At 70.2% G+C, this 56,004-nt stretch carries 52 protein-coding genes (1 of these 52 only partly in view); 32 read left to right on the forward strand and 20 right to left on the reverse strand.

The window, feature by feature from the left end:
- Positions 1-204: 204 nt before the first annotated feature.
- Positions 205-1,131: an FkbM family methyltransferase gene (locus ACIRVH_RS38010; RefSeq protein ID WP_403963509.1), complete on the reverse strand. Its 927-nt coding sequence runs from the start codon at positions 1,129-1,131 to the stop codon at positions 205-207.
- Positions 1,132-1,147: 16 nt separating this feature from the next.
- Positions 1,148-2,605 carry a glycosyltransferase gene (locus tag ACIRVH_RS38015; protein ID WP_403963512.1) on the reverse strand — a complete coding sequence of 486 codons (1,458 nt, stop codon included), beginning with the start codon at positions 2,603-2,605 and terminating at the stop codon, positions 1,148-1,150.
- Positions 2,606-2,866: 261 nt separating this feature from the next.
- Here ACIRVH_RS38015 and ACIRVH_RS38020 point away from each other — a divergent pair, with 261 nt between their 5' ends.
- Positions 2,867-4,324: a polysaccharide biosynthesis tyrosine autokinase gene (locus tag ACIRVH_RS38020; RefSeq protein WP_403963515.1), complete on the forward strand. Its 1,458-nt coding sequence runs from the start codon at positions 2,867-2,869 to the stop codon at positions 4,322-4,324.
- Between the two features lie 49 nt (positions 4,325-4,373).
- Positions 4,374-5,198: a class I SAM-dependent methyltransferase gene (locus tag ACIRVH_RS38025; protein ID WP_403963516.1), complete on the forward strand. Its 825-nt coding sequence runs from the start codon at positions 4,374-4,376 to the stop codon at positions 5,196-5,198.
- 29 nt (positions 5,199-5,227) lie between these two features.
- Here the strand turns inward: ACIRVH_RS38025 and ACIRVH_RS38030 are convergent, their stop codons facing one another.
- From ACIRVH_RS38030 to ACIRVH_RS38040, 3 genes are all read right to left on the reverse strand, one after another.
- Entirely contained in the window at positions 5,228-7,081 is a 1,854-nt protein-coding gene (locus ACIRVH_RS38030) for a DUF4012 domain-containing protein (protein WP_403963519.1), read from the reverse strand.
- Between the two features lie 17 nt (positions 7,082-7,098).
- Positions 7,099-7,659 carry a hypothetical protein gene (locus ACIRVH_RS38035; RefSeq protein ID WP_403963522.1) on the reverse strand — a complete coding sequence of 187 codons (561 nt, stop codon included), beginning with the start codon at positions 7,657-7,659 and terminating at the stop codon, positions 7,099-7,101.
- A gap of 203 nt (positions 7,660-7,862) precedes the next feature.
- Complete coding sequence (locus tag ACIRVH_RS38040) at positions 7,863-10,145, reverse strand: (Fe-S)-binding protein (RefSeq protein WP_403963524.1); 2,283 nt, start codon at positions 10,143-10,145, stop codon at positions 7,863-7,865.
- Between the two features lie 194 nt (positions 10,146-10,339).
- Between ACIRVH_RS38040 and ACIRVH_RS38045 the strand changes: the two genes are divergently transcribed.
- The 5 genes from ACIRVH_RS38045 (at position 10,340) to ACIRVH_RS38065 (ending at position 15,618) form a co-directional block, all read left to right on the forward strand.
- A complete protein-coding gene (locus ACIRVH_RS38045; protein WP_403963527.1) occupies positions 10,340-11,359 on the forward strand; it encodes an MraY family glycosyltransferase in 1,020 nt (339 codons plus the stop codon).
- 94 nt (positions 11,360-11,453) lie between these two features.
- Positions 11,454-13,301: a molecular chaperone DnaK gene (gene dnaK, locus ACIRVH_RS38050; protein ID WP_403963529.1), complete on the forward strand. Its 1,848-nt coding sequence runs from the start codon at positions 11,454-11,456 to the stop codon at positions 13,299-13,301.
- Positions 13,298-13,960: a nucleotide exchange factor GrpE gene (grpE, locus tag ACIRVH_RS38055; protein WP_403963531.1), complete on the forward strand. Its 663-nt coding sequence runs from the start codon at positions 13,298-13,300 to the stop codon at positions 13,958-13,960. Before dnaK ends, grpE begins: the two co-directional genes overlap by 4 nt.
- A gap of 36 nt (positions 13,961-13,996) precedes the next feature.
- Positions 13,997-15,163 (forward strand): molecular chaperone DnaJ, encoded by a 1,167-nt coding sequence (gene dnaJ, locus ACIRVH_RS38060; protein WP_403963534.1) that lies wholly within the window; start codon positions 13,997-13,999, stop codon positions 15,161-15,163.
- A 5-nt stretch (positions 15,164-15,168) separates the two neighbouring features.
- A complete protein-coding gene (locus ACIRVH_RS38065; protein WP_403963536.1) occupies positions 15,169-15,618 on the forward strand; it encodes a heat shock protein transcriptional repressor HspR in 450 nt (149 codons plus the stop codon).
- Between the two features lie 68 nt (positions 15,619-15,686).
- Here ACIRVH_RS38065 and ACIRVH_RS38070 read toward each other — a convergent pair whose 3' ends face one another.
- Complete coding sequence (locus ACIRVH_RS38070) at positions 15,687-17,384, reverse strand: PA14 domain-containing protein (RefSeq protein WP_403963538.1); 1,698 nt, start codon at positions 17,382-17,384, stop codon at positions 15,687-15,689.
- Between the two features lie 296 nt (positions 17,385-17,680).
- On the opposite strand from ACIRVH_RS38070, the gene ACIRVH_RS38075 reads away from it, so the two are divergent.
- Entirely contained in the window at positions 17,681-18,787 is a 1,107-nt protein-coding gene (locus ACIRVH_RS38075; protein WP_403963540.1) for a sugar ABC transporter substrate-binding protein, read from the forward strand.
- A gap of 408 nt (positions 18,788-19,195) precedes the next feature.
- A complete protein-coding gene (locus tag ACIRVH_RS38080) occupies positions 19,196-20,239 on the forward strand; it encodes a LuxR C-terminal-related transcriptional regulator (RefSeq protein ID WP_403963542.1) in 1,044 nt (347 codons plus the stop codon).
- Here ACIRVH_RS38080 and ACIRVH_RS38085 read toward each other — a convergent pair.
- Genes ACIRVH_RS38085 through ACIRVH_RS38110 form a run of 6 tightly spaced genes read right to left on the reverse strand, consistent with a single transcriptional unit; the run spans position 20,202 to position 26,170 of the window.
- Positions 20,202-21,182, reverse strand: coding sequence for a LuxR C-terminal-related transcriptional regulator (locus tag ACIRVH_RS38085; protein WP_403963545.1), 981 nt, complete (start codon positions 21,180-21,182; stop codon positions 20,202-20,204). The two genes, ACIRVH_RS38080 and ACIRVH_RS38085, sit on opposite strands and share 38 nt — an antisense overlap.
- A complete protein-coding gene (locus ACIRVH_RS38090) occupies positions 21,179-22,168 on the reverse strand; it encodes a LuxR C-terminal-related transcriptional regulator (protein ID WP_403963547.1) in 990 nt (329 codons plus the stop codon). Before ACIRVH_RS38090 ends, ACIRVH_RS38085 begins: the two co-directional genes overlap by 4 nt.
- Complete coding sequence (locus ACIRVH_RS38095) at positions 22,165-23,169, reverse strand: helix-turn-helix transcriptional regulator (RefSeq protein WP_403963550.1); 1,005 nt, start codon at positions 23,167-23,169, stop codon at positions 22,165-22,167. Before ACIRVH_RS38095 ends, ACIRVH_RS38090 begins: the two co-directional genes overlap by 4 nt.
- Positions 23,166-24,164, reverse strand: coding sequence for a helix-turn-helix transcriptional regulator (locus ACIRVH_RS38100; protein ID WP_403963553.1), 999 nt, complete (start codon positions 24,162-24,164; stop codon positions 23,166-23,168). The genes ACIRVH_RS38095 and ACIRVH_RS38100 overlap by 4 nt, the downstream gene beginning before the upstream one ends.
- Entirely contained in the window at positions 24,161-25,138 is a 978-nt protein-coding gene (locus ACIRVH_RS38105) for a helix-turn-helix transcriptional regulator (RefSeq protein WP_403963556.1), read from the reverse strand. Before ACIRVH_RS38105 ends, ACIRVH_RS38100 begins: the two co-directional genes overlap by 4 nt.
- Before the next feature lie 21 nt (positions 25,139-25,159).
- Positions 25,160-26,170: a helix-turn-helix transcriptional regulator gene (locus ACIRVH_RS38110; protein ID WP_403963559.1), complete on the reverse strand. Its 1,011-nt coding sequence runs from the start codon at positions 26,168-26,170 to the stop codon at positions 25,160-25,162.
- A gap of 128 nt (positions 26,171-26,298) precedes the next feature.
- Between ACIRVH_RS38110 and ACIRVH_RS38115 the strand changes: the two genes are divergently transcribed.
- Complete coding sequence (locus tag ACIRVH_RS38115) at positions 26,299-26,466, forward strand: hypothetical protein (RefSeq protein ID WP_403963562.1); 168 nt, start codon at positions 26,299-26,301, stop codon at positions 26,464-26,466.
- A 1-nt stretch (position 26,467) separates the two neighbouring features.
- A complete protein-coding gene (locus tag ACIRVH_RS38120) occupies positions 26,468-26,803 on the forward strand; it encodes a hypothetical protein (RefSeq protein ID WP_403963565.1) in 336 nt (111 codons plus the stop codon).
- A 156-nt stretch (positions 26,804-26,959) separates the two neighbouring features.
- Here ACIRVH_RS38120 and ACIRVH_RS38125 read toward each other — a convergent pair whose 3' ends face one another.
- Positions 26,960-27,373 (reverse strand): pyridoxamine 5'-phosphate oxidase family protein, encoded by a 414-nt coding sequence (locus tag ACIRVH_RS38125; protein ID WP_403963568.1) that lies wholly within the window; start codon positions 27,371-27,373, stop codon positions 26,960-26,962.
- A 162-nt stretch (positions 27,374-27,535) separates the two neighbouring features.
- Here ACIRVH_RS38125 and clpB point away from each other — a divergent pair, with 162 nt between their 5' ends.
- Entirely contained in the window at positions 27,536-30,133 is a 2,598-nt protein-coding gene (clpB, locus tag ACIRVH_RS38130; protein ID WP_403963571.1) for an ATP-dependent chaperone ClpB, read from the forward strand.
- A 222-nt stretch (positions 30,134-30,355) separates the two neighbouring features.
- Here the strand turns inward: clpB and ACIRVH_RS38135 are convergent, their stop codons facing one another.
- Positions 30,356-30,781: a hypothetical protein gene (locus tag ACIRVH_RS38135; protein ID WP_403963574.1), complete on the reverse strand. Its 426-nt coding sequence runs from the start codon at positions 30,779-30,781 to the stop codon at positions 30,356-30,358.
- A 185-nt stretch (positions 30,782-30,966) separates the two neighbouring features.
- Between ACIRVH_RS38135 and ACIRVH_RS38140 the strand changes: the two genes are divergently transcribed.
- On the forward strand, positions 30,967-31,497 hold the full coding sequence (locus ACIRVH_RS38140) for a YbjN domain-containing protein (RefSeq protein WP_403963577.1): 531 nt from the start codon (positions 30,967-30,969) through the stop codon (positions 31,495-31,497).
- A 42-nt stretch (positions 31,498-31,539) separates the two neighbouring features.
- Here ACIRVH_RS38140 and ACIRVH_RS38145 read toward each other — a convergent pair whose 3' ends face one another.
- Positions 31,540-32,733 (reverse strand): pyridoxal phosphate-dependent aminotransferase, encoded by a 1,194-nt coding sequence (locus ACIRVH_RS38145; RefSeq protein WP_403963579.1) that lies wholly within the window; start codon positions 32,731-32,733, stop codon positions 31,540-31,542.
- A 261-nt stretch (positions 32,734-32,994) separates the two neighbouring features.
- Between ACIRVH_RS38145 and ACIRVH_RS38150 the strand changes: the two genes are divergently transcribed.
- The 6 genes from ACIRVH_RS38150 to ACIRVH_RS38175 all read left to right on the forward strand — a co-directional run bounded on the left by ACIRVH_RS38150 (position 32,995) and on the right by ACIRVH_RS38175 (position 38,145).
- On the forward strand, positions 32,995-33,639 hold the full coding sequence (locus ACIRVH_RS38150; RefSeq protein ID WP_403963582.1) for a hypothetical protein: 645 nt from the start codon (positions 32,995-32,997) through the stop codon (positions 33,637-33,639).
- A 325-nt stretch (positions 33,640-33,964) separates the two neighbouring features.
- On the forward strand, positions 33,965-34,174 hold the full coding sequence (locus tag ACIRVH_RS38155; RefSeq protein WP_403963585.1) for a hypothetical protein: 210 nt from the start codon (positions 33,965-33,967) through the stop codon (positions 34,172-34,174).
- Positions 34,175-34,413: 239 nt separating this feature from the next.
- Positions 34,414-34,695: a hypothetical protein gene (locus tag ACIRVH_RS38160; RefSeq protein ID WP_403963587.1), complete on the forward strand. Its 282-nt coding sequence runs from the start codon at positions 34,414-34,416 to the stop codon at positions 34,693-34,695.
- A 315-nt stretch (positions 34,696-35,010) separates the two neighbouring features.
- The gene (locus tag ACIRVH_RS38165; RefSeq protein WP_403963590.1) at positions 35,011-35,535 is read left to right on the forward strand and encodes a DUF2617 family protein; all 525 of its coding nucleotides are present in this window, start codon (positions 35,011-35,013) and stop codon (positions 35,533-35,535) included.
- A 110-nt stretch (positions 35,536-35,645) separates the two neighbouring features.
- On the forward strand, positions 35,646-37,286 hold the full coding sequence (locus tag ACIRVH_RS38170; protein WP_403963593.1) for a polyamine aminopropyltransferase: 1,641 nt from the start codon (positions 35,646-35,648) through the stop codon (positions 37,284-37,286).
- A 58-nt stretch (positions 37,287-37,344) separates the two neighbouring features.
- The gene (locus ACIRVH_RS38175) at positions 37,345-38,145 is read left to right on the forward strand and encodes an SRPBCC family protein (protein ID WP_403963596.1); all 801 of its coding nucleotides are present in this window, start codon (positions 37,345-37,347) and stop codon (positions 38,143-38,145) included.
- Positions 38,146-38,173: 28 nt separating this feature from the next.
- On the opposite strand, the gene ACIRVH_RS38180 is transcribed toward ACIRVH_RS38175, so the two are convergent.
- On the reverse strand, positions 38,174-38,548 hold the full coding sequence (locus ACIRVH_RS38180; protein ID WP_403963598.1) for a YciI family protein: 375 nt from the start codon (positions 38,546-38,548) through the stop codon (positions 38,174-38,176).
- 63 nt (positions 38,549-38,611) lie between these two features.
- On the opposite strand from ACIRVH_RS38180, the gene ACIRVH_RS38185 reads away from it, so the two are divergent.
- From ACIRVH_RS38185 to ACIRVH_RS38200, 4 genes are all read left to right on the forward strand, one after another.
- Positions 38,612-39,400: an aldose 1-epimerase gene (locus ACIRVH_RS38185; protein WP_403963600.1), complete on the forward strand. Its 789-nt coding sequence runs from the start codon at positions 38,612-38,614 to the stop codon at positions 39,398-39,400.
- A gap of 10 nt (positions 39,401-39,410) precedes the next feature.
- Positions 39,411-39,959 (forward strand): orotate phosphoribosyltransferase, encoded by a 549-nt coding sequence (gene pyrE / locus ACIRVH_RS38190; protein WP_094215844.1) that lies wholly within the window; start codon positions 39,411-39,413, stop codon positions 39,957-39,959.
- A 145-nt stretch (positions 39,960-40,104) separates the two neighbouring features.
- On the forward strand, positions 40,105-41,127 hold the full coding sequence (gene fbaA / locus ACIRVH_RS38195; RefSeq protein ID WP_403963603.1) for a class II fructose-bisphosphate aldolase: 1,023 nt from the start codon (positions 40,105-40,107) through the stop codon (positions 41,125-41,127).
- A gap of 66 nt (positions 41,128-41,193) precedes the next feature.
- Complete coding sequence (locus tag ACIRVH_RS38200; RefSeq protein ID WP_403963606.1) at positions 41,194-42,657, forward strand: MFS transporter; 1,464 nt, start codon at positions 41,194-41,196, stop codon at positions 42,655-42,657.
- Positions 42,658-42,835: 178 nt separating this feature from the next.
- Here the strand turns inward: ACIRVH_RS38200 and ACIRVH_RS38205 are convergent, their stop codons facing one another.
- Positions 42,836-43,255 carry a DUF3151 domain-containing protein gene (locus ACIRVH_RS38205; protein ID WP_403963609.1) on the reverse strand — a complete coding sequence of 140 codons (420 nt, stop codon included), beginning with the start codon at positions 43,253-43,255 and terminating at the stop codon, positions 42,836-42,838.
- Between the two features lie 122 nt (positions 43,256-43,377).
- Between ACIRVH_RS38205 and ACIRVH_RS38210 the strand changes: the two genes are divergently transcribed.
- On the forward strand, positions 43,378-44,826 hold the full coding sequence (locus ACIRVH_RS38210; RefSeq protein WP_403963612.1) for a recombinase family protein: 1,449 nt from the start codon (positions 43,378-43,380) through the stop codon (positions 44,824-44,826).
- Between the two features lie 115 nt (positions 44,827-44,941).
- Here ACIRVH_RS38210 and ACIRVH_RS38215 read toward each other — a convergent pair whose 3' ends face one another.
- The 3 genes from ACIRVH_RS38215 to ACIRVH_RS38225 form a co-directional block, all read right to left on the reverse strand.
- Entirely contained in the window at positions 44,942-46,786 is a 1,845-nt protein-coding gene (locus tag ACIRVH_RS38215; protein WP_403963615.1) for a SpoIIE family protein phosphatase, read from the reverse strand.
- A gap of 159 nt (positions 46,787-46,945) precedes the next feature.
- Positions 46,946-47,290 (reverse strand): hypothetical protein, encoded by a 345-nt coding sequence (locus tag ACIRVH_RS38220; protein WP_403963617.1) that lies wholly within the window; start codon positions 47,288-47,290, stop codon positions 46,946-46,948.
- Positions 47,291-47,382: 92 nt separating this feature from the next.
- Positions 47,383-47,547: a hypothetical protein gene (locus ACIRVH_RS38225; protein ID WP_403963620.1), complete on the reverse strand. Its 165-nt coding sequence runs from the start codon at positions 47,545-47,547 to the stop codon at positions 47,383-47,385.
- A 240-nt stretch (positions 47,548-47,787) separates the two neighbouring features.
- Here ACIRVH_RS38225 and ACIRVH_RS38230 point away from each other — a divergent pair, with 240 nt between their 5' ends.
- The 8 genes from ACIRVH_RS38230 to ACIRVH_RS38265 all read left to right on the forward strand — a co-directional run.
- Complete coding sequence (locus tag ACIRVH_RS38230; protein WP_403963623.1) at positions 47,788-48,636, forward strand: tryptophan 2,3-dioxygenase family protein; 849 nt, start codon at positions 47,788-47,790, stop codon at positions 48,634-48,636.
- A complete protein-coding gene (gene kynU / locus ACIRVH_RS38235) occupies positions 48,629-49,840 on the forward strand; it encodes a kynureninase (RefSeq protein WP_403963626.1) in 1,212 nt (403 codons plus the stop codon). The genes ACIRVH_RS38230 and kynU overlap by 8 nt, the downstream gene beginning before the upstream one ends.
- 195 nt (positions 49,841-50,035) lie before the next feature.
- Entirely contained in the window at positions 50,036-50,944 is a 909-nt protein-coding gene (locus tag ACIRVH_RS38240; RefSeq protein ID WP_403963629.1) for an alpha/beta hydrolase, read from the forward strand.
- A gap of 147 nt (positions 50,945-51,091) precedes the next feature.
- A complete protein-coding gene (locus tag ACIRVH_RS38245; protein WP_403963632.1) occupies positions 51,092-52,195 on the forward strand; it encodes an alpha/beta hydrolase in 1,104 nt (367 codons plus the stop codon).
- Positions 52,188-53,402: an acyltransferase gene (locus ACIRVH_RS38250; RefSeq protein WP_403963635.1), complete on the forward strand. Its 1,215-nt coding sequence runs from the start codon at positions 52,188-52,190 to the stop codon at positions 53,400-53,402. The genes ACIRVH_RS38245 and ACIRVH_RS38250 overlap by 8 nt, the downstream gene beginning before the upstream one ends.
- Before the next feature lie 376 nt (positions 53,403-53,778).
- Positions 53,779-55,158, forward strand: a complete 1,380-nt coding sequence (locus ACIRVH_RS38255) for a histidine kinase (RefSeq protein WP_403963819.1) — start codon at positions 53,779-53,781, stop codon at positions 55,156-55,158.
- On the forward strand, positions 55,155-55,835 hold the full coding sequence (locus ACIRVH_RS38260; protein ID WP_403963637.1) for a response regulator: 681 nt from the start codon (positions 55,155-55,157) through the stop codon (positions 55,833-55,835). The genes ACIRVH_RS38255 and ACIRVH_RS38260 overlap by 4 nt, the downstream gene beginning before the upstream one ends.
- Positions 55,836-55,959: 124 nt before the next feature.
- Positions 55,960-56,004 carry the beginning of a sensor histidine kinase gene (locus ACIRVH_RS38265; protein ID WP_403963640.1) on the forward strand. It continues 1,311 nt past the right edge of the window, so only the first 45 of its 1,356 coding nucleotides appear in the window; the start codon lies at positions 55,960-55,962; its stop codon lies off the right edge, out of view.

The raw sequence follows: 56,004 nt of genomic DNA on the forward strand, positions 1-56,004 counted from the left end.
TCTTGCGGATAAGGCTTGGGCACAGCGACATCCTTCCCACCCGCCCCACAGGGCAAGCCAGTTCAGATGTCACCCGATCGTGCAGCAGACCCAAGGGCCGGGCAGCCTCGGCGAACCACGCCTTCAGCTGCTCCGGCCCAGGCACATCCTGAACACCACGCTACGACTCTTGAGTTTCTTTCGGCCCTGGGGAACGCCGGGATCTCACCCCCGCTGTGTGGGCGTGTGACCCTGGAGCTCGGCGCGAGCCTCCGTCTGTGCCGGCACCACGCCGATGTCTGATCGACTGTCCGGATGCACGGCGACGACGTTGCAGGTCGAGCCGCAGTGCTGCTCGGGGCCTTCCACGCGGCGCAACTCTCCCTGGTCCGTGAAGCGGTGCATTCGGTAGCCGCAGGCTGCCAGAAGATCCCACGCGGTTCGATCCGGCGCGGCGGCTCCGGGCTTCCGCCACACGAGTTCGAAGATCACGACAGGGCGGTCCCGCTCGAGGATCTGCTCGGCGCCCTGCAGGGCTTGAGCCTCATAGCCCTCGATGTCCATCTTGATGAGGGCGATGCGGCGCCCCGGCGGTACCACGTCGTCGAGCCGGACCATCACGGCCTGCTCGGTCTCCGGCCTGTTTCCGCAAGACGCGTGCAGCGAAGCACGTGACCGGTCGTCGTGCATGTGGAGGGTGGCGTGTCCGGCTTGAGCGCCGGCGGCCACAGGGAGGATCTGCACGTTGTGCAGATCGTTGATCTCGAGGTTCCGCTGTAGAACGGAACGCGCGTGGCCGAACGGATCCATTGCCAGCACCAGCCCCTGAGGACCGACCAGGCCGGCGAGAGGCAGGGTGTAGCTGCCGTAATGAGCGCCCACGTCCATGACCACGTCCCCGGGCCGGACCCAGCGGTGGAGTTGGGACACTTCGATTTCGTAGTCGTCGCGCCACACATACGCGATCTTGGCGTTGCCGCGCCACTCGGGAGGGCACCAGAACGCCATGCGCGGCCCGGGGAGCGACACGGTGGCGCCCATGTGCAGGGCTGTGCGCGCCCGCCAGACCGCCAGTCGGGTGATCATGGTTGCCGCGGACGTGTGGGGCGCGGGATGACGCAGCGCCCACAGAGCCTTGCCGAGAAGGGTCATATTTCACCGCACTCTTTCAGTTGGGCATTGAGGGGACGGTGGCCTCTGCTACGCCTTGTTCGCGGAGTTCCGCAGCCGAAGTGGCAGCAGACGGCCTGTCGACGGGAAGAATGGCGCGATAGATTTTTTCGGCGATCTCCGCTTTTGCTGTCCATGTGTGTTTCCGTGCCCACGCCAGCGCTGCGTGTTCCATGCAGCGGTGTGTTTGCTCGTCATTGAGCACACCGCCGAGTGCCGACGCGAGACGTTGTGGCAGATCGGCTGAACTGCCGAGCGGTACGGAGACCGCCCCGCCCGGTGCCGAGAAATCACCGATGCCCTGGTGGCCGAGATGAACCACGGGTACACCTCTGGCGCACGCCTCCAATGACTGCATGCTGGAGGAGTCCCGCAGGCTGGTCATCAGAAACGCGTCGGCCTGATCGTAGACCGTGAAAACCTGGCTCCAGGGCAATCGGCCACGGAATTCGACGGACTCGTCTACTCCCAGGTGTAGCGCGAGTTGTTCCAGGGCGTGTCGCAGAGGGCCGTCGCCGAGGATCACGAGGCGCACATCAGGAATTTCTGACCGCAGATGGGCGATGGTGCGCAGCGCCAGCTCGGGGGCCTTGATCGGGATCAGACCCCCCACCCACAGAACGGTAGGAGGGCCGGGGGGCCGGACCCGTTCGCCCTCCGCCGACTCCCGGAGCAGCGACTCATGGATGCCGTCGGCGAGCATCAGACGGGTATCGGTACGGCCCAGGCGGCGAGTCACTCGTTGTGTGTCCCGGTTGGTGGCCAGTACGACCGCCGCCTCGCCGAGTGTCGCACGGCACAACGGCCGGCGGCTGAGGCGTCGAATCCGCAGCGTCCGCACCGCTTCCTGCCAGTACGCGGCGCCCAGGTAACGCCGGTGACTGCGCGGTGCGGTCTGGCCGCCGCCGACGGGGCCGAACACCAACGGCGGTCCCAGGCGATGCAGGGCACATCCGCCTTGCAGGGATCCGTACGAGACGTGATGTACGAGGTCGGCTTCATCGAGTCCGTGGCTGCGGGCATAAGCCAATGCCCGGCGCTGCCAACCGTCGTAGCGCAGGAAATCTGCAGCCATGCCCCTCAGCCATCCGGGCAGCATTCGAGTCCATGCGGGGGTGGGCGGTGCCGCGATGACGTGCAGGTTGATCCGCTTTCCCGCATCCCCCATTTCCGCTACTCGACGCATAATATGCTCGGCGTTGTCGGAGTAGGGGTAAGTCAGCACGTCTACGGTGTGTCCGCGTCTCGCGAGTGTTTCGGCCCAGCCCCACCCGACGGCGGGTTCACTGCCACGGGTCGGATCGCAGCCGAACGCGACCAGGACGATACGCAGTCCGCGTGAGGTGGTATGTGGTCCGGACTCGGCCGGGCTGTTACTGGTGGAGCGCTTCTCGACTTCGCCTGCCACCGAGGAGACGTAAAGGGATCCCGTTTTTTTCATCCTCTTGTGGCGCATGAAGTCCTCTCCGCCTGCGACGGAATCCCAAGACCCGATCTGCCTGAGAGTAAAGTCCGGCTCATCAGTGGAATATCGTTTATTGCGCGTTTCGCTGACCGTTCCCCCGATCGGCGCCCCGCTGCGGCGGACCGCGCGGCCGGTGACGTGTCGTTGCGGTCATGGCTGCCGGATGTGTCGGCCCATTGTGCCTATTCTGAGCGGGTCATACGGGAAAGAACTGGGCAAAACGGACCCGATCGGCCCTGTGAGGGGTAGGCGTTGGAACGTCACGGATATCTCAAAGTACTTTTCAGACGCTGGCCGACAGCCCTGATCTGTCTGCTGCTCGGTATCGGTACGAGCCAGGCCGTAACCGCGCTGACCACGCCGGTCTACGAAGCCCGCACTCAGCTCTTCGTCGCCACCCGAACTGACGGCGCGGACTCCGCCGACCTGAACCAGGGGCAGACCTTCTCGCAGGCACGGGTCCAGTCCTACGCGGCGATCGTCGCCACCCGCCGGGTCACCCAGCCCGTCGTACGCGAGCTGGGGCTGAGCGACACACCGGAAGAACTCGCGTCCCGCATCAGCGCCGACGCTCCGCTCAACACCGTGCTCATCAACATCAGGGTGCGCGACACGGTTCCGGCACGCGTGGCACGCATCGCCGACGCCGTCGCGAAGCACTTCGTCACCGTCGTCGAGCGACTGGAGACGCTGAAGCGGGCAGCCGCACCCGCCAGGGAGCGCAGCCCCGTCCCCCTCGCTTCCCCGGTCTCGCTCGGTATCACCCAGGAGGCCGGCGTCCCCGCGAGCCCCGTGTCACCGGACCGCCTGCTCGACTTCGTGGCCGGAGTGCTCGGCGGCCTCCTGCTGGGCGGGGCAGCCATCGCCCTGCGCGAGGCGCTCGACACCACCATCAAGACCAGCGAGGCGCTCGGCGACCTGACCGCGCTGCCGGTTCTCGGTTCCATCCCGTACGACAAGAGAGCGACCCAGCAGCGGGTCGTGATGGGCACCGCCGGCAACTTCGCGCGCGGGGAGGCATTTCGCAAGCTACGCGCCAACCTCCAGTTCGCGCAGGTCGACGATCGTCCGCGGGTCATCGTCGTGACCAGCCCGGTGCCCGGCGAGGGAAAGACCAGTACCGCCGCCAACCTGGCCCTCTCGCTCGCCGATGCCGGTCTTCGGACCTGTCTGGTCGACGCCGACCTGCGCCGCCCGTGCGTGGCACGTACCTTCGGCCTCGTCCAGGACGCGGGACTGACCACCGTGCTGATCGGCCAGGTCCGTGTCGAGGACGTGATGCAGCGGGCCGCGGGCCGGCTCGCCGTGCTCACCAGTGGTGCTGTGCCGCCCAACCCGACCGAGCTTCTCTCCTCGGGCCGGATGAGCCGGCTGTTGCGTGAACTCGCGGACGCCTACGACGTGGTCATCGTGGACAGTGCGCCGCTGCTCCCCGTCGCCGACACCCTCGGCCTGGCCCCGCTCGCCCAGGGCGTGCTGCTCGTCGTACGCGCCTCCAGGACCGGCCGTGACCAGATCTGCAGCGCTGCCGAGTCGTTGAACCGGATGGGTGTCCGTGTCCTCGGCACCGTTCTCAGCATGTCCTCCGCCTTCAAGAGCAGGGGCTACGGCTACGGCTACGGCGCGGCGGAATTGCCGGGGCCCCGTCCGCCGGTCGGCTCCGGGAGCCCCGCCGCACTCGCTCCGCGGTCCTTCGCCGACAAGAAGTGACCCGTCTCTCAACGAACACCGTCCACAGTCGTATCCACGGAGAAACCGCATGAGCACCGACACCACTCCTGGCATGGCCTCACTGCAGGAGGCTGAACACGGAACAGGGCACGACTACGCCAAGGGCTCGCCGCATCTGTTGCACCACGGGATCAGGGACCGCATCGTGCGCCGCATCCACGGGCTCGTCGGCGAGGTCATCGACCGGCAGGGCGCGTGCCGGGTCGTCGAAGTCGGTGCCGGTCACGGCGCGTTCACCGACCATCTGCTGGCGGCCGGAGCCGAGGTCGAGGTCACGGAGATGAGTGCGCCGAGCGCCGAGTTCCTCGCTCACCGTTACCGGCACAGCCCACGCGTACAGGTCGTGCATGACCTGACGGGCGAAGCCGCTCACCAGGGAGGTCCGGTGGACGCGGTGGTGTGCATCTCGGTCCTTCACCACATCCCCGACTACCTCGACAGCGTCGCCAGGTTGACGGGGCGCATCACGCCGGGTGGGTTCTTCTTCAGCTTCCAGGATCCGCTCTGGTACCCGCGCCGCTCGGCGCTCTCCCTCGGGGCCGACCGGGCCGCCTACTTCTGGTGGCGGGTCGGCCAGGGCGAACTGCGGCGGGGCGTGGCGACCCGGATGCGGCGGTTGCGCGGCATCCATGACCCGTCCAATCCGGCCGACATGTCCGAGTACCACATCGTGCGCAAGGGCGTGGACGAAGAGGCCTTGCGGACGCTGCTGCTGGGGCCCTTCGCGCGCGTGGAGACGGAACAGTACTGGTCGACCCAGTCCCCCACGCTCCAGGCAGTCGGCGAGCGGTACGGTCCCTCCACCAGTTTCGGCATCGTCGCCCGGGACCGGAAGCCCGCCGAAGACGGATGACGGCTCCGTGAGGCCGTGGCCGCGCCGGCTCAGGCGCGGCAGGGACCCGCGGGCTTCACCGTGGCCTGCAGCGGCGTCACCAGGGCCTGCCGGAGAATTGCCGGGGCGTGGTCGGCCCGGGGCTCGCGCAGGTGCAGCACCAGCGTGCGGCTGGACTGCCGGGGCAGCTCCAGATCGAGGGTGTACACCGGGTGGCCGCGTTCGACGCCGGGGATCAGGTCGGCCTGGTGGTCGTCCAAAGTGGCCCGCGTCAGCGTCGCCCCCTCGCTGGCGTAGTAGGACACCAGCAGCCGGTTGTCGCCGGGGAGCGTGCGGTAGGGCGGGACGTCGCCCCGTTGGGTGACGTAGTAGGGGAGGCCCGAGGCCGGTGCCCGGTTGGTGAGCGTCACGGTCGCGGTGACCGATCGGGTGGTGTTCGTGCAGGCACCGGGTGCCCAGACCAGGCTCCGGTCGAGGTAGTAGTCCAGCTTGGAGCCGGCCGCGTTGTTCACCACGAGCCCCGCGAGAGGGCCGGGCGCATCGAGGATCGCACCTCCGAACGCCCGTGACACCAGTAGCCGTTCCTCGGCGGTGTGTGCGCTCCACAGCTGCATGCGGTCTTCCCGCTGCACGTCGTGCACGGCGCTCAGAAGCGCGGGAAGCAGGTGCGGGTCGTCGGCCGCGCTCATCAGCTGTCCGGCGGCGGCGCGAGCGGCCTGGACGAAGAACGCCTTGCGCTCGGCGAGATCAGCGTACTTCGCGTAGGCGGCCCGCTCGGTGAGGTCCACGGCGTTCTCGGCGGTGAGTGCGGTGCCGTCGGGCATCCGGGCCGGCCCGGTGGCACGCAGAAGAAGACCCAGCGTGCCGGGGTCGATGGCGATCGCGCCGTCCAGGCGCTGGCCGGTGTGCGCACGCCAGTACGCGGTCCAGAGGCGGGCCGCGTACGGGAAGTACGGGCTCATGTTGGAGTTCTGCCAGACGGCGGCCGGTTCGTTGTTCCCGTATCGGTCCACGAACTCGGCTCCGAGGTTCACGTCCGCGTGGACGCCGTCCATCTCGTTGTCGTTGCCGAAGCGCTCGAAGGACAGGCGGCCCCGGTCGGCCCGCAGCACGGCGAAGGCTCCTGGGAGGCCGCCAGTGCCCCGCGATTCGGCTGTGTTCTGGAAGGAGAGGAGATAGCGGCGTGGGCCGTGCGCCCCGAGCATGGACGGCACCACACGCGATGCGACGGCGGCGTCCTGTGTCTGCGGGACGAGCCGGTCGAGCTGATGGAGCAGTTGGGCACGGCCGCGATCGGCCGCCGGCAGCCAGGTGGAGCGGGGCAGCCGGTGGGTGTCGTCCCGCACTCCGGCCGCGACACGCGCGGCTCGGGTGAACGCCGGAGCCTCGCTCTCCAGCTCGCTGAGAACGTGAGGGACGCCGCCTGCGTGAGCGCCCGCCGAGAGTTGGGGGACGGCTCGTACGAGCGGCTGCAGCACGTCTTCGGTGAGGCTGTCCGAGGCCTGTGCGATGCCCCGCACGGTCTCGAAGGGGCCGCCGACGAAGGGCAGCCGGGCGGCTGTGTACCAGGCGGGGCCGGTGGTGAGGTGGTGTGCGCAGGCGGTGTGTGCGGCCGCGGAACGCAGCAGTCGCTCCTGCCGGGACTCCGCCGGGGCCCCCGCGGCGACCGCCGCAGTGGGGCGGGGATCGGCCGCGGTCGCGACCGATCCCCGGAGTGCGTTCAGGTCGTGCTGGGCGGCAAGGAGTTCGTTGTGGGCGAGCCAGCCGGTGACGCCGATCCAGGCGGCCGCCGCTGGGGGAAGAACAGCGGCGGCCACCAGCACGTTCCTGGCCGCACGGCCGTGGATGTTCCGGCGTGCCCGGCCGGCGTCCCGGGCACGCCCGGGACGCCAGGGGAAGGCCATACGTGCTCTCGGCAACGTCATGAGTTGCGGCGACGGCGTGCGACGGCCAGGGCGCCGACACCCGCTGCGACCAGAGCGGCCGCCACGCCGCCCAGGACCAGTTCCTTCTTGGCGTCGTCACCGGTGTGCGCGAGGTGCGCAGAGTCGTTCTGGTCCGCGTTGTTGTCGTCGTGTGACTGGTTGCCGTAGCTCCCGTTGTCGTCGTGTGACTGGTTGCCGTAGCTCCCGTTGTCGTCGTGGTTCGACTGGTTGCCGTAGCTCTCGTTGTTGTCGTGGTTCGACTGGTTGCCGTAGCTCCCGTTGTCGTCGTGCGACTGGTCGCCGTAGCCCCCGTACCCGTCGCACGGGTCGCCGTAGCTCCCGTACCCGTCGTGCGACGAGTTGTCGTGGTCTCCGTGCTCGTCGTGCGGTTTCGGTGGCTTCGGCGGGTACGGCGGGCACGTCGTGTGGGTCGGATGCGGCGGATAGGGGTCGTCCTGGGCGTGGGCGGACGTTACGCCTGCCACGGCTGCTGCGAGGAGCGCAGCAGCCGTGGCGGCGGAGGCCAGGGCAGATCGCCGTCTCGGCGATGTCGTCATTTCCACTCTCCTCGACTTGCGTAGGGCCTGGCTGCGGTGCGGCACTGCTCAAGACCTGGATAGTGGAATAAATAGGAAATCCAGCGGATGAATAACGCTATGGCGCGCACAAGGCACCGGATGGTGTAGCGCGAAGGGACGACGATGCCCCCACACCCGGAACGGGCATGGGGGCATCGTCCGTGTCGCGCGGCGTCGGCCGGTTACTTCACCGGCTCCGGCTCCGGCTCGCTCTCGGTCTCCGGCTCGCCCGCCGGGTCGACCGGCGTCCTGACGGACTCCAGGAGCAGCTGGGCCACGTCCACGACCTGGATGGACTCCTTGGCCTTGCCCTCGTTCTTCTTGCCGTTGACCGAGTCGGTCAGCATGACGAGGCAGAACGGGCAGGCGGTCGAGACGATGTCGGGGTTGAGGGAGAGGGCCTCGTCGACGCGCTCGTTGTTGATGCGCTTGCCGATCCGCTCCTCCATCCACATCCGCGCGCCACCGGCGCCACAGCAGAAGCCGCGCTCCTTGTGGCGGTGCATCTCCTCGTTGCGCAGGCCCGGGACCTTGCCGATGATCTCGCGCGGGGGCGTGTAGATCTTGTTGTGGCGGCCCAGGTAGCACGGGTCGTGGTACGTGATGATGCCCTCGACCGGGGTCACCGGGATCAGCTTGCCCTCGTCCACCAGGTGCTGCAGCAGCTGGGTGTGGTGGATGACCTCGTAGTCGCCGCCGAGCTGCGGGTACTCGTTGCCGATCGTGTTGAGGCAGTGCGGGCAGGTCGCGACGATCTTCTTCGCGGACTTCGGCTTCTTGGTCGACTCGTCCACCTCTCCCTCCTCGTTGAGGGACTCGCCGAAGGCCATGTTCAGAGCGGCCACGTTCTCCATGCCGAGCTCCTGGAACAGGGGCTCGTTGCCGAGGCGGCGGGCGGAGTCACCGGTGCACTTCTCGTCGCCGCCCATGATCGCGAACTTCACGCCCGCGATGTGCAGCAGCTCGGCGAAGGCCTTCGTGGTCTTCTTGGCGCGGTCCTCCAGGGCACCGGCGCAGCCGACCCAGTACAGGTACTCGACCTCGGTGAGGTCCTCGATGTCCTTGCCGACGACCGGGACCTCGAAGTCGACCTCCTTGGTCCACTCGAGGCGCTGCTTCTTGGCCAGGCCCCAGGGGTTGCCCTTCTTCTCCAGGTTCTTGAGCATCGTGCCCGCCTCGGACGGGAACGCGGACTCGATCATCACCTGGTAGCGGCGCATGTCGACGATGTGGTCGACGTGCTCGATGTCCACCGGGCACTGCTCGACGCAGGCGCCGCAGGTGGTGCAGGACCACAGGACGTCCGGGTCGATGACGCCGTTCTCCTCGGCGGTGCCGATCAGCGGGCGCTCGGCCTCGGCCAGGGCCGCGGCGGGCACACCGGCCAGCTGCTCCTCGGACGCCTTCTCCTCGCCCTCCACGGTCTTGCCGCCACCCGCGAGCAGATAGGGCGCCTTGGCGTGGGCGTTGTCGCGCAGCGACATGATCAGGAGCTTCGGGGACAGCGGCTTGCCGGTGTTCCAGGCCGGGCACTGCGACTGGCAGCGGCCGCACTCGGTGCAGGTGGAGAAGTCCAGCAGACCCTTCCAGGAGAACTGCTCGACCTGGGAGACACCGAAGACGTCGTCGTCACCGGGATCGGTGAAGTCGATCGGCTTGCCGCCGGAGGTCATCGGGAGCAGGGCGCCCAGGGAGGTCTCACCGGTGGCGTTCCGCTTGAACCAGATGTTCGGGAAGGCCAGGAAGCGGTGCCAGGCGACACCCATGTCGGTCTTCAGGGCGACCGTGATCATCCAGATGAAGGAGGTCGCGATCTTCAGGCCGGCGAAGAAGTAGGTGAGGTTCTGGAGCGTGGAGACGTCCATGCCCTTCAGCCACGACACCACGGGGTACGAGATGAAGAAGGACGCCTCGTAGCTGTCGACGTGGTGCTGTGCGCCCTCGAGCGCGTGCAGCATGAAGATGCAGACGCCGACGATGAGGATGACGGCCTCGACGAAGTACGCCTGGCCGAAGTTGGAGCCGGCGAAGCGGGACTTGCGGCCCGGGCTGCGCGGGTGGCTCAGCTGGCGGATGACGATCAGGGCCAGGATGCCGAGCACCGTCATCGTGCCGATGAACTCGACGAAGACGTTGTACGGCGCCCAGTCGCCGATGATCGGCAGGATCCAGTCGGCCTGGAACAGCTGGCCGATGGCGTTGACGATCGTCAGCAGCAGCGAGAAGAAGCCCACCGCCACGAACCAGTGCGCGACACCGACGATGCCCCAGCGGTTCATCCGGGTGTGGCCGAGGAACTCCCTGACCACAGTGAGGGTGCGCTGGACGGGCTCGTCGGTGCGCGTGCCCGCGGGCACGTTCTGGCCGAGCCGCATGAAGTTGTAGATCTGCAGGAGGGCGCGGGCGAAGAGGGCCACGCCGACCACGATCAGAACCAGCGACACGATGATCGCGGCGAGTTGCATTTCGGGGCTCCTCGGGCCTGCGAGGGACATTACTAAGCGGTAACTTATGCAGTCCGTTCGAGACTACCCGCATCCCTACTCGCACTGTAGCCAGGGGCGAGGTGATCTGGGTCGCTGAGGGGAGCCTGAGCAGGCGAGGCAATCGGATCGTGTTATTCGTACCGAATTGCTACATTCGCGCCTAACTTAGATCCGTGCTATATGGGATCGCCGCGGCCTCCGCCGCCCTACTCCTCACCGCCGTGCTCGCGGCGCTGCTCCGGGTGCCCGCCCTGCGTGCGGGCATCGTCGACCGGCGGCGGCAGCGGCCCCTGCCGGTGCCCGGAGGGGTGGCCGTCGTGGTCGTCACCTGTCTGGTGGCATGGGCGGGGGTGTGGACCAAGGTCGCCCCGCTGGGGCAGGGGGTCGGCCGGCTGCTCGTCGCCGGCGCCGGGGTCGCCGTGCTGGGGCTGGTCGCCGACGTGTGGCGGCTGCGCCCGCGGGTGCTGGTCGCCGGTACGGCCGTGGCGGCGGCCTGCGTGGTGCCCTACGACGAGACGGGCCCGTGGGGCGGGATCCTGGCCGTGGGCTGGATCGTCTTGGCCTCCCTCGCCTTCAAGGGGCTCGACCACACCGACGGGCTCGCGGGCACCATCGGGGTGGTCACCGCCTTCGGGGCGGGCGCCTGCGCCGCCGCCGAGGTGATGGACGGGCTCGCGGTGCTGCTGAGCGTCTTCGCGGCCGCCCTCACCGGCTTCCTGATGCACAACTGGCATCCCGCGCGGGTGGGAATGGGAGCCTGCGGCTCGCTGTTCACCGGGTTCCTGCTCTCCTCGGCCGCCGTCTTCACGCGCGCGGGCTACGGGATCGGGCCGACGGCGGGCGTGCTGTTCTGCCTCGGTGCCGTGGCCGCGGCCGACGTCCTGCTCGTGGTCCTCGCGCGCGGGACGAGTCGCCGGTCGCTGCTCAGGCGCGGCCCGGACCATCTCGCGCACCGGCTGCGGCGGCTCGGGCTCACTCCGCCGGGGGCCGTCGTGCTGCTCGGCGCCGGATCCTTCTCCACGGTGCTCGTGGGGGTGCTCGTGCATGCCGGGTGGACGGGGGAGGGAGCCGTGCTGTGGGTGGCCGGTGGGGTGGTCCTCGCCGTTCTCGTCCTCCTTCGTATCCCTGTCCAGCAATCCCGGCGGACGGAATCGACGCAGGTCAGAGGGCAGTTGCGTGTAAGGAACGGATAAGAGTTGAGCCTGACTGGCTCAGGTCTGTTGACCCGAAGGATCCGCTCGTGCACACTTGAGCCTGTTCCACTCAAGTCAGCTGGAGGAATCAACCATGGCACGTGCGGTCGGCATCGACCTGGGCACGACTAACTCCGTCGTCAGCGTTCTTGAAGGCGGCGAGCCCACCGTCATCGCCAACGCAGAGGGCGCCAGGACCACGCCGTCCGTCGTCGCCTTCGCCAAGAACGGCGAGGTGCTCGTCGGCGAGGTCGCCAAGCGTCAGGCGGTCACCAACGTGGACCGGACCATCCGGTCCGTGAAGCGTCACATGGGCACCGACTGGAAGATCCAGCTGGACGGGAAGGACTTCAACCCGCAGCAGATCTCCGCTTTCATCCTGCAGAAGCTGAAGCGGGACGCCGAGGCGTACCTGGGCGAGAAGGTGACCGACGCGGTCATCACCGTCCCGGCCTACTTCAACGACTCCGAGCGCCAGGCGACGAAGGAGGCCGGCGAGATCGCCGGTCTGAACGTCCTCCGTATCGTCAACGAGCCCACCGCGGCCGCGCTCGCGTACGGCCTCGACAAGGACGAGCAGATCATCCTGGTCTTCGACCTCGGTGGCGGCACGTTCGACGTCTCGCTCCTGGAGATCGGCGACGGTGTCGTCGAGGTGAAGGCCACCAACGGTGACAACCACCTCGGTGGTGACGACTGGGACCAGCGCGTCGTCGACTACCTGGTCAAGCAGTTCATGGCCGGCCACGGCGTGGACCTGTCCAAGGACAAGATGGCCCTCCAGCGCCTCCGTGAGGCCGCCGAGAAGGCCAAGATCGAGCTGTCCTCCTCCACCGAGACCTCGATCAACCTGCCCTACATCACCGCGTCCGCCGAGGGCCCGCTGCACCTGGACGAGAAGCTCACCCGGGCTCAGTTCCAGCAGCTGACGGCCGACCTGCTGGAGCGCTGCAAGACGCCGTTCCACAACGTCATCAAGGACGCCGGCATCTCCCTCGGCGAGATCGACCACGTGGTCCTCGTCGGTGGCTCGACCCGTATGCCCGCCGTCGCCGAGCTCGTCAAGGAGCTGACCGGCGGCAAGGACGCCAACAAGGGCGTGAACCCGGACGAGGTCGTCGCCATCGGCGCCGCGCTCCAGGCCGGTGTCCTCAAGGGCGAGGTCAAGGACGTCCTGCTCCTCGACGTCACCCCGCTGTCCCTCGGTATCGAGACCAAGGGCGGCATCATGACCAAGCTGATCGAGCGCAACACCACGATCCCGACCAAGCGCTCCGAGATCTTCACCACGGCCGAGGACAACCAGCCGTCCGTGCAGATCCAGGTCTACCAGGGCGAGCGCGAGATCGCGGCGTACAACAAGAAGCTCGGCATGTTCGAGCTGACCGGTCTGCCGCCGGCCCCGCGTGGTGTCCCGCAGATCGAGGTCGCCTTCGACATCGACGCCAACGGCATCATGCACGTGACCGCCAAGGACCTGGGCACGGGCAAGGAGCAGAAGATGACCGTCACCGGCGGCTCCTCGCTGCCGAAGGACGAGGTCGACCGCATGCGCCAGGAGGCCGAGCAGTACGCGGAGGAGGACCACCGCCGCCGCGAGGCCGCCGAGACCCGCAACCAGGGCGAGCAGCTCGTCTACCAGACCGAGAAGTTCCTCAAGGACAACGAGGACAAGGTCCCGGGCGAGATCAAGACCGAGGTCGAGGCCTCCGTCGAGGAGCTGAAGGCCGCGCTCAAGGGCGAGGACACCGCCGAGATCCGCACCGCCACGGAGAAGGTCGCGGCCGTCTCGCAGAAGCTGGGCCAGGCCATGTACGCCGACGCCCAGGGCGCGCAGGCCGCGGGCGGCCCCGAGGGTGCCGCCGCCGGTGGCGCCAAGGCCGACGACGACGTCGTGGACGCCGAGATCGTCGACGACGAGCGCAAGGACGGTGCCGCGTGACGGAGGAGACCCCGGGCTTCGAGGAGAAGCCCGACGTCCCCTCCGGCGCGACCCCCGAAGACGCCGAGTCGAAGGCCGCTCCCGAGGAGGGGGCGGCCCCGGCCGGGGACGTAGCAGCAGACGCGGGTCTGGTGGCCCAGCTGGACCAGGTGCGCATGGCTCTGCACGAGCGCACGCTGGACCTCCAGCGGCTCCAGGCCGAGTACCAGAACTACCGCCGCCGAGTGGAGCGCGACCGGATCGCGGTCCGGGAGGTCGCCATCGCGAACCTCCTGACCGAACTCCTGCCCGTGCTCGACGACATCGGCCGCGCGCGGGAACACGGCGAACTGGTCGGCGGCTTCAAGTCGGTGGCCGAGTCGCTGGAGACCGTCGCGGCCAAGATGGGCCTGCAGCAGTTCGGCAAGGAGGGCGAGCCCTTCGACCCGACGATCCACGAGGCCCTGATGCACAGCTACGCACCGGACGTCACCGAGACGACGTGCGTGGCCATCCTGCAGCCCGGCTACCGCATCGGCGAGCGCACCATCCGCCCCGCGCGGGTGGCCGTCGCCGAGCCGCAGCCCGGCGCGCAGGCCGTCAAGGCGGAGGGCACCGAGGAGACCACCGAGGCGCCCGCGGCCGACGACAAGGAGAACGGTGGCCCGGACGAGGGCTGACGTAATCACCGAAGACAGGAAGGAGGGACGTCGGGGATGAGCACCAAGGACTTCATCGAGAAGGACTTCTACAAGGTCCTCGGCGTCCCCAAGGACGCCACCGAGGCCGAGATCAAGAAGGCGTACCGGAAGCTCGCCCGCGAGTTCCACCCGGACGCCAACAAGGGCAACGCCAAGGCCGAGGAGCGCTTCAAGGAGATCTCCGAGGCGAACGACGTCCTCGGTGACGCCAAGAAGCGCAAGGAGTACGACGAGGCACGCGCCCTGTTCGGCAACGGCGGCTTCCGCCCCGGACCGGGCGCCGGCGGCTCCTTCAACTTCGATCTGGGCGACCTCTTCGGGGGCAACGCGCAGAGCGGGGGCGGCTTCGGCGGCGGCATCGGTGACGTCTTCGGGGGCCTGTTCAACCGCGGCGGGACCACGGGCACCCGTACCCAGCCGCGGCGCGGCCAGGACATCGAGTCCGAGGTCACGCTGAGCTTCACGGAGGCCATCGAGGGCGCCACGGTGCCCCTGCGGATGTCCTCCCAGGCACCGTGCAAGGCCTGCTCGGGCACCGGCGACAAGAACGGCACACCGCGCGTGTGCCCGACCTGCGTCGGCACCGGGCAGGTCGCCCGGGGCTCGGGCGGCGGCTTCTCGCTGACCGACCCCTGCCCCGACTGCAAGGGCCGCGGTCTGATCGCCGAGCACCCCTGCCTGGAGTGCAAGGGCAGCGGCCGCGCCAAGTCGTCGCGCACGATGCAGGTCCGCATCCCGGCGGGCGTCACCGACGGGCAGCGGATCCGGCTGCGCGGCAAGGGTGCGCCCGGCGAGCGGGGCGGACCGGCGGGCGACCTGTACGTGATGGTCCATGTCGGCGAGCACCCGGTGTTCGGGCGCAAGGGCGACAACCTCACCGTCACCGTGCCGGTCACGTTCGCCGAGGCGGCCCTCGGCGGCGAGGTGCGGGTTCCCACCCTCGGCGGCCCCACCGTCACCCTGAAGCTGCCGCCCGGCACCCCCAACGGCCGCACCATGCGCGCCCGGGGCAAGGGCGCGGTCCGCAAGGACGGCAGCCGTGGCGACCTCTTGGTCACCGTCGAGGTGAGTGTCCCGAAGGACGTCTCGGGGAAGGCTCGTGACGCACTGGAGGCGTATCGCGAGGCGACCGCGGGTGAGGACCCGCGGGCGGAGCTGTTCGAGGCCGCGAAGGGAGAATGAGAGTGATGGACGGCCGTCGGCGCAATCCGTACGAACTGACCGAGGAGACCCCGGTCTACGTCATTTCGGTCGCGGCCCAGCTCTCCGGACTCCACCCGCAGACGCTGCGTCAGTACGACCGCCTGGGCCTGGTCTCCCCCGACCGCACCGCCGGCCGGGGCCGCCGCTACTCGGCCCGTGACATCGAGCTGCTTCGCCAGGTGCAGGCGCTGTCGCAGGACGAGGGCATCAACCTGGCCGGCATCAAGCGGATCATCGAACTGGAGAACCAGGTCGCCGCGCTCCAGTCCCGCGTCGTGGAGCTGCAGTCGGCCCTGGACGGCGCGGCGGCCGCGATGCAGCAGCGCGAGGCCGCCGTCCACGCCTCCTACCGCCGCGACCTGGTCCCGTACCAGGAGGTCCAGCAGACCAGCGCGCTGGTGGTGTGGCGGCCGAAGCGGCAGCAGAACGACTGAGCGTCTGTGACAGCTGAGAGGGGCCCGGATTCCGGGCCCCTCTCACGTGCTCCGGGTGTTCAGGTCGTTCAGGGCGCGAGGGAGGCCCAGTCGGCGCCGGGTGCGGACTCGGTGCCGCCGGGCTGCAGGGCGGTCACCCGGTAGAAGTGGGTGGTGCCCCTGGCGGCGCCGGTGTCCTGGTAGGAGGTGTCCGTCGTGGCCGCCAGCTTCTCGTACGCCTTGGTGTCCGGGTTCCAGCGGTAGATCTGATAGCCGGTGGCGTCGGGCACGCTGTACCAGGACAGCGCGACGCCCGTCCCCGCTGCGGTCGCCGACAGCCGGACCGGCGAGCCCTCGGGCGTCGGCTCGCTCGGCGTCATGTCCAGCTCGGTGACGGGCACGGCCTCGGTCGGGCCGTTCCACTTGATCGCGGAGTTGCCCTGGTCGTCCACGGCGTCGACGAAGAAGCAGACCTCGTCGCCGTCCGGGAGCGTGGTGTAGTCGTAGGACGTCCTGTCGGGCGAGACGTAGTCCGCCGTGCCGCCCCAGCAGATCTGGTCGCCCGGGTCGCCCATCACCTCGCCCCGGTGGATCTCGTAGTACTTCAGGTCCGTGGCCGGGTTCTTGTCCCAGTTCAGATGGAAGCCGTACTCGGTCGGGGTGACGCTCAGCCCGGTGACGAGGGCGGGCGGGTCGTTGTCCCAGATCTTGCCGTACTGGGTCTCGGACTGGGCGGACTCGTTGCCCGCCGTGTCGACCGCCGAGACGCGGTAGTAGTAGACGACCTTCTCGGCGGCAGAGGTGTCCAGGTAGGAGAGCTGGTCCGTGGTGCCGAGCGCGGTGAACGTGCCGTTCGCGCTCGCGGCCCGGAAGACGCGGTACGACACCGCGCCCGTGACCTTGTCCCAGGCGACCTTCAGCCCGCCCGTGCTGTCGGTCGGACCGAAATGGCCCCCCGCGCTCACGTTGGACGGTGCGTCGGGCGCCACCCGGTCGACGGTGGTCACCGCCTGGTCCGCGGTGCCCGTCGACTCGTTGCCGACCCGGTCGTAGGCGCGGACCTCGTAAGAGTAGGTCTCGCCCGTCTTCGGGAGGGTGGCGTCGGTGTACGAGGTGGAGCTCGTCGTCGCGAGCGGCTTGCTGCCGAACGACGTGCCCTTCAGCCGCCGGTAGACGCGGTACCCCGCGAGGTCCATCTCCTTGTTCTTGCTCCAGCTCAGCTTCGCCTTGCCGGTCGCCGCGTCGTACGACACCGAAGTCCCCGTCGGGACAAGGGGCTTGACCTTGTCGGCGTCGGCCGAGAGCCGGGGCAGGTACGAGAAGGCGACGTTGGCGGTGCCGGTCCAGTTGACGTAGTCGACGCGCAAGGTGTGCTTGCCGGACGGGATCGTCACGTCGGCGGACTTGCTCTGGTTGGTCGAGACGTTCTTCCAGATGTCCACCTTGCGCACGCCGTCCAGGTACACCCGCACCCCGTCCTGGGTGCTGACCGGCAGCGAGAACGGGCCACCGGAACCGAAGTCCCGCGTCACGCTCCAGCGCACGCCGAAGTTGTCCTTGGGCAGGCCTGTGGCCGGGGCGCCCGTGCCCCAGTTCTCGGAGATCCCGGAGTCGCAGTCCGTCTTCTTCGGGGTGCCGGAGAAGGTGGTGTTCGCGTAGAACGTCCGGGTGTACGAAGGTGATGCGCAACTCGGGGCGGCGGAGGCGGCGGAGGTGACCGTGCTCAGCAGAGCGCCGGTGGCGGAGAGCACGACGGCCGTGTTCGTCGTACGTCTGGCTGGGTTCATTCGGTCCTCTGCTCGAGTCGGAGAGACGGCGCGCGGCCGCCGGTGATCACGACTCGCGAGGATTGCCATTGGTTGTGCGGATCTTTACCTCCCCATGGACTCCGTTTGGATGGAGGGTCCGTAAAGGGTGTTTGGAGATGATTCCGCTCCTCCTTCACAGGTGCAGCGGAGCGTGGTGTTGCGGACTCGTTAAGTAGTTCCGCTTGACGCCGGGTAGTGGCTCCGCGTTGGCTTTTCAGACACCTGGGTCGTAAAGCAGCACCCACGTCCGGAACGCACCTGAAGTGAGCCCTCGAATGCGTCGTATCGCCATAGCCGTGGCTGCATCCACGATGACCCTTTCGCTCGCCGGCTGCGGCGTGCTGGACGCGACGGGGGACGGAGCGAGCGCGAGCCCGACGAAGGGCGACGACGTCACCATCGGGCTGCTGCTGCCGGAGAAGGCGAACAGCCGCTACGACAAGTTCGACTACCCCATCATCAAGAGCAAGGTCGAGGAGCTGACCGACAAGAAGGGCAAGGTCGAGTACGCCAACGCCGACGCGGACGCCGCCCGGCAGGCCGGCCAGATGCAGACGATGATCGACGACAAGGTCGACGTCATCCTGGTCGACGCGGTCGACTCGCACGCCATCGCGGGCCAGGTGAAGAAGGCCAAGGACGCGGGCATCCCGGTCATCGCCTACGACCGGCTGGCCGAGGGCCCGATCGACGCCTACATCTCCTTCGACAACGAGCTGGTCGGCGAGGTGCAGGGCCGCACGCTGCTGGAGGCCCTGGGCTCGAACGTCGACACCTCCGACAAGGTCGTCATGGTGAACGGCTCGCTCACCGACCCGAACGCCAAGCAGTTCAAGCAGGGCGCGCTGTCCGAGCTGAACGGCAAGGTGACGATCGCGAAGACCTACGACACCACGGACTGGAAGCCGGAGAACGCCCAGGCCGAGATGACCGAGGCGATCGCCCAGATCGGCAAGAACAACATCGCCGGGGTCTACGCCGCCAACGACGGCATGGCGGGCGGTGTCATCAAGGCGCTGAAGGCGGCCGGTGTGACCAGCCTGCCCCCGATCACCGGCCAGGACGCCGAACTGGACGCGGTGCAGCGGGTCGTCGCCGGCGAGCAGTACATGAGCGTCTACAAGTCCTACCCGGACGAGGCCGAGGCCGCGGCCCAGATGGCCGTCACCAAGGTGCAGGGCAAGGACATCCAGTTCGACGCCCTCACCCAGGACAAGGTGGACAGCCCCACCACCAAGGCCATCCCGTCCAAGCTGGTCCAGGTGAGCCCGCTGATCAAGAGCAGCATCAAGGACACGGTCATCGCCGACGGGATCTACACGATCGACGAGATCTGCACCCCGAAGTACAAGGCGGCCTGCGCGGCCATCGGCCTGAAGTAGGCCCTGGGCGGTGGCCCGTCGGCCCGGAGCGGGGCCGGGGCAGTGGGCTCGCACATGACGCGGCGGGTGCCGGAAGGTCTCGGTGCCCGCCGCGTCACGTGCTGAGCGGCCCTCCCGTATCGCGCCACCCCCGTGGGCGCGATACGACGGTCCCGGCCGAACGGGGGGAGTCCGACCGGGACCGCTCCGGGTGCTGCTGCACCCGGGGGAAGCGAGATCAACGATGCCCCGGTGGCGTGCGCCCCACCACCATCATCTTGTTGCAATGCGACGGGCGGAGGCCGGTTGAAAACGGGTCGTAACGTCGGTTTTCGTCGCCCGTGGTGCGTGGAGCCGTGTTGCGGACCCGGTCCGGGCCGCGCATAGTTGCGCTGCGGAAGAGGCAGCAAGCCGGGGGTGGAATGGGCGATGGCCAGGCACGGGACGGAGAAGCATCCACACGGTGCCGACCGACTGTGCGAGGCCGGGGATCGCGTGTATTCCCGGGCCGTACGTCGGGGACGGGTGCCGCGCACGGACGCGGAACAGGTGCCCTGCCTGCTGGAACTGGCCCTGCTGCACCCTGATCCGGACGACATGGACTGGCTGGTGCCGACCTCCCCGCAGGAGGTCATGACCCGGCTGCTGCGCGGGGTCTACGACGAGGTCAGGGAGAGCCAGCAGCGGGTGGGTTCGGCGGTGGCCGCGGTCGAGCGGTACGCCGGTCTGGGCCGGCAGCTGCAGGCGCCGGCGGCACCGGGCGAGGGCACCGCCATCCGTGTGCTGGACGGGCTGTCCCGCATCCAGGCCGCGATGGACGAGGCGACCGAGGCGTGCACCACCGAGGTGCTGACCGTGCAGCCCGGCGGCATCCGGCGCGAGGCCGAGCTGACCGAGGGGCTCCACCGGGCGCTGGCGCTGCGCGGCCGCGGCGTGCGCATGCGCGACCTGTACACGCATGTGGCCCGGCACGGGCAGGGGCTGCTCAACTACCTGGAGCTGATGGGTGACACGGTGGAGGCCCGCACCCTGGACGAGGTCATCGACCGGCTGATCCTCTTCGACCGCACGGTCGCCTTCATCCCCGCCAACGCCGAGCGCACGATGGCCCTGGAGCTGCGCCACCCGGCGCTGGTCGCGTACTTCGTCACCGTCTTCGAGCGGCTGTGGCGGCTCGCCCTGCCGCTGACGGCTCCCCTGCCCGACACCGGCATCGAGGGCATCTCGCACCGCGAGCGCTCCATCGCCGCACTGCTCGCCGAGGGCCACCAGGACGCGGTGATCGCCGAGCGGCTCGGCATAAGCGTCCGCACCTGCCGGGCCCACATTGCCCGCCTGTCGGACACCCTCGGCGCGGCGAGCCGTACCCAACTGGGCGTGCGCATCGCCCAGGTCGGCCTCAACGGCCCCCCGCACGCCGGGCCGCCGCCCGCGCTCAGGGTTCCTGATCAAGGATCCCCGAGCGTGCGATGAGGTAGCCGAGCTGGGCGCGGCTGTCGCTGCCGAGGGTGGTGGCGAGTTTGGCGATGTGGACGCGTGCGGTGCGGACGTTCATGCCGAGGCGGTCGGCGATGACGGTGTCGGTGTGGCCTTCCACGAGGAGGGCCGCGATGGCCCGCTGGCGCGGCGTGACGCCGTTGAGGGAGGGGCGCTGGACGGTCTCGGGGTACATGGGGGTGGCCAGCCGCCACAGCCGCTCGAAGGTCGTGACGAAGTACGCCAGCAGGGCCGGGTGGCGCACCTCCAGTGCGAGCCGGCCGTCGTCGCCGGCCGGGATGAACGCCACCGTGCGGTCGACGACGATGAGCCGGTCCGGCAGCTCGTCGAGACCGCGCGCCATGGTGTCGCCCCGCAGCCGCTCGAAACCGGCGTGCACGCTGGGCAGATGACGCATGGTGTGCTGGTAGAGGGCGCGGATACGGCCGCCCCGGTCGAGCAGCGCCTGGTCGCGGGAGTAGGCGGCCACGCTGGCGGCCTCGCCGCGCGGGCCGCTGAGCCCGGCGTGCGACTGGATGCAGAGCACCTCCTCGGTGGCCTCGGCCATCGTCTCGGTGATGGCCCGGTTGATCAGCGCGGTGCCGCTGTGCAGCCGCAGCAGGGGGGTGCCGGGGCCGGTGGCGTGCGGGGTGTCGATCCGCATCAGCGACGCGAACTGCTCCACCAGCCGTTCCTCCCGCCGCCGTTCGTCGACGACGCGCGCCGCCGAGGTGCTCAGCAGCCGGTGCAGGGCCGCGGCCGGGGAGACCGGCTCCAGCAGCTCCGGGTCGTCCAGGAGCGGGTGCAGCAGCCCGAGGTCGGTCAGGCAGGGGGCGTCCGCCGCGTCCACGGCCCGTACATGGCCGTCCAGCAGGGCCTGCTCGTACAGCTTGGCACCGACGGCGCACAGCTCCCCTATCCCGTGCTCCAGGTGGGTCATCGGACCGCCTCCTCCCGCTCCAGGATCCCCGAGCGTGCGATGAGGTAGCCGAGCTGGGCGCGGCTGTCGCTGCCGAGGGTGGTGGCGAGTTTGGCGATGTGGACGCGTGCGGTGCGGACGTTCATGCCGAGGCGGTCGGCGATGACGGTGTCGGTGTGGCCTTCCACGAGCAGGGCCGCGATGGCCCGCTGGCGCGGCGTGACGCCGTTCAGCGTGGGGCGTTGGACGGCCTCGGGGTACATGGGGGTGGCCAGCCGCCACAGGCGGTCGAAGGCGGTCACGAAGAAGCGGAGCAGGGCCGGGTGGCGCACCTCCAGGGCGAGCAGACCGTCGTCGCCGGCCGGGATGAACGCCACCGTGCGGTCGACGACGATGAGCCGGTCCGGCAGCTCGTCCAGCGTGCGCGCCTCCGTCTCCCCGCGCAGCTCCTCGTAGCGGGCGAGGACGAGCGGCACATGGCGCTGGGTGTGCTGGTAGAGGGTGCGGATACGGCCGCCCCGGTCGAGCAGTGCCTGGTCGCGGTCCATGGCCACCGTCTGCGCGACCCGGCCGCGGTCGGTGTTGTAGTGCACGTTGGGCTGGATGCAGAGCATTTCGTCGGCCGCCTGGGCCATGGCGTCGCTGATGGCGCCGTTGATGCGTTCCGTGCCGCTCAGGATGCGCAGGGTGGGGGTGTCGGTGTGCGTCCCGTGCCGGGGCTCACCGCGCATCAGCGGCTCGAACAGCTTCGTCAGCCGCTCCTCGCGGCGGCGTTCCTCGGCGATCCGGGCGCGGGAGCCGCGCAGCAGGTGGTTCAGCAGGGCGGCGGGTGCGACGGGTTCGAGCCGGCCGAGGTCGTCGACGGACGGGTGCAGCAGTCCGAGGTCCGTCAGACAGGGGGCGTCCGCCGCGTCCACGGTGCGGATGTGGCCGGCTCGCAGGGCCCGCTCGTACAGGTCGGCTCCCGCGTCGCACAGCTCGTCGATCCCGTGCTCAAGGTGGGTCACCGGACCGCCTCCTCCAGCTCGAGTATCCCGGACGTCGCTATCAGGTAGCCGAGTTGGGCCCGGCTGTCGCTGCCGAGGGTGGCGGCGAGCTTGGCGATGTGGTCCCGGGTGGTGCGGACGTTCATGCCGAGCCGCTCGGCGATCACGGCGTCGGTGTGGCCCTCGGTCAGCAGCCGGGCGATGGCGCGCCGGCGCGGGGTGACGCCGCCCAGGGTGGGGCGCCGGACCGGTTGTGGGTACATGGGCGTGGCCAGCCGCCACAGCCGCTCGAAGGTGGTCACGAAGTACGCGACCAGCGCGGGGTGGCGGACCTCCAGCGCGAGGGTGCCGTCGTCGTCCGCGGGGAGGAAGGCCACCTGGCGGTCCATGACGATGAGCCGGTCGGTCAGCTCGTCCAGGCAGCGGCCCTCGTTGTCGCCGACGAGCCGCTCGTTGTAGGCGTGCACGGCCGGCAGATGGACCACGGTGTGCTGGAAGAGGGTGCGGATACGGCCGCCGCGGTCGAGCAGCCGCTGGTCGCGGTGGTAGGCGACGTCATGGGCGGCCTCGCCGCGCGGACCGGCGAGGCCGGTGTGCGGCTGGATGCACAGGACCTCCTTGCGCGCCTGCTCCATGGCCTCGGTGAGGGCCTGGTTGATCCGCTGGGTGCCGCTGTGCAGGCGCAGCAGCGGGGATTCGGCTCCGGTGTCGGCGGCCTGCGGCCCGTCCGTCCGCATCAGCGGCTCGAACTGCTCCACCAGCCGGTCCTCGCGCCGGTACTCGTCCGCGATCCGGGCCCGGGAGCCGCGCAGCAGCCGGGGGAGGGCGACGGCGGGTGCGACGGGTTCGAGGCGGGCGGGGTCGTCGTGGGCCGGGTGCAGCAGCCCGAAGCGGGTGAGGCAGGGCGCCTCGACGGCCTCCTCCGCGCACAACCAGCCGTCACGCAGGGCCTGTTCGTACAGCTTCACCCCGGCGGCGCACAGCTCTTCGGCGACGTGGTCCCGGTGTGGTGCCGCGGTCACTCCGATATCTCCTCCTGCTTCAGGATCCCCGACTCGCCGATCAGATAGCCCAGTTGGGCCCGGCTCTCGCTGCCGAGGGCGGCGGCGAGCTTGGCGATGTGGAGGCGGGCGGTACGGACGTTCATGCCGAGACGGTCGGCGACGGCGGTGTCGGTGTGGCCCTCGACGAGGAGCGCGGCGATGGCGCGCTGGCGCGGGGTGATGCCGCCCGGCGCCGGCGGCTGGGCGACCTCGGGGTACATGGGCGTGGCCAGGTGCCAGAGCCGGTCGAAGACCGTCACGAGGTAGTCGACCATGGCGGGTTGGCGGATCTCCAGGGCGAGCGTGCGCTCCTTGTTCGCCGGGATGAAGGCCACGGCCCGGTCGAAGACGAGCAGCCGCTCGGTGACCTCGTTCAGCGTGCGCGCCTCCACGTCGCCGTGCAGGCGTTCGTAGCGGGACTGCACGGTGGGGGCGTGCCGCAGCGTGTGCTGGTAGAGGGTGCGGATACGGCCGCCGCGGTCCAGCAGTGCCTGGTCGCGGTCGTAGGCGAGCTGGTGGATCTCGGGCGGCGTACGGGTGTGGGTGTGGTGGGGGTGGATCGCGAGGCACTCGGTCATGGCGTCCGCCATGACGTGGGAGATGGCCTCGTTGATCCGGTCGTTGCCGCTGTGCACCCGCAGCGTCGGCGTCTCGCCGGAGGTCTCGGCGAGGCCGGCGCTCGCCCACAGCAGCGGCTCGAAGGCCTGGGCGAGGCGGGCTTCGTGCCGCCGTTCCTCGGCGACCCGCTCGGCTGAGGTGCGCAGCAGCTGCTGCAGGGCGACGGCCGCGGCGACGGGCTCCAGCACGTCCATGTCCGTGACGGTCGGCTGCAGCAGCCCGAACCGCAGCAGGCAGGGCGCCGCCGCGGCCTCCGCGCCGCTGATCCGCCCCTCGCGCAGGGCGCGTTCGTACAGCGTTTTCCCCGCCCGGCACAGCTCCTCCGGGCCGTGCTCAGGGTGCGGGGCCGCGCTCACTCGTGTTCCTCCTCCAGGTCGAGTATTCCCGACTGCCCGATGAGGTAGCCGAGTTGGGCCCGGCTCTCGCTGCTGAGGGTGGCGGCGAGCTTGGCGATGTGGAGGCGGGCGGTGCGGACGTTCATGCCGAGACGGTCGGCGATGACGGTGTCGGTGTGGCCCTCGGTCAGCAGCCGGGCGATGGCGCGCTGGCGCGGGGTGACGCCGTTCAGGGGCGGGCGCTGGGCGACCTCCGGGAACATGGGGCTGGCCAGGTGCCAGAGGCGGTCGAAGATGATCGCGAAGTAGTCGAGCAGCGCCGGGTTGCGGATCTCCAGGGCGAGGGTGCGGTCCTTGTTCGCGGGGATGAAGGCCACTTGGTGGTCGATGACGAGCAGCCGCTCGGTGACCTCGTCCAGGGTGCGGACCTCCACGTCGCCGCGCAGCTCCTCGTAGCGGGAGGCGACCCGGTGCACGTGGCGCTGGGTGTGCTGGTAGAGGGTGCGGATACGGCCGCCGCGGTCGAGCAGCGCCTGGTCGCGGATCAGGGAGGCGCTGCGCGCGGCTTCGTTGCCGCGGCTGTGCGGCTGGATGGCGAGGATCTCCCCGCGGGCCTGCCCCATCGCCTCGGAGATGGCGACGTTGATCCGGTCGAGTCCGCTCAGCATCCCGATGCCGGCGGCGTCCGCCGGGGCCGGGTCCGTGAGGGCGAGGAGCGGTTCGAACGCCTCGGCGAGGCGGTCGCCCTGCCGGCGCCGGTGGGCGATGTCCTCGTCCACGGTGCGCAGCAGCCGGGGGAGGGCGACGGCGGGTGCCATGGGCCGCAGGTGCCGCGGGTCCGTCACGTCCGGCTGCAGGAGTCCGGCGTCGAGGAGGCAGGGCAGCGCGTCGGCGTCCGGGGCCGGGACCCGGCCCTCACGCAGCGCGCGGGTGTAGAGCTCCAGACCCGCTTCGCACAGTTCCTCCGGTCCGTGGTCGTGCGCTCTTGCGGTCAAGGACGGCTTTCCCCCTGTGGTTCAGGGCTCCTGCTTCAGGATTCCGGACTGGGCGATGAGGAATCCGAGCTGGGCCCGGCTGCCGCTGCCCAGGGCCTGGGCGAGCTTGGCGATGTGGGCGCGGCAGGTGCGGACGTTCATGCCCAGGCGGCGGGCGATGGCCTCGTCGACATGACCCTCGACCAGGAGCTTGGCGATGGAGTGCTGGATGTCGGTGATTCCGTCGGGGGCGGTCTCGTAGGGGGTGCCAGCACTCAGCGGGACGGCGCGGCTCCACATGAACTCGAAGACCTTGATCAGGTAGCGCACGAGGCCCTGGTGGCGAATCTCCAGAGCGACCTGCCGATCATCCCGTATGGGGATGAAGGCGACGACCTCGTCGCAGATGATGAGGCGCTCGACGAGTTCGTCGATGGTGCGGTACTCCGCCTTGCCATTGGCAAACTGATCCACGTAGGCCAACCGCTCGGGGATGTACCTGGCCGTGTGCTGGTACAGCGTTCGGATCCGGACGCCACGCTCGATCAGGGTCCTGTCGCGCTCCAGGCCTTCGATGACCCTGCGTTGGGCGTGGCGGTGGCTCGGCTGGATGGTCAGCACCTCGTTTTGGCACTGCGCAGTGGCCAGGTCGAGGGCTGCGTTGATGCGGTCCAGGCCCTCCAGCACGGTGATCGCGTGGGTGGGGGCCGCGCCCTCGGGGGTGAGATTCATGAAGGGTTCGAAGATCTCGGCGATCTCCAGGGACGTGCGCCTGCGCTCGGAGATCTCGCGCTCGAGCGGGCTCAGCCGCTGGGCCAGGGCCACCGACGGGGGCACCGGGCGGAGCCAGTTCGCGTCGTCGGGATCGACGTACAGGAGGGCGAACTCCATCAGACAGGGAGCGGCCTCCACGTCCGCGCGGGCGACACGCCCCGTGCGCAGCGCGTCGGCGTAGAGACGCCGTCCCCCCTCACACAGTTCAGTGATGGTATGGGGATGTGTCGCTTCTGCCGGATTTCTTATCAAATCTCCACCCCCCAGGGTCCTGAACATGCAGGAACATGATGCACTGATTGTGTGGTCATGACGTGCCTGAATGAGCCATCGTCTTATCCGACGGGGGAAGAGGGGACCTTCAAGTGAGGACGAAGCCGACTATGCGTAAGAGAATGCTTCGCTCGGTGCTTGTCGCCGCCTTCTCAGCCGTTGTGGCCTTCGGAACGCTGAATGGCCTCTCCACTGCGAAGGACGACGCACGGGCGGGCGACACCCAGTGGGGCGTGGTGAAGGCCGACGGGGTCGTCGACAATGACGTTGCGGTCACCCCGGACGACACGCAATGGGGCTGACATGACGACGCCTCCGGACGACCGCTCCTTCCGACGCGAAATGGCCACCGCCTACCGTTCGGGCTGGCACTTCATCGACCTGATCACCGCCATCCCCCACAGCGGTGACTCGCTGATGGTGACCGTGTTCGGAGAGCCGGTCGTCGTCACCCGTGACGAGGAAGAGGACGTACGGGCGTACCGGTGTCTGCGCAAGCCCCGCGGGGCGCCGCAGCCGGTCCGGTGTGCCATCCGGTACGGCATGATCTTTGTGAACCTGGACCAACGTGACCACCGGCTGGCAGAACCGGAGGTCGCGGACTTGAGGACTATTTCGGCCACCCCCCGCAGTGCCTGACGCGATTCCCCCGTCGTAAAAAGATCGCTCAGGTGCTTCCCCCCGCAGCGGCGTCACCGTGACCTGAACACGGTGACGCCGCTGCAGTTTGTGGCGACATTTCGGGGTATGGGAGCGATCCCAGGTGGCTGAAACCGACCGGTTGACCGCCTCGCCTCAGCCCCTCCCGAGCGCCCGCTCCAACTCGATCTCGATCACCACCCGGGAGGGGTTCTCCCCGGGCTCCCGGTGGTACCGCTCGGCGTACCGCCGCTCCGCCTCGGCCACCCGCTCCGGCTCGGAGCGCACGTGTGCCCGGCCCTCCAGCGTGGCCCAGCGCCGGCCGTCCACCTGGCACACAGCGACGCGGGCGCCCTCGGGGCCGGCCGCGAGGACATGGGACACCTTGGCGCTCGTCTTGTTCGTGATCACCCTGGCCAGCCGCGCCGCGGGGTCGTAGGTCACCCCGACCGGCACCACGTGCGGGCTGCCGTCGGGGCGCAGCGTGGTCAGGGTGCACAGGTGCCGTTCCCGCCAGAAGGCGAGGTACGGCTCGTCCGGCGTGGCCGGGTCCTGGGAGTAGGTGGGCATGGGTCGAAACCTAATTGCAGGAAGCTGCAATCCCCAAGGAGCCACATCCTCCGCACCTTGAGTGGAATAGACTCAACTTTGTGTACGCTGGTTAAGTCAGCAGTGGGAGAGTGACAGCGGAGACACGGCCTGCGAGCCGACGCCGAGGAGGAGAACGCGAACGTGGACGCCGAGCTGACCAACAGGAGCCGGGACGCGATCAAGGCGGCCGGCAACCGGGCCGTGACCGAGGGGCACCCGGATCTCACGCCCGCCCACCTGCTCCTCGCGTTGCTCGCGGGGCAGGACAACGCGAACATCACCGACCTGCTGGCCGCCGTGGAGGCCGACCAGGTGGCGGTACGCTCCGGGGCCGAGCGCGTGCTCGCCTCGCTGCCCAGCGTGACCGGCTCCACCGTGGCACCTCCGGAGCCCAACCGTGAGCTGCTCGCGGTCCTCGCGGACGCCGCGGAGCGGGCGAAGGCACTGGGTGACGAGTACCTGTCCACCGAGCACCTGCTGATCGGCATCGCCGCGAAGGGCGGCGCGACCGGTGAGGTGCTCCGGGGGCAGGGGGCCGATGCGAAGAAGCTGCAGGAGGCCTTTCAGAAGGCCAGGGGAGGACGCCGCGTGACCACTGCCGACCCCGAGGGTCAGTACAAGGCCCTGGAGAAGTTCGGCACCGACTTCACCGCCGCCGCCCGCGAGGGCCGGCTCGACCCGGTCATCGGGCGGGACCAGGAGATCCGCCGGGTCGTGCAGGTGCTGTCGCGTCGTACGAAGAACAACCCCGTCCTCATCGGCGAGCCCGGCGTCGGCAAGACCGCCGTGGTCGAGGGCCTCGCCCAGCGGATCGTGAAGGGGGACGTCCCCGAGTCGCTGAAGGACAAGCGGCTGGTCTCCCTCGACCTCGGCGCGATGGTGGCAGGCGCCAAGTACCGCGGTGAGTTCGAGGAGCGGCTGAAGTCCGTGCTCGCCGAGATCAAGGACTCCGACGGCCAGATCATCACGTTCATCGACGAGCTGCACACCGTCGTGGGCGCCGGCGCGGGCGGGGACTCCGCCATGGACGCGGGCAACATGCTCAAGCCGATGCTGGCCCGCGGCGAGCTGCGCATGGTCGGCGCGACCACCCTCGACGAGTACCGGGAGCGGATCGAGAAGGACCCCGCCCTGGAGCGCCGCTTCCAGCAGGTGCTGGTGGCGGAGCCGACCGTCGAGGACACCATCGCCATCCTCCGCGGCCTGAAGGGCCGGTACGAGGCCCACCACAAGGTGCAGATCGCGGACAGCGCACTGGTGGCCGCGGCCACTCTCTCCGACCGCTACATCACCTCCCGCTTCCTCCCCGACAAGGCCATCGACCTGGTCGACGAGGCGGCCTCCCGGCTGCGCATGGAGATCGACTCGTCCCCCGTCGAGATCGACGAACTCCAGCGCTCCGTCGACCGGTTGAAGATGGAGGAGCTGGCCATCGCCAAGGAGACCGACCCGGCCTCCCGCGAACGCCTGGAGAAGCTGCGCCGCGACCTCGCCGACAAGGAGGAGGAGCTGCGCGGCCTCACCGCCCGCTGGGAGAAGGAGAAGCAGTCCCTCAACCGGGTCGGTGAGCTGAAGGAGCGCCTCGACAACCTGCGCGGCCAGGCCGAACGCGCCCAGCGCGACGGCGACTTCGACACCGCGGCCAAGCTGCTGTACGGCGAGATCCCGCAGCTGGAGAAGGAGCTGGAGGAGGCTTCGGAGGCCGAGGAGGAGGTCGCCAAGGGCACGATGGTCAAGGAGGAGGTCGGCTCCGACGACATCGCCGACGTCGTCGCCGCCTGGACCGGCATCCCGGCCGGCCGCCTGATGGAGGGCGAGACGCAGAAGCTGCTGCGCATGGAGGACGAGCTGGGCAAGCGCCTCATCGGCCAGACCGAGGCCGTACGAGCGGTGTCGGACGCGGTACGACGCTCCCGCGCCGGCATCGCCGACCCCGACAGGCCCACCGGTTCCTTCCTCTTCCTCGGCCCGACCGGCGTCGGCAAGACCGAACTCGCCAAGGCGCTCGCCGACTTCCTCTTCGACGACGAGCGGGCCATGGTCCGCATCGACATGTCGGAGTACGGCGAGAAGCACAGCGTGGCCCGCCTGGTCGGCGCGCCTCCCGGGTACGTCGGCTACGAGGAGGGCGGCCAGCTCACCGAGGCCGTCCGCCGCCGCCCCTACACCGTCGTACTGCTGGACGAGGTGGAGAAGGCCCACCCCGAGGTCTTCGACATCCTTCTGCAGGTGCTGGACGACGGCCGCCTGACGGACGGTCAGGGCCGCACGGTCGACTTCCGCAACACCATCCTGGTGCTCACCTCCAACCTGGGCAGCCAGTACCTGGTCGACCCGGTGCTCGGCGAGGCGGAGAAGAAGGAGCAGGTCCTGGAGGTCGTACGCACCTCCTTCAAGCCGGAGTTCCTCAACCGGCTCGACGACCTGGTGGTCTTCTCGGCCCTGGACAAGGACGAGCTGGCCCGGATCGCCCGGCTGCAGATCGACCGCCTGGCCAAGCGGCTGGCCGAACGCCGGCTCATCCTGGACGTCACCCCCGAGGCCCTGGCCTGGCTGGCGGACGAGGGCAACGACCCGGCCTACGGCGCCCGCCCGCTGCGCCGGCTCGTCCAGACCGCCATCGGCGACCGCCTCGCCAGGGAGATCCTCTCCGGCGAGGTCAAGGACGGCGACACGGTCCGCGTGGACCGCTTCGGCGAGGGGCTGATCGTGGGCCCGGTGACGGGCAAGACGCTGTAGGGCGCGTGCGGCCCCTTCTTCCGCTCACCTTCCGATGGGACGGAGGAAGGGGCCGACGCGTCTTCGCGGCCGGCTCAGACGCTGCTCATGGCGACGTACAGCGTCCAGAAGAACCAGATCGAGAACCCCAGGCACCCCAGCCACAGGGCCCACAGCAGCCATCGCGCCGGTCTTGGTATGTGCATGACTGCATCATCGCTCACGGCAGTCGGCCGGTGGGCGTCACACGGTGAACGCGGAGAAGGTCACCCGCGCGGTGTCCGGGCCCTCGTAGGTCACGTTCACGACGACCGCGTTCGCGTCGACGCCGGCCGGGGGCCCGTGCTCCTCGGAGTCCAGGTTCAGACACAGGTCCGCCCCCTCGTCGCAGTACTCCGTGCCGGGCGCCGGCCCGTTCGGGTAGGTGTCCTTCAGCCAGTCACGCACGCCCGCCCGCGGCATCCGGAAGCGGGCGTAGTAGTCGGTGTCCAGCCAGGCCTGCACGGTGCACTCGGTGTCGTACGCCCCCTTCGGCAGCTTCGCCCCGCCGAAGTCCAGCGCCTCGGCGCACGGCACCTTCTCCGGGCCCCCGCCCAGCGGATAATCCGAGGTCGCGAACCGCACCACCACCACGGTCAGCCACACCACGACCAGGGCGGGAAGCGCCATGATCAGCGCGAAAAGACCCCATCTGGTCCCCCCTCCTGCCGCCACACCGGCCCTCCGTCTCCCACCGCCCCTCCACCCGACCAGACGGATCATGTCAGCCGTCGGCTGACAGGCCCCGTCGGGGCTTGCCACCCCCCTCCCCGCATGAGGGAGGATGACGGAATCCGCATGAAGGGAAAAACACGGTGACCATCGACCCGTCCTCGATTCCGAACTTCGGGGGCCAGCCCGAACCCCAGTCCCAGGGACCGGCCGGCCCCGTCGTCCCGGATCAGGACCTCGTGAAGCAGCTCCTGGACCAGATGGAGCTGAAGTACGTCGTCGACGAGGAGGGAGACCTCGCGGCGCCGTGGGAGCTGTTCCGCACGTACTTCATGTTCCGCGGGGAGGCCGAACAGGCGGTCTTCTCGGTGCGGACCTTCTACGACCGCCCGCACAAGATCGACGAGAAGCCGCAGCTGCTGGAGTCCATCGACGACTGGAACCGCCGCACGCTGTGGCCCAAGGTGTACACCCACACCCACGACGACGGCACCGTCCGCCTCATCGGTGAGGCCCAGATGCTGATCGGCACCGGCGTCGACATCAACCACTGGGTCTCGTCCACGGTCAGCTGGGTGCGGGCCGCGATCGAGTTCGACAAGTGGCTGGTCGAGCAGCTGGGTCTGGAGCAGGAGGTCGACGACGCGGAGGAGCCCGAGGAAGACGGGGAGTAACCAAGTCGGCCGGGTCCGGGGGCGACAGCCCCCGGACAGGGCTCACATACGCCGCAGTCGCTCCGCCGCCTCCCGCAGGACCTCCTCGCGCTTGCAGAACGCGAACCGCACGAACGGCGCCCCCGCCTCGCGGTCGTCGTAGAAGACCGCGTTGGGGATGGCCACCACGCCCGCCCGCTCCGGCAGGGCGCGGCAGAAGGCGAAGCCGTCCTTCTCGCCGAGGGCGCGGATGTCGGTCGTGATGAAGTAGGTGCCGGCGGGCTTGAAGACCTCGAAGCCGGCCTCCGTCAGGCCGGCCGCCAGGATGTCCCGCTTGGCCAGCATGCCGGCGCGGAACGCCTCGAAGTACGTGTCCGGGAGAGCCAGGGCCTCCGCCACGGCGTACTGGAAGGGGCCCGAGGAGACGTACGTCAGGAACTGCTTCGCCGAGCGGACCGCGGTCACCAGCTCCGGTACCGCCGTCACCCAGCCGACCTTCCAGCCGGTGAAGGAGAAGGTCTTGCCCGCCGAGCCGATCGTCACCGTCCGCTCGCGCATCCCGGGGAACCCGGCCAGCGGCAGGTGCTCGGCGTCGTCGAAGACCAGGTGCTCGTAGACCTCGTCCGTCACCACCAGCAGGTCCCGCTCCACCGCCAGCTCGGCGACCGCGGCCAGCTCCGCGCGCGTGAGGACCGTACCCGTCGGGTTGTGCGGGGTGTTGATCAGCAGCAGCCGGGTGCGGTCCGTGACCGCCGCGCGCAACTCGTCCAGGTCCAGCCGGAAACGCGCCCCCTCGTCGAAGGACGGCCGCAGCGTCACCGGCACCCGCCGGCCGCCCGCCATCGCGATGCTCGCCGCGTAGGAGTCGTAGTACGGCTCCAGGGCCACGACCTCGTCGCCCGGCTCCAGCAGCGCCAGCAGCGAGGCCGCGATCGCCTCCGTCGCGCCCGCCGTGACCAGTACCTCGGTGTCGGGGTCGTACGACAGCCCGTAGCGGCGCTGCTGGTGCGCGGCGATCGCGGTGCGCAGCTCGGGGATGCCCGGGCCCGGCGGGTACTGGTTGCCACGTCCGTCGCGCAGTGCGCGTACGGCGGCCTCCCGGACCTCCTCGGGGCCGTCGGTGTCGGGAAAGCCCTGGCCCAGGTTGATCGACCCGGTCGCCACGGCGAGGGCGGACATCTCCGCGAAGATCGTCGTCCCGAACTCGGCGAGACGGCGGTTGAGGTGCGGGCGCGCGCTGGACGTCATGCCGGCCATCCTGCGCCCAAGGTCTGGAGTTCCTCAACATGGCTTCGCGGTGGGAAGCCTGCACGGATGCCTGATGCGCCATCTCCGACCCGGGGGAGAACGGTCCTCAGCTGTCGTCGTCTGTCGTCGTTGGACGCCTTCGGAGGCATCCAGGTCGTCTCTTCCGGGTCCTGCCTGACCCGCGCCGCCCGGCACCGCACCTCGCCGCGTCGGCGGAGCACCAACGGCCTGGGGCCTGCGTTGTCGGTGGCCCGTGGCACAGTGCACCGCATGGACGAGGACATGCACGGCGTCGCGCTGATCGACCGGGTGATCGAACGCGTCCGGGAGCAGGGCTGGCCCACCTGCGACGCCCCGGACCTCGATGAACCGGTGCCGCTGGCCCCCGAGGTGCTCGACCGGCTGAGGCTGCCCGGCGGCCGGCCGCTGCCGCCCAGCCTGCGCCGCTGGCTGGCCTTCGACGGCTCCTGGCTCGCCGACGTCGGCTGGTACGAGGACCCGGCCGACCCCGTCCTCGGCGACCGGGGGCTGGGGGCGACGGCGGAGTGGATGTACGGCTCCTGCGGCGGCATGCCCGCGATGTTCGGCGACTTCGAGGAACTGCTGCCCGCCGTGTGCCTGCCGCTTGTCGGCGGCAGCGACTCGCGCCGCCTGCTCTACCTGGGCTCGCCGGACTCCACGGGCGAGTACCCGGTGCTGGTGACCGATATCGACGACCTGCCGTACGTGGCCGTGATGTACCCCGGTCTCGACGTGTACCTCGCGGACCTCGCCGACGTCCTGGACCTGGACTTCGACACCTACACCTCGCTCGCCGCGGATCCCGAGTACGCCGCGCGGATGGCCGAGCACGCGGAGAACACCGGACTCGGCCCGGACGGACTGGAGTTCCACGAACTCGACCTCTTCGACTAGGGGGCGCCTGTACCTGCCAGGGGCCGCCCCTGGACTGCCGTCCTGCGGGCCCTCCGAAGGCGGGCGGCCGTCCGGGCCCGCGATCCCCCCCCGCCTGAAACCTGAGAGTTAAAGGGAAAGTAGCGTCCGCAGCGCCCGCCGGGGATCGCTCGCCCCCTCTCACCTGCACTTTTCCTGCGGAAGCTGCCCCTTCCGGAACAACGAAGAGACCACCCGTCCGGCCCGGCACCGTCACCCGAATGGAGCAACGTGACGTGCCACCCACATGGGTGAAGATCAAGCTGACTAGTGCCCCAGTCGAGGCAATCCGTGAAAGGGAAACCACATGCGCATTCGACGAATCCTCGCCGCCGTCATCGCCACGGCAGCCCTCGCCGGACTCGGCCTCACAGGCGCCGCCACCGCAACCGCCGCCACCGCACAGGGTGCCCATTCCTACGTCACCCCTTCTCAGTGCAAGCAGGGCGGCGGAACGGCCGATCTGACGGACAACACCTGCAAGGGCGGCATGTACGACGGGGAGAAGATCGACTGAACCCCACAAGGCGCCCCGCAGCCACGCGCCGCGGGGCGCTCCCGCGCGAGCGTAGCCGGGAGAGTCGCAGTGCCCTTTTGCGCAGGTCAGGGGCCGTTGCCCGGAGAGAAGCCTCTGAACTTCCTCAACTCTGCTTTGAGGCGCAAGGGGGTCGGGCATCCCCTCGTCACCGCACTACGGGCGGCAAGGCCGAGGCGTCCACGGGGGCCGCTTCGGGGGAACGGAAAGAAGGTGACGCCATGGGCACCGTCTTCATCGTCTTGGTGGTCGCGCTCATCTGCATCGGGGTCGTCGCGTCCGCGGTCCGCAAGAGCGGCTGGAGCGGCGGCGGCTCGTCGTCCTCGGCGTCGGGGGACAGCAGCGGCAGCTGGTGGGCCGGCGGGGGAGACGGCGGCTCGTCGTCCGGCCACCACTCCGGGGGCCACCACTCCTGCGGGGGTGGCCACTCGTCCTGCGGCGGGGGCTCGTCCTGCGGTGGCGGTTCCTCCTGCGGCGGGGGTGGTTGCGGGGGAGGCGGCTGACACGGGGCAGCCGAGCTTCCCCGCCCCCGGGCGCCCGTCGGACGAAGGCATTCCGCGGGCGCCCGACCGTTTTGCCCACGCGCCCGGCGTGCGCCGTAGTTGAACAGTTGAACTGTGGGGCCCTCTGAGGGATGGAAACCCCACGAAGTTGGGTAAAAACGCTGTGGCGGAGCCACTCTTCATGATTCCCTCTAAATCACCAGCGCAGCCCCGCGGACGTCCCGCAGACTCCCCTCCCCGGCCGGGTCGGCCGGGCTGACCGGGCTGACATGGCCGATCTCCCCCCTCTTCTTTGCGCGTTAGCGGAGCCGATCCATGCTCACGACCCTCAACACCTCCTACACCGATACCCGCGCTGCCGACCTGGCCTGGGCCCTGGGGCGCGAGCCGCTGCCCGCCCTGGCCACCCTCGATCTGGAACTGACCGGGGCGAAGCTGCAGTTGAGACTGCTCGGAGCGTCCCACCAGGTACTTCTGGAGGAGGAGCGGGGCAGGTGCTCGGAGACGGTCGCGTGCATCCCCGGGTCCAGCACCCCGCTGCCGCTGGGCGTCGCCAAGCGGGTCGGCGACTGGGAGTACGAGTTCGCGGCGCGCGTCGAGGTGCTCACGCCGGGCTCGTTCGCGGGCCGCGCCCAGGAGTTGCTGGCCCTCGTCTCCGAGCACCCGCACGGCCTCGCCGGTGTCTTCCCCGGCAGCCCGCACGCCTTCACCGCGATGCTGGCCCAGCGCCACGGGGGACAGGTGCACTGGCGCACCTGGCACGCCTACCCGCAGGACGGGCAGTTGGTGGCGACGCGGACCCGGGTCGGGTCACGGGAGCCGGTGGCCCGGTCGAGCTAGATCTCGTCGGACACACTCTCGGCCGACATAAACCGGCAATGCGTCAACTGCCCCGAGTTCCACACGTGTGGGTGACGAAGCGTACCGAGCATGTGACGTAACGTCGCAACGTGATCGAACCGCACGCACCCGCGCGCCCGGGCACTTCGCTCTGGCAGCCCGGCCCCGCACGGCTGCCCGTCCGGCCCGGCACCGGGCGGTTCCTGGTCCTCGTGTGCGTCTTCGTCTGCGCGGCCTGCGGACTGGTGTACGAACTCGAACTCGTCGCCTTCGCCTCGTACTTGATCGGCGACACGGTCACCCAGGCGTCCGTCGTGCTGTCCGTGATGGTCTTCGCGATGGGCATCGGCTCCCTCGCCGCCAAGCGGCTGCGCTGGCACGCGGCCGTCGGCTTCGGCGCGATCGAGACCGCCCTCGCCCTGGTCGGCGGCTGCAGCGCGATGGCGTTGTACGCCGTCTTCGCCTGGACCGGCGGCTGGGGCGGGGTATGGGCCGACGGACCGCGCTGTCTCCTGGTCGCCTTCTCCCTCGCCATCGGCCTGCTCGTCGGCGCCGAAGTCCCCTTGTTGATGGAGCTGATCCAGCGCATCCGCCGCCAGGACGCGGGCGGTGCGGTGGCCGACCTGTTCGCGGCGGACTACGTCGGCGCACTGGTCGGCGGCCTCGCCTTCCCTTTCCTGCTCCTGCCCTTCCTGGGCCAGTTGACCGGTGCCCTGCTCACCGGCACCGTCAACGTCGTCGCGGGCGGCGCCCTGGTCCTCGGACTGTTCCGCCGCGACCTGACCCGCCGCGCCCGCTGGACCCTGCTGCTCGTCGGCCTCGCCGTCCTCGCCGTGCTCGCCTCCGCCGCCGCCCTCGCCGACGAGTTCGAACGCGCCGCCCGGCACGCGGTGTACGGCAAGGACGTCCGGGTCGCCCTGCAGACGAACGTCCAGGAGGTCGTTCTCGCCGGCGGCACCCACGGCCATCCCCTCGACCTCTTCCTGGACGGCCGGCTGCGGGTCGGCGGCCGCGACGAACGCCGCTACCACGAGGCGCTGGTCCACCCGGCGATGAGCGGCCCGCACGCGCGCGTGCTGATCCTCGGCGGCGGCGACGGCCTGGCCGCCCGCGAGGTCCTGCGGTACGGCGGCGTGCGCCGCGTCGACATCGTCGAACTCGACTCCGGCCTGATCGGGCTGGCCCGCAGCGACCCCGGTCTGTCCGCCCTCAACGGCCACGCCTTCGGCGACCCCCGCGTCCGCGTCACGACCGCGGACGCGCTCAACTGGCTGCGCGGGGCGCGGCGGCCGGCGTACGACGTCGTGATCGCGGACCTGCCCGACCCCGGCATCACGGCCAGCACCAAGCTGTACTCCCAGGAGTTCTACGGCCTGACCCGCCGCGTGCTGGCTCCCGGCGGCCGCCTGATGGTGCACGCCGGCCCCGTCACGGCTCGCCCCCGTGTCTTCTGGACGGTGGCGTCGACCCTCCGCGCAGCCGGCTTCGGCATCTCCCCGTACCGGGTCCTGGGCCACGACTCCGGCTTCCCGGCGGGTCCGGATCGCTCGGCGGGGGCGTCGCGGGCACCGCACGACTGGGGGTTCCTGCTGGCGGCGCCGGGAGGCTCGGCTCCTCGGCTGACCTTGGGCCCGGGAGGCCCGAACGCGCGGACCCTGTCTCGGACCGAGCTGATGGCCGATGCGCGGGCGGTGGCCCGCACGAGGATCGAAGGACTGCCGGCGTCGACGCTGGTGCATCCGCGTTATTGACGAGGCACCTGTTCACAGGAGGGTACGTTCCGCTCGCTCCTGGGTAGGCTCGTCCGACATGGAGCACCAGGTCTTCGTCCCGGTTCCGGCCGAGCGGCTCGGAGAAGCCCTTGCCGACCCCGCACGGGTGGCGCGGGCGGTCCCCGGACTCCAGCAGGACGCCGGCGCCGAACCCGTCGTAGGACGACTGAAGTTGCGCGTGGGCGGGCACTCCGTCACCTATCGCGGAGCACTCCGTGTCACGCCCCGCGAGAACGGCACGTACGCCGTCGAGGGCGACGCCACCGAGGCCCGCGGCACCGGCACCGTCAAACTCGCCCTCACCCTGCGCCTCACCGGCACCGAGGACGGCACCACCGTCACGGTCGAGGGCACGGCGAACGCGGACGGCCGTATCGCGGAGCTGCCCGCGGACGCGGTGGCCTCGGCGGTGACCCGGCTGCTGAACCGTTTCGTGGAAAGCCTGGCGCAGACCCCGGAGGAGAAGGAGCCGGAGCGGGAGGCCGAGCCGGACCGCACCGCGATCTTCGACACCGAGGTCCCCCCGCCCTCGTTGGACACCGAGGACACCGAGGACACCGACACGGACGCATCCGAGGCCCCGGCCTCCGAGGACCGCCTCACCGAGGACTTCACCGACCTGGGCGAGCCCCCCGCCGAGGCCGCGCACGCGCGCCGCACGATGATCGGCCGCAGCGCGGAGGAGGTCGACCACGCCCCGCCGCGCGGCCGCTACGCCCCCGTACCGGCCCCCCAGACCGGCGCCGGGAACCCGGTCCTGCGCTGGGCGGCCCCCGCGGCGGCCGTGGCCCTGGCCTCGGCGATCGTCCTGGGCCGCGCCCTGCGCAAGCGCCGCTAGCGCCGGCCGGCCCTGGCGCCCGTAGGCCCTAGCGATCCGGGGCCTCGCCCATGCCGAACCAGTCGTGGACCGGCCGCACCTCGACCGCCACGACATGGAAGTCGAGGACGCGCTCGGCGATCTCGCGCGCCCGTTCCGGGCTCGCGCATTCGATGACGTAGTAGGCGGTGAGCTGCTCGGTCGCGTCCGTGAGCGGCCCGTCCGCCGAGACCGACCCCTGCCCGGCCCAGCGGAGGGTGGCCGTGTCGCTCGGGTAGCCCAGCCCGGCGCCGTTCAGCATCTCGCCGGTGTCCGCCAGGTCCGCGTGGAGCGCTTCGTGCCTGCGGAACACCTCGGCGCGCTGCTCGGCGGTCATGGCCTCGGTCGCCGCCGGGTCGGCGTACATCAGCACCATGTACTTCATGCCCCCACCCTGGCACCGCGCGGACGGCGCACGCCCTCTTGATCGCCCCAGTAGGGTCGTCCCGTGAGTAACGAAGACATCACGCTGACCGCGGGCGACGCGGAAGTGGTCGTGCGGCCCGGCAACGGCGGCCGTATCGGTGGGCTCCGGATCGGCGGCGTGGAGCTGCTGCGCCAGGGCGAGCGCTTCGGCTGCTTCCCGATGGTGCCCTGGTGCGGCCGGATCCGTGAGGGCCGCTTCCTGGACGGCGCCACCGTCCGCCAGATGCCCCTGAACTCGCCGCCGCACGCCATCCACGGCACCGCGCGCGACGGCGCCTGGCGCACGGCCCGCGTCGACGCCCACGAAGCCGTCATCACGCACGACCTGACCGACCCCTGGCCGCACCGCGGCCGCGTCACCCACGTCGTCACGCTGGCCGAGGACAGCCTGACGCTGACGATGTCCGTGGAGGCGTCCGACGACTCCTTCCCGGCGCAGATCGGCTGGCACCCCTGGTTCCACAGGAACCTGGGTGGCGAGGACGCCCGGCTGGACTTCACCCCCGCCTGGCAGGAGGAGCGGGGCGCCGACCACCTGCCCACCGGCAACCGCATCGACCGCAAGCCCGGCCCCTGGGACGACTGCTTCGGCATGCCCGGCGGCGTCGACGTCACCCTCACCTGGCCCGGACAGCTGGAGCTGAAGGTGACCAGCCGCGAGGAGTGGGTCGTCGTCTACGACGAGCAGGCGGAGGCCGTCTGCGTGGAGCCGCAGACCGGTCCGCCCAACGGCCTGAACACGCTGCCCCGCCTGGTCACGCCGCTGGAGCCGCTGGAGGCGACGACCACCTGGAGCTGGCGGCGGCTCTAAGCTGTTCGCCATGACGGACGTACGTGGCGCGCTGCTGCAGCAGATCAAGGACAAGGCCGTGGTGCACGGCAAGGTGACCCTGTCGTCGGGCAAGGAAGCCGACTACTACATCGACCTTCGCCGGATCACGCTGGACGGCGAGGCCGCGCCGCTGGTCGGTCAGGTCATGCTCGACCTGACCGCCGAGCTGGACTTCGAGGCCGTCGGCGGCCTGACCCTGGGCGCCGACCCGGTGGCCACCGCGATGCTGCACGCCTCCGCCGCGCGCGGGAAGGTCCTGGACGCCTTCGTGGTCCGCAAGGCGGGCAAGGCGCACGGCCTGCAGCGCCGTATCGAGGGCGCCGAGGTCAAGGGCCGCCGTGTCCTCGCCGTCGAGGACACCTCCACCACCGGTGGCTCCGTGCTGACCGCCGTGGAGGCGCTGCGCGAGGCCGGCGCGGAGGTCGTCGCCGTCGCCACGATCGTGGACCGGGCGACCGGCGCGGCCGAGGCGGTCGCCGAGCAGGCCGGGGTTCCGTACGTCTTCGCCTTCTCGAAGGATGAACTGGGTCTGGACTGACGCGCCGGTTTGACTTGGACTTGACCGGGGCGCCGACCATCACGTCATGTCTGGAAAGATGGGGACGACGATGACGTCGCCCCCAAGGTCTAGGTCAGGGCCGTAGTACGCAGATCGCCAACCCGCACACCCAAGGAGCGGACAGATGCCCATCGCAACCCCCGAGGTCTACAACGAGATGCTCGACCGGGCGAAGGCAGGCAAGTTCGCCTACCCGGCCATCAACGTCACCTCGACCCAGACCCTGCACGCGGCGCTGCGCGGCTTCGCGGAGGCGGAGAGCGACGGCATCGTCCAGATCTCCACGGGTGGTGCCGAGTTCCTGGGCGGCCAGTACAGCAAGGACATGGTGAGCGGCGCGGTCGCGCTCGCCGAGTTCGCGCACATCGTCGCCGAGAAGTACCCGGTCAACATCGCGCTGCACACCGACCACTGCCCGAAGGACAAGCTCGACGGGTACGTACGTCCGCTGCTCGCGATCTCCGAGGAGCGCGTCAAGGCCGGCCGCAACCCGCTGTTCCAGTCCCACATGTGGGACGGCTCCGCCGAGACCCTGGCCGACAACCTGGCCATCGCCCAGGAGCTGCTGGAGCAGGCCCGCCGCGCCAACATCATCCTCGAGGTCGAGATCACCCCGACCGGTGGCGAGGAGGACGGCGTCTCCCACGAGATCAACGACTCCCTGTACACCACGGTCGAGGACGCGATCCGCACCGCCGAGGCCCTGGGCCTGGGCGAGAAGGGCCGCTACCTGCTGGCCGCCTCCTTCGGCAACGTGCACGGCGTGTACAAGCCGGGCAACGTCGTGCTCCGTCCCGAGCTGCTGAAGGAGCTGAACGAGGGCGTCGCCGCCAAGTACGGCAAGCAGTCCCCGTTCGACTTCGTCTTCCACGGCGGCTCCGGCTCCACCGAGCAGGAGATCCAGACCGCGCTGGAGAACGGCGTCGTGAAGATGAACCTGGACACGGACACCCAGTACGCCTTCACCCGTCCGGTCGCCGCTCACATGTTCCAGAACTACGACGGCGTCCTGAAGGTCGACGGCGAGGTCGGCAACAAGAAGGCCTACGACCCGCGCACCTGGGGCAAGCTGGCCGAGGCGTCGATGGCGGCCCGCGTCCTGGAGGCCACGCAGCACCTGCGCTCCGCGGGCAACAAGATCAAGTAAGCGCGTCCGACGACGCCTGCGGCGGACCCGGTGCCTCGGCACCGGGTCCGCTGTATATCTGGAGGCATGCCCGCCGTCCGGATCGCCTCGTCCCAGGGCAAGTGGATCCTCTTCACCACGGTCCTCGGCTCCAGCATGGCCATGCTGGACTCCACCGTCGTCAACGTGGCGCTCCCGACCATCGGCCGTGACCTCGGCGCGAGCCTCGCCGCCCTGCAGTGGACGGTGAACGCGTACATGGTCACGCTGGCCGGCCTGATCCTGCTGGGCGGCTCGCTCGGGGACCGCTACGGCCGCCGGAAGATCTTCGTCCTCGGGGTCGTCTGGTTCGCTTCGGCGTCCCTGCTGTGCGGCCTGGCCCCCACGTCCGAAGTCCTCATCGCCGCCCGGGCCCTCCAGGGCGTCGGCGGCGCGCTCCTCACCCCCGGCTCCCTCGCCCTCATCCAGGCCTCCTTCCACCCGGACGACCGGAGCCGGGCGGTCGGCCTGTGGTCCGGCTTCGGCGGCATCGGCGCGGCCGTAGGGCCGTTCCTGGGCGGCTGGCTGGTGGACGGCCCCGGCTGGCGCTGGGTGTTCCTCCTCAACGTGCCGCTGGCCCTCCTGTGCGTCCCGGTCGCCGTACGCCATGTCCCCGAGTCGACCGACGCACGCGCCCACGGCCGCTTCGACGTCCTCGGCGCGACCCTGGGTGCCCTGGCGCTCGCCCTGCTCACGTACGCGCTCATCGAGGCCCCCACCGGCTCCCCGGGCGTGCTGCTGAGCGCGGTCGCGGGCGTGGCCACGGCCGTCGCCTTCGGTTACGTCGAGAAGCACCGCCCCGACCCCATGCTGCCGCCGGACATCTTCGCCTCGCGCCAGTTCACGGCGGTCAACCTGGTCACGCTGTGCGTCTACGCGGCCTTCGGCGGGTTCTTCTTCCTCACCGCACTCCAGCTGCAGGTGGTGGTCGGCTACTCCGCCCTGCAGGCCGGTACGGCCCTGCTGCCCACGACGGCCATGATGCTGCTGTTCTCGGCCCGCTCAGGCGCGCTGGCCGACCGCACCGGCCCACGCCTGCCGCTCACCGTCGGTCCTCTGCTGTGCGCTGCGGCGCTGCTGCTGATGCTCCGGGTGGGGCCCGACGCGAACTACCTCACGGACGTCCTCCCGCCCCTCCTCGTGATGGGCACGGGCATGGTCGTCCTGGTCGCCCCGCTGACCGCCACGGTCCTCGCCTCCGTCGACACCGCCCGCGCCGGCCTGGCCAGCGGCATCAACAACGCGGCGGCGCGGGCGGCGGGCCTGATGGCCGTGGCCGGGCTCCCTCTGCTGGCGGGCATGGGTCCGGAGGCGTACCGGTCCGCCGCCGCGTTCGACGCGGCGTTCGACCGGGCGATGCCGATCTGCGCGGGTGTGCTGGTCCTGGGCGCGATCCTGGCCTTCACCCTGATCCGCCGTCCCCCTCCGAACTGCCTCCACCCCGAATGCACGCGACACGGCTCCGTCATGTCCCCACCGCTGGAACCGGACCACGAGCCCGGGCGCCCCTAGGGGGCTGCGGCACGGTCGGCTGAGCCGTCCCGGTCACGGTGCGCTCCCCCTCGCCTTGGCCCAGCCGGCCGACGAGGCGTTCGAGCGTGGCGCGGGAAGAGTGCTACATGTGATCATGCGCTGCGTGCCGCCGCCTCCTGCTGAGGGACGGCGGCACAGTTCGTCTTCGCCGTGGTGACTACCGCTTCAGCTCGGCGTAGGCCTCGGCGCTGCTGTCCTGAAGGAACTGCCAGCAACGCTCCGTCTCGTCCTTCTCGTTGATCGCGCCGGCGGCGCGGGCGAGTGCGGCGAGGCAGCGCAGGAACCCGCGATTGGCCCGGTGGTCCCAGGGGATGGGGCCATGCCCCTTCCATCCGGCCCGGCGCAGGGCGTCCAGACCGCGGTGATAGCCAGTGCGCGCGTACGCGTACGACTCGACCACTCGCCCCGCCTCGAAGGCGTCATCGGCGAGCAGGGCCCAGGCGAGCGAGAACGTGGGGTGCTTCGCCGCGACCTCGGTCGGCGACAGGGACTCCTCGCCCAGAAGGCGGTACGCCTCTTCGTTCTCCGGCAGGTGCGTCGGCTCAGGGCCGCCGAGCAGGTTCTTGTGCGTCGTCATGTCGCCAGTCTGCCACCTGTGGCCAGGCGTTCGGGGCGCCCACACGGAGAATCGGCCGCGGTACGAGGGTGAATGAGAACGGCGGTTGATGTAACTGATCGCGATGTGCGACGATCCGGCGCATGGCAGCACGACGGGGATCCTCCGGGTCCGTGCAGGTCGGCATCTACACCCGGATCAGCAAGGACGACGAGGCCGAAGGGCTGGGCGTCGCGCGTCAGGAGGAGGACTGCCGACTGCACTGTGCTGCCAGGGGCTGGGAGGTGGCCAGGGTCTACGAGGACAACGACCTCTCGGCGTACAAGCGCAAGACCGTGCGCCCGGAGTTCCGTCAGATGCTGGAGGACCTCAAGGCCGGGCGGATCGACGGAGTCGTCGCCTGGGACATCGACCGCTTCACGCGCCAGCCGCGCGAACTGGAGGCGTGGATCGACGAGTACGAGGACGCCGAGCGCCGCAAGCGCCGCCTCGTCTTCGACTCGGTGTCGGCGTCGGACATCGACCTCTCCACGGAGAACGGCCGGTTCATCGCGCGGATCAAGGTCACCATCGCCAACAAGTCATCCGCGGACACGTCGCGGCGTACGAAACGCAAGCACCTGGAACTCGCGACGCAGGGCAGGCTCCCGGGGGGCCGGGCACCGTACGGCTGGAACCGCGAGGATCGCAGGACGCTGGTACCGGAAGAGGCGGAGAACCTCCGTAAGGCCGTGAGGGACTTCCTGGGCGGCGTCCGCTGGGCGTCCATCGCGCGAGAGTGGCGTGACAAGGGGGTCAGGTCGCACAGCGGTGGCGTCTTCGACGACTCCAAGATCAAGCGGATGCTCATGAACCCACGGATCTGTGGTTACCGGATGCACCAGGGGGAGTTGTTCCTGGACGAGCACGGTGCCCCTGTCGTCGGCGACTGGGAACCGATCGTCACCCCCGACGAGTGGTACCTGCTCATGGAGAAGGTCCGGAAGGAGTCGGAGGGGCGCACCGCACGGGACTACGCCACCAAGTACCTGCTCTCCGGCATCGCTCGGTGCGGACGATGCGGCGCGAAGATGCGGGCCTTCCCGTCGTACCGGAAGTCGAAGACGTCATCCCAGTTCCGGTACGCGTGCCCGGGCAAGAACGACGGGGGATGCGGGGGAGTGGCCAGGGCCGGCGAACCGGTCGACCGCCTCATCAGGAACGCCGTGTTCCTCAGTTCGGACAAGGCGTCGGCGCATGTGCGCGAGCGTGCGCCGGAATGGACCAAGGAGGAGCAACTGATCGCCCTGGAGCGGGACATGGCCGAGTTCAAGCAGGCGTGGGAGGAAAAGCGCATGTCGGCCGCTCGCTACATCGCGCTCACCGAGGACTTGGAGAAGCAGATCGCGGAGCTACATCGAGAGCGTGCCCTGCACCGGGCCGAGGTCGCGACCTTCGAAGTCGACCCCATCGACATACGGGACCGGTGGGAGAAACTGACGATCGAGCAGCAGCGCGCTGCTGTCCTCAAGGTCTTCCGTGCCGTCATCGTCAAACCCGCTTCGAACGGGCCGATCTTCGACCCGGCGGACATTGAGCCAGTGCTCAGGTGACGGTGGAGAAGCCGAGCCCGTTGTGGATGGGGCCCGGCTTCGTTCCTTGACGTGGTCACAGGACCGGCAGCACTTCTCGATCCCCTGTACAGGGCAGGCGGGTTCGCCGGCCCGCTCACCCTGGACCCTGCCGTCGTCGTGCCGCGAGGAGCGCGATGTCGTCGTCACAGATGCCGCTGGTCAGCTGGGTCAGGAGCGTGTCGAGCAGGTGGTCCAGCGGATCGTCTGCCGACAGTCCCATCTCGGCGAGGGACCGTACGGAGTCGTCTATGTCTACGCCGCGCTGTTCGACGAGACCGTCCGTGTAGAGCAGCAGTACGGAGCCCGGCTCGAATGCGAACGTTGTCATCTCGTAGTCGCCGAGTTCCGTGCTGATGGGAGGGCCGGCCGGGAGGTGCAGCAAGCCGGTGCTGCCGTTCGGGCGGATGACCAGGGGCGGCAGGTGTCCGGCCGTGGCCGCGGAGCAGGTGCCGGCCTCGGGGTCGACGAGGACAAGCAGACAGGTGGCGGCGCGGTCGAGGCCGATGCGTGCGGATCTGCGATCGGCTTCGCTGAGCATGGCGTCCACGGGCAGTCCGGCGGTGGCGACGGTGCGCAGGACGGAGCGGTATTGGCTCATGGCGACCGCGGCTTGGAAGCCGTGTCCCATCACATCGCCCATGACCAGCAGCGTGCGGTGGTCCGGGAGAGCGATGGAGTCGTACCAGTCCCCGCCGACCAGGGCACTGCGGCCCGAGGGCAGGTAGCGCGTGGCCACCTCGACGGTGGGATGTGTGCTGTCGGGCTCCGACAACAGGGCGCGCTGGAGTTCCAGCGTCATGGTGTGCTCGTGGCTGTAGCGGTGGGCGCTGTCGATGGCGGCACCGGCCCGCGCGACGACGCCTTGCACGGTCAGGACGTCGTCGTCGTTGAACGGCGGTGATACTCCGACCCGCATCAGAAGGACGATGCCGACGCAGCGCCCGGCCATGGGCAGCGGAACGATGAGCACCGAGTGGACGCCGGCCGAGCGGAATATCCTCACGCGTTCGGGATCCACGGTGACTTTCTGGAAAAGCTCGTCGGGAGCCAGGTTGCCAAGCCACGGACGTCCGCTTTCGATACAGCGCCGGGTCACCGAACCGCGCGGAAGATCAACGTAAGGTTCCGGCCCACCGAACTCGCGAAGGTGCCGTTGCAGTTCAGATGGTGCCGTCAGCTTCATCTTTCTCAGCCGAAGCAGTCCAGGAGCCGGCGGTGGCACGCCGAAGAACTCCTCCTCGACGATCCCGACCGCGGCGACATCCGCAAGGGAGGGTGCGAGGAAGTCGGCCAGTTCGGCGCAGGTGGCCTCGACGTCGAGGGTGGTGCCGACCCGGGTGGCCACGGCGTCCAGGAGGGCGAGCCGCTGGTGGGCGTTCTCAAGGTCGTCCAGGTACTGGCGCAGGTTGCTGACTTCCACCCCGATACCGCACACACCGGCAACATGCCCTTGCACCTCAAGACGGTGAAAGACCGCGCGCCAGAGTCTGCGCCCGACCGGGGACGGGACACGCGTGGTGCCGTTGAGCGTCACTTCTCGGGGCTGGCCGTCGGCGAACACCTCGATCAGCACGTCGTCGGATGCCTGCATGTCCGGCAGTACCTCGCCGAGCGTCCTGCCGAGGAAGGTGGCGGCGGGAATGCCGGTGACGCGTGTCCACGCCGGGTTCACGTAGAGGTAGCGCAGATGGCGGTCCAGGATGACCACGGGGGCGGAAGTGCCCTCGACGATCCCACGCAGTAATCCGCACTCACAGGAGGTCTGAGTACCGTCGACCAGCGGTATGAAGGGGTCGGTCCCCATGTTCGGCGGCGCATGTACCTGGCCCTGGGGAAAGAGCCACGACGGCGGGAGTTGTTCAGCATTCACCGTCTTCTCCTGCTGTCTGGGCAAAGCACGGCTCTTTTCCATCGTGAGGGGATGGCAGATGCGACGCATCTCGGCCGACAGGACTCTTCCCGCGACCTGGGTGAGCCGAGGGAGCAGGGCCAGGCCCTCCGCCGGCCCGGTCGCACCGCCCTACGCACACTGACGAACCGACCTCGGCATGCCGACACGGTTCGGTTCCTGCTCTTCGAGGCTAGGCCGAGGCGGCAGTCACTCGTCCGGGTTCGGGGGCGGTTCGGCACCACCCAGAGTCCGCCGGGCCTCCAGCCATACCCTCTCGAACTCCTCGGCCGAGATCGTGCCGGCACGTGGTGCTGCTTCCCATCCGGTGAGCCTTCCCTCGGCGACGAGACCGTACCGCTGCTCGTACCGGCTCATCACGGCGATCTCCGCGCGCTCCTGATACCGGAGAACCTCCTCCAAGGAGGCTGCGGTCACCGGGGTGCCGTCTTCGCCTCGCAAGTCCACTTGCCGAAGAACCCACCCCTCCTCATCACCCTCGAAGTACTGCCACAGGTCCAAAGACTCGTCATACGTGCGGATCCACATCACCATGGCGCCACGTTCTCGCAGGCAAGAGGCTGCAGTGGTGCGGCACGCGCGTGAGTGCGAACGGCTCACCCGTCGATCCCCCGCCGCAGTCGACGTCACACAAAGTGACTGTCGGTCGCGCCGGATTCGCCGATATCGCCCGTCGGGGGCTTGTTGCCCACCTGCCGGGTGGAACAGATCCTGGCAAGGTCCAACACCCACGTGAGGTCCCGCTCCGGCAGCTGGGCAGCGAGGCTGTCCAGCCACTCCTGTTCGGTCATATCGCAATCCCCTCCTTGTCTACGGTTACATAATTCACCCTTCTCTTGGGATCACGAGCCAAACCGCCGCGCCCAGACCCTGGGCTGACCGGTACGGGAGTGCCCGGTGTGGCCCGTCTGGCAGCAGACGGGCCTTGCCGTATCCGATGGGATTGCGGAGGATTCCGCTTGGGGACCGGGGCCCCCGTGCCGGCATCGGCAGGGGCGGACCGCTACCCGGAGCAACAACAGGAGACAGCGATGTCCCAACCGGCTCGCCCCCCTCGTGAGGCCGCTGAGCCCGAGACCCCGCATCTCGACTTCGCCGGTACGACGCCGTACGAGGACTACGTCAGGGCGGACGTGCTCACCCACCTCCAGCACACCCTCTCCGACGACCCCGGAGAGATGGTCTTCCTGGTCACCACCCAGGTCATGGAGCTGTGGTTCACCGTGATCGTGCACGAGTGGGAGACCGCCGCGAAGGCCCTCCGCTCGGACGACGTCCCGACCGCCGTCGCCGCGCTGAAGCGTTCCGTGCGGGAGCTGGAGGCCCTGAACGCCTCCTGGAAGCCGCTCGGCCAGCTGACCCCGGCCCAGTTCAACTCGTACCGCTCCGCCCTCGGCGAGGGATCCGGTTTCCAGTCGGCGATGTACCGCCGCATGGAGTTCCTGCTCGGCGAGAAGTCCGCGTCCATGCTCGTCCCGCACCGCGGCGCCCCGCGCGTCCACGCGGAACTGGAGAAGGCGCTGCACGAGCCGAGCCTGTACGACGAGGTCGTCCGGCTGCTCGCGCGCCGCGGCCACGCGATCCCCGAGTCCGTCCTGCGCCGGGACGTCGCCCTGCGCTACGAGACCTCCGACGCCGTCGAGGCGGCCTGGACGGAGATCTACTCCGGCGACCAGAACGCCGAACTCGCCCGCCTCGGCGAGGCACTGTCCGACGTCGCCGAACTGGTCTGGCGCTGGCGCAACGACCACCTGGTCGCCACCCGCCGCGCGATGGGCGCCAAGGCCGGCACGGGCGGCTCCGCCGGTGTGGCCTGGCTGGAGAAGCGCGCCGGCAAGAACGTGTTCCCGGAGCTGTGGACGGCGAGGTCCCATGTCTGAGCTGAGCCTGCGCGCGAAGAAGCTGGACGCGGCCGACGAACTGGCCCCGCTGCGCTCCCGTTTCGTCCTCGACACTGCATCCGATCATGCGGCTGACGCCGCGGGCGTCTACCTGGACGGCAACTCCCTCGGCGCCCTGCCGGCGAACGTGCCGGGCCGGATCGAGGACGTCGTCCGCCGGCAGTGGGGCGAGCTGCGCATCCGCTCCTGGGACGAGAGCGGCTGGTGGACGGCCCCCGAGCGGATCGGTGACCGCATCGCCCCGCTGGTCGGCGCGGCGCCGGGCCAGATCGTGGTGGGCGACTCCACCAGCGTCAACGTCTTCAAGGCACTGGTGGCGGCGGTCCGCATGGTGGACCCGGCCCGCGACGAGATCCTGGTCGACGCGACGACGTTCCCCACGGACGGCTACATCGCCGAGTCGGCGGCCCGCCTGACCGGCCGCACCCTGCGCCCGGTGACCCCCGGGGAGGTCCCCGCGGCGCTGGGCGACCGCACGGCGGTGGTGCTGCTGAACCACGTCGACTACCGCAGCGGCCGGCTGCACGACCTGCCCGCGCTGACCACCGCGATCCACGCGTCCGGCGCGCTCGCGGTCTGGGACCTGTGCCACAGCGCGGGCGCGCTGCCGGTGGGCCTGGACGAGCACGGGGTCGACCTGGCGGTCGGCTGCACCTACAAGTACCTGAACGGCGGCCCGGGTGCGCCCGCGTTCCTCTACGTCCGCCGTGACCTGCAGGACCGCTTCGACTCCCCGCTGCCCGGCTGGAACTCGCACGCCGAGCCGTTCGGTATGAGTCAGTCCTACGACCCGGCACCGGGTGCCCTGCGCGGCCGCGTCGGGACCCCGGACATCCTGTCCATGCTGGCCCTGGAGGCGGCCCTGGAGATCTGGGACGACGTCTCCGTCGCCGCGGTCCGCGCCAAGTCCCTGGCCCTGACGGACTTCTTCCTGGAGTGCGTCGCGGCGTACACCGAGCCGGGCCGGGTCACCTCCGTGACCCCGGACCGCCACGAGGAGCGCGGCAGCCAGATCGCCCTGCGCTGCCCCGACGCGGGTGACGTGATGAAGCAGCTCATCGACCGGGGCGTGGTCGGCGACTTCCGCAACCCCGACGTCCTCCGCTTCGGCTTCAGCCCGCTGTACGTGAGCTTCGCCGATGCGGAGCGGGCCGCACGGGTGCTGGCGGAGGTGCTCGGCTAGGCGAGTCGCGGCAGCTGGGGCGGGGTGCGCTTGCGCCCCGCCCTCACCGTGTGTGACAACCCCATGTCCGCGCACGTCACCGGCCTGATACCGTCCCCGCCAACGGTCGACGAAGAATCGCCGCCTGGTCCGCCAAGCCTTCCCCCGGTGCCGAAAGGCTGGGAGGCACCCGCATCGTCGCTGAGAGGTTGGAGCATGCCGGACGACGCCGCCGCAGCCCGCGCCGCCGCCGAAGAGGAGTCGGCCTTCTCGCACCCCGCGGTCGACCCCGACGTCACCGCCGTGTACGGCGACCACCCCGACCAGGTGATCGACTTCTACGCCCCGCGGACCGACACGACCCTCGCCCCCCTGGTCGTCGTCCTGCACGGCGGGGCCTGGCGCGCCCCCTACGACCGCCGCCACATCACCCCCTTCGTGGACTACCTGGCCCGTAAGGGTTTCGCCGTGGCGAACGTGGAGTACCGGCGCGGCGGCGACCCGCAGATCCCGGCGCAGAACACGGGATCCGGACCTGGCGCCGGAGCCCCGCCCACGCCCCTGGCAGGCCGCTGGCCCGACACCTTCGACGACGTGGCCGCCGCCATGGACGTCCTCCCCTCCCTGGTCCACGGGGCACTCCCGCTGGCCGACCCCCGCCGCATGGTCCTCACCGGCCACTCGGCGGGCGGCCACCTCGCCCTGTGGGCAGCCGCCCGCCACGTCCTGCCCGCCGACGCCCCCTGGCGCACGGACCGCCCGGCCCCGCTGCGGGGCGTGGTGGCGCTCGCCCCGATCGCGGACTTCGCGGTGTCGGAGAAGCTGGACGTCTGCGGCAACGCCGCCCTGCAACTCCTCGGCGGCCAGGACGACTTCGCCGAGCGCAGGCCGTACGCCGACCCCGCGCTCCTGCTCCCGACGGGCATCGCGACGACCCTGGTCCAGGGCCGCGCCGACCTCGTCGTACCGCAGGCGGTCGCCGAGTCGTACGCGGACGCGGCGGCGAAGGCGGGCGAGGTGGTGGGTCTGACGCTGCTGGAGGACGTCGGCCACTTCCCGCTGATCGACCCGGCGGCGGACGCGTGCGCGGTGGTGGCGGAGGAGATCGCCCAACTGGCGTGGTGACGCCTGCCCTCCGCCCCCGTCATACCCGTAGTACCTGAGAGCTACCTCGCAGAACGGCTCCCTGGCGGGACGCCGACGACACCCCCCGATTCCTAACTTCCTTCTCGGACAAGCCCGATGGCCGGGCGCTCCGGGAGGAACCGAATCATGGGGCACAACCCGCCGCAGCCGCTCCGGACCGGCAACGCGCAGCCGCCGACGGCGAATCCGCCCCACGAGGGCCACCCGCACCCGACGACGAAAGCAGTACCGGTGGTGCGGGTGGGAACCCGGACCCGGCCGAAGGCCGGGTGCCCACCCACGCACCCGCACCCGAAATCCCGCCGCATCTGGCGCCAGGCCCTCCTCACGGCCACCACAGTCGCAGCCCTCACCGCAGCCGCCCACCCCGGGATCCCGGCCCCCGGCCCGCCCACGCTCCCTGCCCCCACCGCAGCCACCCTCCGGTCGACCTACGAGGCGAACCGCGAGAACGCCACCCACGCGGCCGACATGGCCGCCGCCCACGGCGACCTCCACCGAGCCGCAGCCGACCGAACCCTCGCCACCCGCAACCTCCTCACCTTCGACGGCAGAGGCTCGGGCCAGGCCGTAGAGGTCCTCGGCGATCCGACCCGCGCAGACCACATCGCCGTTCTGGTCCCCGGCTCCGACACCACCCTCGACACCTACGCCCGCTTCCACAGAACCGCAGCGGCCCTCTACCGGGAAGCGCACCGCACCGACCCGCGCACGGCCGTCATCGCCTGGCTCGGCTACAAGACCCCCGCCACGATCAGCACCACGGTCACGACCACCACCCGAGCCGACGAAGCGGCCCCCCGTCTCCGCGCGTTCATAAGGGAGTTGCGCACCCTGACGCCCACCACGGCCGCCCAGATCTCCCTCCTCTGCCACTCCTACGGCTCCGTCGTCTGCGCCCGTTCCGCCCCCGCCCTGCCCGTGGACGACGTGGTCCTGTTCGGCAGCCCCGGCACCGCCGCGGACACCGTTGCCGGGCTGCACACCCCCGCCCGAGTCTGGGCGGCCCGCGGCAGCAGGGACTGGGTCGCGCACGTACCGCACGTCCGCGCCGACCTCCTCCTCGCCACCCTCGGCTTCGGCACCGACCCCGTCTCCCGCGCCTTCGGCGCCCGGGTCTTCGACGCGGCCGACGCCGACCACAGCGGTTACTTCACCCCGGGCTCGGTATCCCTCGCCAACCTGGCCCGCATCGCCCTCGGCGAGACCTCGGAGGTGACCCGTGGCTGAGCCGACCCCGCACGCCGCCCGCCGCGCACTGCACGCGATCCGTCAGGGCGCCCACCGCGTGGACGCCGCCACACCCGTCTCCCGGGACCGAGCGGTGGACGCCCTGCGCGCCTTCGCGATACTCGGTGTCGTCCTCGGCCACTGGCTGGTCACTGCACTGGTCGCGCAGGACGGCGGCCTGCACACGGCGAGCCCGCTGCAGCACATGCCCTGGCTGGCCCCGGTCTCCTGGGTCTTCCAGACACTGGCGGTGTTCTTCCTGGTGGGCGGCCATGTGGCGACCCGCAGCCTGGCCTCGGCGCAGGCCCGAGGCACGACGTACCGCGACTGGCTCCGCACCCGCCTCGCCCGCCTCCTACGGCCGGTGGCAGCCCTACTGGCCCTGTGGACGGTGGCCGCACTCTCCCTCCTCCTCACCGGCGCCCAGCTCACCACCCTCCACACGCTCCTCAAACTCGCCCTGTCCCCCCTCTGGTTCCTCCTGGTCTTCGCGGCCCTGACGGCCGCGACCCCGCTCCTCACCCGCCTCAACCCCCTCTGGCCCCTGGCCGTCGTCCTGCACGTGGACGTCCTGCGCTTCGGCCTGCACACCGGTCCGTCCTGGCTCGGCTGGGTGAACCTGGCGGCGGGCTGGCTGGTCCCGTACACCCTGGGCGCGGCCTGGACCCGAGGCGAACTGGAAAGCCGCCGAGCAGCCTGGGTCCTGGTCATGTCCGGTACGACGGCGACGGCGGCCCTGATCCTCTGGGCGGGCTACCCGGCCTCGATGGTCGGCGTCCCCGGCACCCCGACCTCCAACCTCAACCCCCCGACCCTGGCGGCCGTCACCTTCGGCCTGGCCCAGTGCGGCCTGGCGTTGCTCCTCCGAGACCGCCTGCACCGGGCCATGACCCGCCCCCTCGCCTGGTCGGCGGTCACCCTGACCAACCTCTCGGCGATGACGATCTTCCTGTGGCACCAGACGGCCCTGATGACCACCACGGCCGCTGCCCTCCTGGCCGGCCGCCTCCCCGGCCTCCACACCCGCCCCGACTCCCTGACCTGGGTGGCGTCCCGCCTCGCCTACCTCCCCCTCTTCGCCCTGACCCTGGCTCTCTTCTGGCTGACCTTCCGCCACCACGAACAGGGCCCCCGCCGCCCCCGAAACCGCCCCTCCCGCCTCATCCGCCACCACACCCCCCGAGCAAAGACCCCACACAATGCCTAAAGTTGACCAAGTGACCCCAGAGGCCCCCAACGGCAACGCAGCCCCCCAGGGCCAACCCGAGTCCACCGACGGCGATTTCGTCCCCCAGGGCCAGGGCCAGGGCCAGGGCCAGGGCCAGGGCCAGGGCCAGGGCCAGGGCCAGCCCGCACCCGCCGACGGCAACTCATTCCCCCAGGGCCAACCCGAGGCCGCCGACGGCGTTTTCGCCCCACAGGGGCCACCCGCACACGACGACGAAAGCAGTACGGGTGGTGCGGGTGGGAACCCGGACCCGGCCGAAGGCCGGGTGCCCCCCAACGCAACCGCACCCGCACTCGCACCCAGAACCACACCCGCCCCCGAATCCGCACCCGCCAAGTCCCGCCTACGCACCTGGCTGGGAGAAGCCCCCTCCCCCCACTCACCCCCCTTCTCCAAGTACCGCTGGCTCCGCCTCCTCACCTACCTCCTCACCGCCTACACAGCCCTCGGCATCGCCCTGGCCGGCGGAGACGAACTGCACACCTCCTACGGCCTCACCACAGCCGTAGCCTTCCTCGCCGCCTCCCTCCAGGCCACCGCCGTCTTGCTGGCCCTGTGGCGCCCCACCCCCGCCTGGGCCCTCTCCCTCACCGCCGCCATCCTCACCGCACTCCTGGCCCGCCCCCACCTGGAGCCGTCCCCCACCCCCGGCCCCAACTGGCCCTGGACCACGCCCACTCTGCTCGCCCACATGGCCGTGCTCCTCCTCCTCGCCCTGCGCGTCCGCATACGCGTCACCCTCGCCGCCCTGGCGGTCACGACCCTGGCGACCTACGTCCTGCAGGGCCCGATCGGCGCCCAGAACTACTCCTCGACAGGCGTCACGGCGGTAGCCCTCTTCGCCGTCTCCGTCCTCATCGGCACCGCCCTGCGCGGCCGCAGCGAGGCCCGCACCCAGCTGATCGAGCAGACGACGATCACCGCGGAGGAACGCGCCCGCCGCACGCTCCTGGAGGAGCGCAGCCGTATCGCCCGCGAGCTGCATGACGTGGTCGCCCACCACATGTCGGTGATCTCCATCCAGGCCCAGGTGGCCCCCCACCTGGTGGAGAACCCTTCGGAGGAGCTGAAGGAGAACCTCGCCGGGATCCGCAACAACGCCCTGGAGGCCCTCACCGAGCTGCGCCGTGTCCTCGGCGTCCTGCGCTCCGAGTCCCCCGACGACCCCGGGGCGACCGAGGACCCGTACCGGCTGACGGCACCCGGCACCGGCCCGGCCCCCGACGCCCCGCAGCCGAACCTCGCCCGTCTGGGTGCCCTGATCGAGAACACCAGGGCGGCCGGTCTGGACGTCGTCATCGACTACCGCGGAACGTCCCGCGCCTATCCACAGGGTGTGGAACTGTCGGCGTACAGGATCGTCCAGGAGGCGCTCAGCAATGCCCTGCGGCATGCCCCGGGTGCGCGGGTCCGGGTGGAGGTCGACCATCAGTCCGACGGCATCTTCCTGTGCGTGACCAACTCCCGCCCCCGCCACCCGGTCCAGCCCTCCCCGGGCTCCGGTCACGGCCTGCTGGGCATGCGGGAGCGTGCGGCGATGCTCGGCGGGCACCTCACCGCGACCCCGAACCTGCACGGCGGCTTCATGGTGACGGCGTTCCTCCCCAAGACGGGCACCCGCCGTCCGCCCCGGCCGCTGCGCCCGGACCTGCCCCGCCCCGAGATCTACTTCCCGCCCCTGTCCGACGACGACCCGCACCACCCCCAGCCCCCGACAGGAGAACCGACCCCATGACGAGCGGCGCCGGCACCATCCGCGTACTCATCGCCGACGACCAGCAGATGGTCCGCCAGGGCTTCACCGTGCTGCTCAACACCAAGCCCGACATCGAGGTGATCGGACAGGCGGTGCACGGACGCGACGCGATTGCCAAGGTTGCCGAACTGATCCCGGACGTGGTCCTGATGGACATCCGGATGCCCGAGCTGGGCGGTATCGAGGCGACCGACCGCATCACCGCCGACCACCCGGGCGTCAAGGTCCTGGTCCTCACCACCTTCGACCTGGACGAGTACGTGTACGACGCGCTGCGCGCCGGGGCCTCCGGGTTCCTGCTCAAGGACGCCTCCGCCGACCAGCTCGCCGAGGCGGTGCGCGTGGTGGCGGCCGGGGACGCGCTGCTCGCCCCGGGCATCACCCGCCGTCTGATCGCCGAGTTCGCGCGCATGGACGGCTCACCCCGGGCGCCGCTCAAACAGCGCGTGGGCGACCTGACGGAGCGCGAGACGGAGGTGCTCGCACTCATCGCGCAGGGCCTGTCGAACGCCGAGATCGCCGAGCACCTGGTCGTCGCCGAGCAGACCGTGAAGACCCATGTGGGCCGCATCCTGGTGAAACTGGGCCTGCGCGACCGCACCCAGGCGGCGATCTTCGCCTACGAGTCCGGCCTGGTCCGCCCCGGCGGCCGCTGACCCCCGTCCGACCGGCACCCGTAGGTACCGTCCCGCCCCCTACCTGTAGTACCTGAGAAGGATCCCCGAGGACCCCTCTCCGAGGGGACGACCACCACCCCGCCCGGGGCCTACCGTTTTCCACGTGACCGAGACGACGCACACCGAGCCGACACCGCCGGGCGGAGCC

Origin of the sequence: Streptomyces sp. NPDC101165 (genome assembly GCF_044768135.1) — a bacterium.
In the GTDB taxonomy this organism is placed as follows: domain Bacteria; phylum Actinomycetota; class Actinomycetes; order Streptomycetales; family Streptomycetaceae; genus Streptomyces.

What these genes read in the sequence shown, in the direction of transcription:
- ACIRVH_RS38175 (WP_403963596.1), top strand. Translation starts at nt 37,345, where the DNA reads ATGGAGCACCAGGTCTTCGTCCCGGTTCCGGCCGAGCGGCTCGGAGAA.
- ACIRVH_RS38030 (WP_403963519.1), bottom strand. Translation starts at nt 7,081, where the DNA reads ATGGCCTTCCCCTGGCGTCCCGGGCGTGCCCGGGACGCCGGCCGGGCA.
- ACIRVH_RS38180 (WP_403963598.1), bottom strand. Translation starts at nt 38,548, where the DNA reads ATGAAGTACATGGTGCTGATGTACGCCGACCCGGCGGCGACCGAGGCC.
- kynU (WP_403963626.1), top strand. Translation starts at nt 48,629, where the DNA reads ATGTCTGAGCTGAGCCTGCGCGCGAAGAAGCTGGACGCGGCCGACGAA.
- ACIRVH_RS38035 (WP_403963522.1), bottom strand. Translation starts at nt 7,659, where the DNA reads ATGACGACATCGCCGAGACGGCGATCTGCCCTGGCCTCCGCCGCCACG.
- ACIRVH_RS38215 (WP_403963615.1), bottom strand. Translation starts at nt 46,786, where the DNA reads ATGCGTCGCATCTGCCATCCCCTCACGATGGAAAAGAGCCGTGCTTTG.
- ACIRVH_RS38015 (WP_403963512.1), bottom strand. Translation starts at nt 2,605, where the DNA reads ATGCGCCACAAGAGGATGAAAAAAACGGGATCCCTTTACGTCTCCTCG.
- ACIRVH_RS38125 (WP_403963568.1), bottom strand. Translation starts at nt 27,373, where the DNA reads ATGCCCACCTACTCCCAGGACCCGGCCACGCCGGACGAGCCGTACCTC.
- ACIRVH_RS38245 (WP_403963632.1), top strand. Translation starts at nt 51,092, where the DNA reads ATGGGGCACAACCCGCCGCAGCCGCTCCGGACCGGCAACGCGCAGCCG.
- pyrE (WP_094215844.1), top strand. Translation starts at nt 39,411, where the DNA reads ATGACGGACGTACGTGGCGCGCTGCTGCAGCAGATCAAGGACAAGGCC.
- ACIRVH_RS38080 (WP_403963542.1), top strand. Translation starts at nt 19,196, where the DNA reads ATGGCCAGGCACGGGACGGAGAAGCATCCACACGGTGCCGACCGACTG.
- ACIRVH_RS38165 (WP_403963590.1), top strand. Translation starts at nt 35,011, where the DNA reads ATGCTCACGACCCTCAACACCTCCTACACCGATACCCGCGCTGCCGAC.
- ACIRVH_RS38200 (WP_403963606.1), top strand. Translation starts at nt 41,194, where the DNA reads ATGCCCGCCGTCCGGATCGCCTCGTCCCAGGGCAAGTGGATCCTCTTC.
- fbaA (WP_403963603.1), top strand. Translation starts at nt 40,105, where the DNA reads ATGCCCATCGCAACCCCCGAGGTCTACAACGAGATGCTCGACCGGGCG.
- ACIRVH_RS38220 (WP_403963617.1), bottom strand. Translation starts at nt 47,290, where the DNA reads ATGGTGATGTGGATCCGCACGTATGACGAGTCTTTGGACCTGTGGCAG.
- ACIRVH_RS38155 (WP_403963585.1), top strand. Translation starts at nt 33,965, where the DNA reads ATGCGCATTCGACGAATCCTCGCCGCCGTCATCGCCACGGCAGCCCTC.
- ACIRVH_RS38070 (WP_403963538.1), bottom strand. Translation starts at nt 17,384, where the DNA reads ATGAACCCAGCCAGACGTACGACGAACACGGCCGTCGTGCTCTCCGCC.
- ACIRVH_RS38110 (WP_403963559.1), bottom strand. Translation starts at nt 26,170, where the DNA reads ATGTTCAGGACCCTGGGGGGTGGAGATTTGATAAGAAATCCGGCAGAA.
- ACIRVH_RS38160 (WP_403963587.1), top strand. Translation starts at nt 34,414, where the DNA reads ATGGGCACCGTCTTCATCGTCTTGGTGGTCGCGCTCATCTGCATCGGG.
- ACIRVH_RS38230 (WP_403963623.1), top strand. Translation starts at nt 47,788, where the DNA reads ATGTCCCAACCGGCTCGCCCCCCTCGTGAGGCCGCTGAGCCCGAGACC.
- ACIRVH_RS38120 (WP_403963565.1), top strand. Translation starts at nt 26,468, where the DNA reads ATGACGACGCCTCCGGACGACCGCTCCTTCCGACGCGAAATGGCCACC.
- ACIRVH_RS38075 (WP_403963540.1), top strand. Translation starts at nt 17,681, where the DNA reads ATGCGTCGTATCGCCATAGCCGTGGCTGCATCCACGATGACCCTTTCG.
- dnaK (WP_403963529.1), top strand. Translation starts at nt 11,454, where the DNA reads ATGGCACGTGCGGTCGGCATCGACCTGGGCACGACTAACTCCGTCGTC.
- ACIRVH_RS38150 (WP_403963582.1), top strand. Translation starts at nt 32,995, where the DNA reads ATGGACGAGGACATGCACGGCGTCGCGCTGATCGACCGGGTGATCGAA.
- ACIRVH_RS38240 (WP_403963629.1), top strand. Translation starts at nt 50,036, where the DNA reads ATGCCGGACGACGCCGCCGCAGCCCGCGCCGCCGCCGAAGAGGAGTCG.
- ACIRVH_RS38205 (WP_403963609.1), bottom strand. Translation starts at nt 43,255, where the DNA reads ATGACGACGCACAAGAACCTGCTCGGCGGCCCTGAGCCGACGCACCTG.
- ACIRVH_RS38025 (WP_403963516.1), top strand. Translation starts at nt 4,374, where the DNA reads ATGAGCACCGACACCACTCCTGGCATGGCCTCACTGCAGGAGGCTGAA.
- ACIRVH_RS38225 (WP_403963620.1), bottom strand. Translation starts at nt 47,547, where the DNA reads ATGACCGAACAGGAGTGGCTGGACAGCCTCGCTGCCCAGCTGCCGGAG.
- ACIRVH_RS38085 (WP_403963545.1), bottom strand. Translation starts at nt 21,182, where the DNA reads ATGACCCACCTGGAGCACGGGATAGGGGAGCTGTGCGCCGTCGGTGCC.
- ACIRVH_RS38260 (WP_403963637.1), top strand. Translation starts at nt 55,155, where the DNA reads ATGACGAGCGGCGCCGGCACCATCCGCGTACTCATCGCCGACGACCAG.
- ACIRVH_RS38040 (WP_403963524.1), bottom strand. Translation starts at nt 10,145, where the DNA reads ATGCAACTCGCCGCGATCATCGTGTCGCTGGTTCTGATCGTGGTCGGC.
- ACIRVH_RS38135 (WP_403963574.1), bottom strand. Translation starts at nt 30,781, where the DNA reads ATGGCGCTTCCCGCCCTGGTCGTGGTGTGGCTGACCGTGGTGGTGGTG.
- dnaJ (WP_403963534.1), top strand. Translation starts at nt 13,997, where the DNA reads ATGAGCACCAAGGACTTCATCGAGAAGGACTTCTACAAGGTCCTCGGC.
- ACIRVH_RS38010 (WP_403963509.1), bottom strand. Translation starts at nt 1,131, where the DNA reads ATGACCCTTCTCGGCAAGGCTCTGTGGGCGCTGCGTCATCCCGCGCCC.
- ACIRVH_RS38065 (WP_403963536.1), top strand. Translation starts at nt 15,169, where the DNA reads ATGGACGGCCGTCGGCGCAATCCGTACGAACTGACCGAGGAGACCCCG.
- ACIRVH_RS38145 (WP_403963579.1), bottom strand. Translation starts at nt 32,733, where the DNA reads ATGGCCGGCATGACGTCCAGCGCGCGCCCGCACCTCAACCGCCGTCTC.
- ACIRVH_RS38210 (WP_403963612.1), top strand. Translation starts at nt 43,378, where the DNA reads ATGGCAGCACGACGGGGATCCTCCGGGTCCGTGCAGGTCGGCATCTAC.